Annotated in this window: 49 protein-coding genes and 3 pseudogenes (1 of these 52 cut by a window edge); 27 read left to right on the top strand and 25 right to left on the bottom strand. The window is 69.5% G+C overall.

What is annotated here, in order from left to right; all coding sequences use genetic code 11:
• From ACIRRY_RS48160 to ACIRRY_RS48130, 7 genes and pseudogenes are all read right to left on the bottom strand, one after another.
• Positions 1 to 493, bottom strand: the 5' end (the start) of a protein-coding gene (locus ACIRRY_RS48160) for an NAD-dependent epimerase/dehydratase family protein (RefSeq protein WP_403986261.1). Its footprint begins 521 nt before the window's first position; only the first 493 of its 1,014 coding nucleotides appear in the window; the start codon lies at positions 491 to 493; the stop codon falls past the left edge of the window.
• 625 nt (positions 494 to 1,118) lie between these two features.
• A complete protein-coding gene (locus tag ACIRRY_RS48155) occupies positions 1,119 to 2,165 on the bottom strand; it encodes an XRE family transcriptional regulator (protein WP_403986258.1) in 1,047 nt (348 codons plus the stop codon).
• Positions 2,166 to 2,309: 144 nt separating this feature from the next.
• Positions 2,310 to 2,456 (bottom strand): annotated as a pseudogene (locus tag ACIRRY_RS48150) (helix-turn-helix domain-containing protein); the annotation flags it as partial.
• A gap of 320 nt (positions 2,457 to 2,776) precedes the next feature.
• Entirely contained in the window at positions 2,777 to 3,568 is a 792-nt protein-coding gene (locus ACIRRY_RS48145; protein WP_403986255.1) for a DUF4239 domain-containing protein, read from the bottom strand.
• 672 nt (positions 3,569 to 4,240) lie between these two features.
• Positions 4,241 to 4,828, bottom strand: coding sequence for a hypothetical protein (locus ACIRRY_RS48140; protein WP_403986252.1), 588 nt, complete (start codon positions 4,826 to 4,828; stop codon positions 4,241 to 4,243).
• A 29-nt stretch (positions 4,829 to 4,857) separates the two neighbouring features.
• The gene (locus ACIRRY_RS48135) at positions 4,858 to 5,343 is read right to left on the bottom strand and encodes an SET domain-containing protein-lysine N-methyltransferase (protein ID WP_403986249.1); all 486 of its coding nucleotides are present in this window, start codon (positions 5,341 to 5,343) and stop codon (positions 4,858 to 4,860) included.
• A gap of 42 nt (positions 5,344 to 5,385) precedes the next feature.
• On the bottom strand, positions 5,386 to 5,598 hold the full coding sequence (locus ACIRRY_RS48130) for a hypothetical protein (protein WP_403986246.1): 213 nt from the start codon (positions 5,596 to 5,598) through the stop codon (positions 5,386 to 5,388).
• A gap of 1,343 nt (positions 5,599 to 6,941) precedes the next feature.
• Between ACIRRY_RS48130 and ACIRRY_RS48125 the strand changes: the two genes are divergently transcribed.
• The gene (locus ACIRRY_RS48125) at positions 6,942 to 7,280 is read left to right on the top strand and encodes a MerR family transcriptional regulator (protein ID WP_403986243.1); all 339 of its coding nucleotides are present in this window, start codon (positions 6,942 to 6,944) and stop codon (positions 7,278 to 7,280) included.
• A 183-nt stretch (positions 7,281 to 7,463) separates the two neighbouring features.
• Here the strand turns inward: ACIRRY_RS48125 and ACIRRY_RS48120 are convergent, their stop codons facing one another.
• Both ACIRRY_RS48120 and ACIRRY_RS48115 read right to left on the bottom strand, forming a co-directional pair.
• Complete coding sequence (locus ACIRRY_RS48120) at positions 7,464 to 7,901, bottom strand: ATP-binding protein (protein ID WP_403986308.1); 438 nt, start codon at positions 7,899 to 7,901, stop codon at positions 7,464 to 7,466.
• Between the two features lie 190 nt (positions 7,902 to 8,091).
• Positions 8,092 to 8,463: a DUF6233 domain-containing protein gene (locus ACIRRY_RS48115; protein WP_403986240.1), complete on the bottom strand. Its 372-nt coding sequence runs from the start codon at positions 8,461 to 8,463 to the stop codon at positions 8,092 to 8,094.
• An 86-nt stretch (positions 8,464 to 8,549) separates the two neighbouring features.
• Here ACIRRY_RS48115 and ACIRRY_RS48110 point away from each other — a divergent pair, with 86 nt between their 5' ends.
• A complete protein-coding gene (locus ACIRRY_RS48110; protein ID WP_403986237.1) occupies positions 8,550 to 9,557 on the top strand; it encodes a hypothetical protein in 1,008 nt (335 codons plus the stop codon).
• Positions 9,558 to 10,536: 979 nt separating this feature from the next.
• Here ACIRRY_RS48110 and ACIRRY_RS48105 read toward each other — a convergent pair.
• The 3 genes from ACIRRY_RS48105 to ACIRRY_RS48095 form a co-directional block, all read right to left on the bottom strand.
• Positions 10,537 to 10,749 carry a hypothetical protein gene (locus tag ACIRRY_RS48105; RefSeq protein ID WP_403986234.1) on the bottom strand — a complete coding sequence of 71 codons (213 nt, stop codon included), beginning with the start codon at positions 10,747 to 10,749 and terminating at the stop codon, positions 10,537 to 10,539.
• Between the two features lie 204 nt (positions 10,750 to 10,953).
• Positions 10,954 to 11,103, bottom strand: a complete 150-nt coding sequence (locus ACIRRY_RS48100; protein ID WP_403986231.1) for a hypothetical protein — start codon at positions 11,101 to 11,103, stop codon at positions 10,954 to 10,956.
• A 42-nt stretch (positions 11,104 to 11,145) separates the two neighbouring features.
• Positions 11,146 to 11,934 (bottom strand): ATP-dependent DNA ligase, encoded by a 789-nt coding sequence (locus ACIRRY_RS48095; protein ID WP_403986228.1) that lies wholly within the window; start codon positions 11,932 to 11,934, stop codon positions 11,146 to 11,148.
• A 669-nt stretch (positions 11,935 to 12,603) separates the two neighbouring features.
• On the opposite strand from ACIRRY_RS48095, the gene ACIRRY_RS48090 reads away from it, so the two are divergent.
• From ACIRRY_RS48090 to ACIRRY_RS48080, 3 genes and pseudogenes are all read left to right on the top strand, one after another.
• Positions 12,604 to 12,807 (top strand): cold-shock protein, encoded by a 204-nt coding sequence (locus tag ACIRRY_RS48090; protein ID WP_145801666.1) that lies wholly within the window; start codon positions 12,604 to 12,606, stop codon positions 12,805 to 12,807.
• Between the two features lie 352 nt (positions 12,808 to 13,159).
• On the top strand, positions 13,160 to 14,734 hold the full coding sequence (locus ACIRRY_RS48085; protein WP_403986225.1) for a DEAD/DEAH box helicase: 1,575 nt from the start codon (positions 13,160 to 13,162) through the stop codon (positions 14,732 to 14,734).
• Between the two features lie 573 nt (positions 14,735 to 15,307).
• A pseudogene (locus tag ACIRRY_RS48080) lies at positions 15,308 to 16,494 on the top strand (PP2C family protein-serine/threonine phosphatase).
• 51 nt (positions 16,495 to 16,545) lie between these two features.
• On the opposite strand, the gene ACIRRY_RS48075 reads toward ACIRRY_RS48080, so the two are convergent.
• On the bottom strand, positions 16,546 to 17,703 hold the full coding sequence (locus tag ACIRRY_RS48075; protein ID WP_403986222.1) for a SpoIIE family protein phosphatase: 1,158 nt from the start codon (positions 17,701 to 17,703) through the stop codon (positions 16,546 to 16,548).
• 776 nt (positions 17,704 to 18,479) lie between these two features.
• Between ACIRRY_RS48075 and ACIRRY_RS48070 the strand changes: the two genes are divergently transcribed.
• The 8 genes and pseudogenes from ACIRRY_RS48070 to ACIRRY_RS48035 all read left to right on the top strand — a co-directional run bounded on the left by ACIRRY_RS48070 (position 18,480) and on the right by ACIRRY_RS48035 (position 24,493).
• Positions 18,480 to 18,860: a zinc-binding dehydrogenase gene (locus ACIRRY_RS48070; protein WP_403986219.1), complete on the top strand. Its 381-nt coding sequence runs from the start codon at positions 18,480 to 18,482 to the stop codon at positions 18,858 to 18,860.
• Positions 18,861 to 19,203: 343 nt separating this feature from the next.
• Positions 19,204 to 19,659 (top strand): ATP-binding protein, encoded by a 456-nt coding sequence (locus ACIRRY_RS48065; protein ID WP_403986216.1) that lies wholly within the window; start codon positions 19,204 to 19,206, stop codon positions 19,657 to 19,659.
• Between the two features lie 281 nt (positions 19,660 to 19,940).
• Entirely contained in the window at positions 19,941 to 20,435 is a 495-nt protein-coding gene (locus ACIRRY_RS48060; RefSeq protein ID WP_403986213.1) for a hypothetical protein, read from the top strand.
• A 1,073-nt stretch (positions 20,436 to 21,508) separates the two neighbouring features.
• Positions 21,509 to 21,934 (top strand): winged helix-turn-helix transcriptional regulator, encoded by a 426-nt coding sequence (locus ACIRRY_RS48055; RefSeq protein WP_403986210.1) that lies wholly within the window; start codon positions 21,509 to 21,511, stop codon positions 21,932 to 21,934.
• Entirely contained in the window at positions 21,931 to 22,356 is a 426-nt protein-coding gene (locus ACIRRY_RS48050) for an HGxxPAAW family protein (protein ID WP_403986207.1), read from the top strand. Before ACIRRY_RS48055 ends, ACIRRY_RS48050 begins: the two co-directional genes overlap by 4 nt.
• 90 nt (positions 22,357 to 22,446) lie before the next feature.
• Positions 22,447 to 23,280, top strand: coding sequence for a class I SAM-dependent methyltransferase (locus ACIRRY_RS48045; protein WP_403986204.1), 834 nt, complete (start codon positions 22,447 to 22,449; stop codon positions 23,278 to 23,280).
• A 417-nt stretch (positions 23,281 to 23,697) separates the two neighbouring features.
• A pseudogene (locus ACIRRY_RS48040) lies at positions 23,698 to 24,210 on the top strand (GNAT family N-acetyltransferase); the annotation flags it as partial.
• Positions 24,211 to 24,349: 139 nt separating this feature from the next.
• Complete coding sequence (locus tag ACIRRY_RS48035; protein ID WP_403986201.1) at positions 24,350 to 24,493, top strand: hypothetical protein; 144 nt, start codon at positions 24,350 to 24,352, stop codon at positions 24,491 to 24,493.
• Between the two features lie 144 nt (positions 24,494 to 24,637).
• On the opposite strand, the gene ACIRRY_RS48030 is transcribed toward ACIRRY_RS48035, so the two are convergent.
• Both ACIRRY_RS48030 and ACIRRY_RS48025 read right to left on the bottom strand, forming a co-directional pair.
• Entirely contained in the window at positions 24,638 to 25,648 is a 1,011-nt protein-coding gene (locus ACIRRY_RS48030) for an ornithine cyclodeaminase family protein (protein WP_403986199.1), read from the bottom strand.
• Positions 25,645 to 26,508 carry a PhzF family phenazine biosynthesis protein gene (locus tag ACIRRY_RS48025; protein WP_403986196.1) on the bottom strand — a complete coding sequence of 288 codons (864 nt, stop codon included), beginning with the start codon at positions 26,506 to 26,508 and terminating at the stop codon, positions 25,645 to 25,647. Before ACIRRY_RS48025 ends, ACIRRY_RS48030 begins: the two co-directional genes overlap by 4 nt.
• 72 nt (positions 26,509 to 26,580) lie before the next feature.
• Between ACIRRY_RS48025 and ACIRRY_RS48020 the strand changes: the two genes are divergently transcribed.
• On the top strand, positions 26,581 to 27,414 hold the full coding sequence (locus ACIRRY_RS48020) for a LysR family transcriptional regulator (protein WP_403986193.1): 834 nt from the start codon (positions 26,581 to 26,583) through the stop codon (positions 27,412 to 27,414).
• A gap of 329 nt (positions 27,415 to 27,743) precedes the next feature.
• On the opposite strand, the gene ACIRRY_RS48015 is transcribed toward ACIRRY_RS48020, so the two are convergent.
• Positions 27,744 to 29,909 carry an MMPL family transporter gene (locus tag ACIRRY_RS48015; RefSeq protein ID WP_403986190.1) on the bottom strand — a complete coding sequence of 722 codons (2,166 nt, stop codon included), beginning with the start codon at positions 29,907 to 29,909 and terminating at the stop codon, positions 27,744 to 27,746.
• 562 nt (positions 29,910 to 30,471) lie between these two features.
• On the opposite strand from ACIRRY_RS48015, the gene ACIRRY_RS48010 reads away from it, so the two are divergent.
• On the top strand, positions 30,472 to 31,119 hold the full coding sequence (locus tag ACIRRY_RS48010; RefSeq protein ID WP_403986305.1) for a hypothetical protein: 648 nt from the start codon (positions 30,472 to 30,474) through the stop codon (positions 31,117 to 31,119).
• 402 nt (positions 31,120 to 31,521) lie between these two features.
• Here ACIRRY_RS48010 and ACIRRY_RS48005 read toward each other — a convergent pair whose 3' ends face one another.
• The 3 genes from ACIRRY_RS48005 to ACIRRY_RS47995 all read right to left on the bottom strand — a co-directional run bounded on the left by ACIRRY_RS48005 (position 31,522) and on the right by ACIRRY_RS47995 (position 34,280).
• Positions 31,522 to 31,737, bottom strand: coding sequence for a hypothetical protein (locus tag ACIRRY_RS48005; protein WP_403986187.1), 216 nt, complete (start codon positions 31,735 to 31,737; stop codon positions 31,522 to 31,524).
• A 67-nt stretch (positions 31,738 to 31,804) separates the two neighbouring features.
• The gene (locus ACIRRY_RS48000; protein WP_403986184.1) at positions 31,805 to 31,981 is read right to left on the bottom strand and encodes a helix-turn-helix transcriptional regulator; all 177 of its coding nucleotides are present in this window, start codon (positions 31,979 to 31,981) and stop codon (positions 31,805 to 31,807) included.
• 562 nt (positions 31,982 to 32,543) lie between these two features.
• Complete coding sequence (locus ACIRRY_RS47995) at positions 32,544 to 34,280, bottom strand: hypothetical protein (RefSeq protein WP_403986181.1); 1,737 nt, start codon at positions 34,278 to 34,280, stop codon at positions 32,544 to 32,546.
• A 112-nt stretch (positions 34,281 to 34,392) separates the two neighbouring features.
• Between ACIRRY_RS47995 and ACIRRY_RS47990 the strand changes: the two genes are divergently transcribed.
• From ACIRRY_RS47990 to ACIRRY_RS47980, 3 genes are all read left to right on the top strand, one after another.
• Positions 34,393 to 34,785 carry a hypothetical protein gene (locus tag ACIRRY_RS47990; RefSeq protein ID WP_403986179.1) on the top strand — a complete coding sequence of 131 codons (393 nt, stop codon included), beginning with the start codon at positions 34,393 to 34,395 and terminating at the stop codon, positions 34,783 to 34,785.
• 139 nt (positions 34,786 to 34,924) lie between these two features.
• Positions 34,925 to 35,245 carry a WhiB family transcriptional regulator gene (locus ACIRRY_RS47985; protein ID WP_403986302.1) on the top strand — a complete coding sequence of 107 codons (321 nt, stop codon included), beginning with the start codon at positions 34,925 to 34,927 and terminating at the stop codon, positions 35,243 to 35,245.
• 304 nt (positions 35,246 to 35,549) lie between these two features.
• On the top strand, positions 35,550 to 36,680 hold the full coding sequence (locus ACIRRY_RS47980) for an FAD-dependent monooxygenase (RefSeq protein WP_403986176.1): 1,131 nt from the start codon (positions 35,550 to 35,552) through the stop codon (positions 36,678 to 36,680).
• An 803-nt stretch (positions 36,681 to 37,483) separates the two neighbouring features.
• Here the strand turns inward: ACIRRY_RS47980 and ACIRRY_RS47975 are convergent.
• From ACIRRY_RS47975 to ACIRRY_RS47965, 3 genes are all read right to left on the bottom strand, one after another.
• Positions 37,484 to 40,177: a LuxR C-terminal-related transcriptional regulator gene (locus ACIRRY_RS47975; RefSeq protein WP_403986173.1), complete on the bottom strand. Its 2,694-nt coding sequence runs from the start codon at positions 40,175 to 40,177 to the stop codon at positions 37,484 to 37,486.
• Between the two features lie 549 nt (positions 40,178 to 40,726).
• Positions 40,727 to 40,942, bottom strand: coding sequence for a hypothetical protein (locus ACIRRY_RS47970; protein WP_403986170.1), 216 nt, complete (start codon positions 40,940 to 40,942; stop codon positions 40,727 to 40,729).
• Between the two features lie 68 nt (positions 40,943 to 41,010).
• On the bottom strand, positions 41,011 to 43,308 hold the full coding sequence (locus tag ACIRRY_RS47965) for a LuxR C-terminal-related transcriptional regulator (RefSeq protein WP_403986167.1): 2,298 nt from the start codon (positions 43,306 to 43,308) through the stop codon (positions 41,011 to 41,013).
• Between the two features lie 92 nt (positions 43,309 to 43,400).
• Here ACIRRY_RS47965 and ACIRRY_RS47960 point away from each other — a divergent pair, with 92 nt between their 5' ends.
• The 4 genes from ACIRRY_RS47960 (at position 43,401) to ACIRRY_RS47945 (ending at position 47,635) form a co-directional block, all read left to right on the top strand.
• The gene (locus ACIRRY_RS47960) at positions 43,401 to 44,603 is read left to right on the top strand and encodes an Acg family FMN-binding oxidoreductase (RefSeq protein ID WP_403986164.1); all 1,203 of its coding nucleotides are present in this window, start codon (positions 43,401 to 43,403) and stop codon (positions 44,601 to 44,603) included.
• A gap of 66 nt (positions 44,604 to 44,669) precedes the next feature.
• Positions 44,670 to 46,250: an MFS transporter gene (locus ACIRRY_RS47955; protein WP_403986161.1), complete on the top strand. Its 1,581-nt coding sequence runs from the start codon at positions 44,670 to 44,672 to the stop codon at positions 46,248 to 46,250.
• A gap of 55 nt (positions 46,251 to 46,305) precedes the next feature.
• The gene (locus tag ACIRRY_RS47950) at positions 46,306 to 46,953 is read left to right on the top strand and encodes a winged helix-turn-helix transcriptional regulator (protein WP_403986158.1); all 648 of its coding nucleotides are present in this window, start codon (positions 46,306 to 46,308) and stop codon (positions 46,951 to 46,953) included.
• 10 nt (positions 46,954 to 46,963) lie between these two features.
• Positions 46,964 to 47,635, top strand: coding sequence for an enoyl-CoA hydratase-related protein (locus tag ACIRRY_RS47945; protein WP_403986155.1), 672 nt, complete (start codon positions 46,964 to 46,966; stop codon positions 47,633 to 47,635).
• 294 nt (positions 47,636 to 47,929) lie between these two features.
• Here the strand turns inward: ACIRRY_RS47945 and ACIRRY_RS47940 are convergent, their stop codons facing one another.
• Entirely contained in the window at positions 47,930 to 49,372 is a 1,443-nt protein-coding gene (locus ACIRRY_RS47940) for an MFS transporter (protein WP_403986152.1), read from the bottom strand.
• A gap of 387 nt (positions 49,373 to 49,759) precedes the next feature.
• Here ACIRRY_RS47940 and ACIRRY_RS47935 point away from each other — a divergent pair, with 387 nt between their 5' ends.
• The 3 genes from ACIRRY_RS47935 to ACIRRY_RS47925 all read left to right on the top strand — a co-directional run bounded on the left by ACIRRY_RS47935 (position 49,760) and on the right by ACIRRY_RS47925 (position 52,827).
• A complete protein-coding gene (locus tag ACIRRY_RS47935; RefSeq protein ID WP_403986149.1) occupies positions 49,760 to 50,341 on the top strand; it encodes a TetR/AcrR family transcriptional regulator in 582 nt (193 codons plus the stop codon).
• Between the two features lie 888 nt (positions 50,342 to 51,229).
• Entirely contained in the window at positions 51,230 to 52,090 is an 861-nt protein-coding gene (locus tag ACIRRY_RS47930) for a hypothetical protein (RefSeq protein WP_403986146.1), read from the top strand.
• Between the two features lie 131 nt (positions 52,091 to 52,221).
• The gene (locus ACIRRY_RS47925) at positions 52,222 to 52,827 is read left to right on the top strand and encodes a TetR family transcriptional regulator (RefSeq protein ID WP_403986143.1); all 606 of its coding nucleotides are present in this window, start codon (positions 52,222 to 52,224) and stop codon (positions 52,825 to 52,827) included.
• A 369-nt stretch (positions 52,828 to 53,196) separates the two neighbouring features.
• On the opposite strand, the gene ACIRRY_RS47920 is transcribed toward ACIRRY_RS47925, so the two are convergent.
• Together ACIRRY_RS47920 and ACIRRY_RS47915 are read right to left on the bottom strand one after the other, a co-directional pair.
• Complete coding sequence (locus ACIRRY_RS47920; RefSeq protein ID WP_403986140.1) at positions 53,197 to 53,664, bottom strand: GNAT family N-acetyltransferase; 468 nt, start codon at positions 53,662 to 53,664, stop codon at positions 53,197 to 53,199.
• A gap of 307 nt (positions 53,665 to 53,971) precedes the next feature.
• On the bottom strand, positions 53,972 to 54,853 hold the full coding sequence (locus tag ACIRRY_RS47915) for a class I SAM-dependent methyltransferase (RefSeq protein WP_403986137.1): 882 nt from the start codon (positions 54,851 to 54,853) through the stop codon (positions 53,972 to 53,974).
• A 670-nt stretch (positions 54,854 to 55,523) separates the two neighbouring features.
• Here ACIRRY_RS47915 and ACIRRY_RS47910 point away from each other — a divergent pair.
• Positions 55,524 to 55,922, top strand: coding sequence for a hypothetical protein (locus ACIRRY_RS47910; RefSeq protein WP_403986134.1), 399 nt, complete (start codon positions 55,524 to 55,526; stop codon positions 55,920 to 55,922).
• Between the two features lie 121 nt (positions 55,923 to 56,043).
• The coding region (locus ACIRRY_RS47905; RefSeq protein WP_403986131.1) for a threonine/serine dehydratase at positions 56,044 to 56,695 on the top strand (652 nt) is incomplete at its 3' end.

Below are 56,695 nucleotides of genomic sequence, written 5' to 3'. Positions count from 1 at the left end.
CGGGTCGCAGGAATACTGCAGAGCCACCGAAGGCCTCCGCGACGGCACGTTCCCCGCCAGCCTTCTGGAATCCGTACTGGGTGGGACTGCCGTCCTCGCCGGTGTATCCGAACGAAGCGTCGGCATCCGCGGGGCAGTCCAGCAGCGGCGACTGCTCTGTCAGCGGTTGGTGCGGCCACCCCTCATAAACGGAGACAGTGGAGATGTGCACCCAGCGTCCGGCGCAGTCCTGCAACGACCTTGCGGCCAAGCCCACTTCGCGCGGGGAGAGCTCCGAACTGGATGTGTCGATCACTGCATCCCACGGTCCGTGCTGAGCCAGCTTCAACAAGTCTTCGCGCACCATGCGGTCACCGTGCACGACCTCGATGCCCGGCGCATCGCGACCCGACCGGCCACGGTTGAAGGTGGTAACCCTCCATCCCCTCGACAGCGCGCTCTCCACAACGGCTTTACCCAGGAACCATGTTCCACCCATGACCAAAATCCTCATGTGCCGATCCTGCCCTCCAATTCATGCAGAGAACGGCGGTCCGCGCGAAGCGGAAGCCCCATCGACGGTTACCGTCAGCCGCTTGGACGGCTGGTACGTCGACCTGTCGCCGTGGTCGGACGCCGCCGAGTGCGGTCCCTGGCACCCCAACAATGACCGAAAGGCAACGTCGGGCCCCGCCGCAGTCGGCTGAGGCCCGACGCACGTGGGGGTGAGATTCCCCGGAACCGGCTCGGTACCGGGCCCCGCGGGCCAGGATGGTGTGGGTGACGAGCACCTCCTCAGACCTTTAGCACCACTGCGGGCGCACCCGCGACCGGGCACCTCCTGCCCCGCCCTCCTGAGTCCCCGGCTCCAGGGGCTGCAGTCGTGCCTCCCTGAGGTCTCCAGCCGGTCGGTGGACGCTGTCTCGACGCGGCCCCAAGGATCAACGAAGACAATACGCTCAGACTTGGCACGGAAGACGTCTGGCCTGAGGACTCGGACGTCGAGGACTTCCAGAGCCAGCGCCTGGAGGCTTACGCCGCCCGTTGTGCCCGGCTTGCACCGCGCCTCGCCGCAGGACTGCCCAAGAATGAGTAGCGCGAGCTCTCCTGGCGAATAGGGCGTTGGTGAAGGAGATGCGTCAGGCAAGGACCCCGGTGCGTGCGGCGAGACCGCGTAGTTCCATCGACGTGGGACCGGAGACCAGCAGACTGGAGATGAGCGATTTGGTCGCCGGGCGGGCGTGGGACTCTTCGGGGGCACACTGTTCGGCGGCCAAGAGGGACCGGATGCACTCGGTGCGGCGGCCAAGTCGGTCGTAGGTGACGGCGATGTCACCGAGTGCGCGGGAACGGCGCTCCACGCTGGGCAGGGCCTTGAGGGAGATTGAGCGGGCGGCAGCGAGCGCGGCCCGGGGATCTCCGGCGTGGTTCTCGGCGCTGATTCTGTGCAGTGTCACGGTCAGCGTGCTGAATCCGCCGCCGTGGTCACGTAGGAGAGTGGCGCCGCCAAGTTCCTTGGCGATGGCTGCCGCCTCGTCGGTCAACTCCCGCATCCCGTCTCGGTCCCCCCTGCGTGCGAGGGTGTAGCTGGCGCTTTGTACGAGCAGTCCGCGTACCGCGGCCCCGGCCCGTCCGGCGCCGCGCAGATCCGGGTGGTCAGCGGCGGACAGTGCGATCGACAACGCCGCGGAATGCCACCCCGCTTTCCTGGCCAGCACAGCCAGTTGGCGGGAGGATTCGGCGACCGCGAGGACGTCTTGTGCTGCCTCGGCGAGCTGCCGTGCACGGTCGGCCGCCATCCAGCCGAGCTGCTGCTCGTCCATTTTCACGAGCATGCGGGTGGCCAGCAGATAGCTCTTGGCCAGGAGGGCGTACTGCCCGGTGTCGTTCCCCGCAGCGGTCAGCGCGTGGCCGACGCGGATCAGGCGCGGCAGGCGTACGGCGAGCGAGGCGTACCGACAGGAGCCGAAGTCGGCGAGTGCTCGGGTGAAGTCGACGGAGAGCTTCTCGGGCGGCGGGATCGCGGGGGCCGATCCCAGGCCGAGCATCGCGTCCCGCAGGCGGGCGACAAGGAACTCGCCGAGCAGGGCCTCGTCGGCCTGTGCCATTCCACTCCCCAGGAACGGGGCGCCGGCCGCTGAGGCGGCCGTGGCCGTCAGGCCCGCGAGCAACTTCCTTCGGCGCACCTCTTCACCGTCCTCCCAACCGGATCTACCCACCCTAGGGGCGGGCAGTCGGGGGAAGGCGCTGGTTGCACCGATCGGCTGACCGTGCCGAACTTCCGGCCGGGACGCGGGCGGCGTGAGACCGAACGCCTGGTGCGGTAACTCCAGCGCGTCGGCGAAGCACCGCAGCACGTCGATGTCCGTCATCGGAGAGACTGCCCGCTCGTAGCGGGAGACCTGGGCCGTGGAGTAGCCGGTCAGCTCGCCGAGTTCGGCAAGGGTGAGGCCCTTGGCCTGCCGGGTCTGCCGTATCAGTTCCCGGGGGCCCTGGCTCCGCGACGTGTGTGTTCAGGATCGGCCTCATGCCGTGGACGACGGCCCGGCACTGGCCGGGGTTCGGCCTTGGAGGGGACGTCACCCGACCGGGTACGCGACGACGGGGCGGGACTGCGCGCTCGCCGGCCACAATGTCGGCTGCGCCGTGTCCAGCCCTGCTGCGGCAGGTCTTCGACGTCCCCTATGCCCTGACCTGCACCAGCGGTACCACGGCGATTGCCCTCGCGCTGATCTCCCTCGGCCTGCCGCTGGGCTCCCGGGCGGAGTTGGACGGCCGTCCGGGAGACGGTGGCCGTTCACTGCCAGAACTGCGCCAGCACTCCTTCTCTGAACGGCGCCGGACTGACGGCCAGTTCCCCCGAGAACGGCCGGTCCAGGGTCAGGCACAGCAGCACGCTCACGCCGATCAGTGTCGCGACGGACATCACGAACATCAGCTGGGCACGGACATCGCGGATGCCGTAGAGGAAGGTCAGCGGGAGCATGACGAGTGCGCCGCCGTAGACGAGGACGCTGAGCAGCGGAGGGAGTGCCTGCTGGGAGTCGGAGAGGCGGGTGCGGCGGGCCGAGGCCACTTGGCTGAGCGTGGAAACGGCCTGGGAGTAGTACGTGGTCTGGGCCGGGGTCTTCGGCTCGTAGTCCTGGAACACCTTGTACAGGGCGCTCACTTCGGGATTGGTCAGATTGGGGTCCGGGGTGCCCTCGCGCATCAGGGGCCACTGCTTGTCGACGACGGCGCGGACATAGGCCCCCAGCGCGTCGGCGACCCTCTTCTGCTGGTCTGCCGGAAACGCGTCGGCGTCGCGCAGTACTTCAGCGGTCTGCGTGGCTTCGGAGGCGACGTTGGCGGTCGCGACGTCCAGGCAGGTCCACTCGGTCACCACGACGAAGGCGAGGATGATGCCGTAGATGGCGGCGTACATGCCGAGCACGACACCGATCATGTCGTTGTGCTCGCCCTTCAGCACCAGGCGCGGGAATCTCCGCCGCATCACCAGCGTGCCCGCCACCCCGAGGAGGACCGCGCCGCCGACGAACAGGAGGGCGAGGACAAAGGTGTTGAGGTTGTTGAGCAGCCAGACTTCCACGGGGTTCCGGATTCCCTTCGGGACACACGACGGGTGCGTCGGGCGCAACGGTCGACGTCCGGGCCGGACACGGGAACCAGGGATGATCCACCTCATCGTGTCAGCGCTTCCAGCCTTTCCGGGACGCCGTGCCGGTGGGCGCCTGCGCAGGGAACTCGCGCGTCGGCACCACCGATCTGGACCGACCACCCCAAGCCAGTGAAATCCGCGAACCGGGGCCTGGAGAACCCCGGGTCACCCGGCACAACCTCACTGGAAGGAACCGCACCATGAACACGACCACCGCGGCCGCGCTCCGGGACCTGCTGCGCCTCGCCGGCCCCGGCGTCCGCGAGCAGCTGGAGGCGCTGTCCGCCTCGATGCGGTGAGGAGGGCAGCGGCGGACAGGCAACGGCAGGAGACGGCCCCCGCCACGGCATGGGGCCGGCCCCTCGCCGACGAGGCGACACCCGAAACCCCACCTGCTCCGGCCTGCTGCCGTGTCGGCGCCGTGCGAGCGGTGCGGCCGGCCCCTCGCGTCTGTGTACGAAACTGTCCCTGATGTTCTGGAGCCGGACCGGACGTCACTGCGCCGACTGCCGGGCCGACCTCGCGCAGCAGCCCTCGACGACCCTCCTGCAAGCTCTGTTCGGCCCCCGCCGTACGTAGATCCCGGGGGCGGGGCACGGCGGTTCAGGGCTGGGAGACGACAGCGCGGACGTCGTGCAGCCGCCGTTGAGCTTCGGCGGGTGGGTAGAGGGCGATGAGGCGGGCGGCGGTCGAGATGGCCAGGGCCATCACCCGTTCCTCCTGGGACAGAACCGAGAACCGGTCGGCGCCGTCCCCGGCGAGCGCGTGGACCGCTGCGGCGACCGGCTCGCTCATGGCCACGCTCTCCAGCCACACGAGCCCGGCGGGCGGCATGACCGCCCGCCGGTGCAGGGAGAAGCCGGGATCGAGCCTGACCGCGCCGGACAGCAGCCCCGACGCTTGTTGTTCCATGTAGTCGGCGGCGAGCGGGGAGAGCGCCGGCGCGGCGGGCACCGTACCGGTGAGGTAGGCGAGGACCAGGTCCACGGCGGCGGTCTCCCCGGCGACCTGGTCAGCGTCGGCCGGTCTGGTGGTGTGCGTCGTCATGTCCGGCCAACGACCCGCCGTCCCGCCCCGATTCGGGTTGCGGGGGGTTGCATCCGCTGTCTGTTCGGGTCCGGTTCGCTCGTCGTCTTCGACGGCCTGGTCCGTCAGATCGCCGGACAGGGGCCGCAGCGTCATCGTGGTCATCGAGGTTTCACGCCGTGAGACCGGGCGGGTTACCCGTGGCCGTCTCGGCGGGCGGCCAGGGCCTGGTCGATCTCGATCAGGTAGGGGGCGACGAAGCCGTGGTAGTCCGCTTTCCGTTCGGCCGGCAGATCCCGCCAGCCGGTGATACGGCCACGGCAGAGGTGTGAGCCGCACCGGCAGCGGGCGGCGAAGTGGTCGACCGAGTAGTTCCGCATCGCATAGTCGAAAGTGATCTCGTCGCCGACGGCGATGGATGCGCGGGCGACGTAGTCGTGAGCACCACTGGTGTTGAGGCGAATCCCGCAGTTCGGTTCACACGAGTGGTTCACCTTCGGGACGAGCCCGTCGTGTAACACGAAGCGTTCCGGACCGACTTGGGAGGCGTGGGAGTGATTGCGGTCCAGTTCACGGCCGATGACACCAACTATTACCGTCTCGTCGACCTGGAAAGGCTGGGTGGCGAAAACACCTTCTCCTTTTTCTTGGGTTCCCCGGAGTTCGATGCCGTTGTCCATGGTCGCCTGCTCTCTCTGCGGGATCAGCACGCCCGCGGGTGATCAAGCCGCGGGAACGACAGAATCGATGCGCCGCCGAGGGGCCCCTCGGCGGCGCATCGATCCTTGCACCATGTCCTTCAGGAAGATCCTGTCCGGCACGGCCTCGACGTCGCCATGAACTCCGCCTTCATCCTCGGCTTGGGCGCCGGGACTTCCTGGAACATGCTCACCAGTTTCCAGGAACGGCTCATCGTCCACCTCGGTCGCGGCCACGGTCTCACCTGGCCCATGCCCGTCCGCCACCTCATACCCAGCGCCTGGATCCACCCCCTTAACCCGCAACGCAATGCCGAGGTCATCGCCACTCTCTGCCGGTTTCTGCGCGAGGAACTTCGACCGCCGCGAACAGCCCGCCGGCCTCTCCACGGCCTTCAGGGCTGCCAGTCGTGGCTGACCACCCGGGCGTGGCATCGGTTCGAAGCTGCCCGTCGGCAGGGGGGAGCCGGTACGTGTCACGCTGCCGGTATGAGCACCACGCGCCGCCGGCTCGGCACCGGACCCGCCCCCCGTCAGCACGGCGCCGACGGCGCCCCCGTCCGGACGGGGGCTGCCGGCCGAACGCACCGCGCACCCGATCGGGCAGGACACCGGGCAGCAGAACACCGTCCTCCCCGCAGGACGGCGGATCCTGGGACCGGGCGCGGCCGGGGGCCGGTGATCCTTCAGCCGCCGCTCGTACCCTGATAGCCCGCCGCATCCAGGAGTGCAGGCGCCGCCGCCTCCTGAGTCGCCGCGCTTGTGTCCCGTCCCGCCTGCCCGGCACGGCCCGTCTCACCGCGTCGTTGTCCGAGGCCGATTACCCCTACCGCCGGACGCACGGAAATCTCTGTTTGTTGAAGTAGACATTGGGATCGGGTCGTGGTTATGGTTCTCTCGTAGCCCAGAGAAACAGCAGGGCCTGGCAGACACGAACTGCCGGGCGGCAGTACATGCAGGTGCAGTTCGCAGGACGGTGCGGTGGTGGAGTTCCGAAGCCAGAGCGGTTGCAGGACGGCGACGGGGCTGACGACCGGACCGGGTGGCCCGCAGTGATCAGGGGCCGCCGTGAGCAGGACCGCAAGTGCAGTGCGCAGGATCCAGCAGTGAAGTAAGTGAGCAGCACCTCGGTGAAGGCGTCGGCTGCGGACGCGCGCACCGGGAGGTTCGGCAGTGGGGTTCTAAGCCAGGGCAGACGCAGGATGGGCGACGGGGCTGGCTGCCGGAGAGCGGCGCTGTCACAGGCCGCGGAGCAGTACGCAGTATCAGCGGTTCGTATCACCGGTAGTACGCAGTACCCCGCTTGTAGTGAGTTGATCCCAGAGGGAAAACGGAGGAGCGAAGCGCCATCAGGATCGCCCGGGCCGGCATTTTGAACCCGGGTACCGCAGGACATCGATAGTGAGGTGGTCTCCGGTCAAGCAACCGCGATCCCGGCATCCCCGACAGCGTCAAGGTCGGGGCTGCGGAAACAGAGGGCCGGCGCAGTAACGGGGCCGGTCAGGTGGTGTAGGAGTTCCTTCGGGGCCCTGGTGCGATGAGCGCCAGGGCCCCTCGACGCGTTCCACAGAGAGGTGCAGATGACAGCAGACGACTCCTACGGCCGTATCGATGACGAGGACTACCCCGCTTACACGATGGGCCGGGCCGCCGAACTCCTCGGCACCACCCAGGGTTTCCTGCGCGCCATCGGCGAAGCCCGCCTGATCACCCCGCTGCGCTCCGAGGGCGGGCACCGCCGCTACTCCCGCTACCAGCTGCGTATCGCCGCCCGGGCCCGGGAACTCGTCGACCACGGCACCTCTGTCGAGGCTGCCTGCCGGATCATCGTCCTCGAGGACCAGCTCGAAGAAGCCCAGCGCATCAACGCCGAACACCGCCGCACCGCGGAGGCGGCGGACCCGACGGCCACGTCCTGACGCGGCCAGGACCTGCACCTCACCCAGGACCTTCGCAGCCGGCGGCCCACGCAATGCTGCCCGGACAGTCTTCACCCGGGCGGCAATCACACTGATGACCCAGCGCATCACCTGTGGCACCAAGAGCCTGAACCGGCTGCCCGTCACCCCGCCGCAGAGGTAAGCGGCCTGAGCAGGCCACGGTTACATCAGAAGGCCCGCCGGGTTTCCGCCGGGGTCGTCGGCCAGCGTGATGGCGGCCTTGATGCGCTTGCCCACCGGCTCGCGGCGCATCTCAAAGCTGTGGCACACGCCGATCACGATCTCCAGGCCGTGCTGTCCGACCCGGTTCGGATCGGCGGCCTGGGGCAGCGGCAGCGTCGGATTGGTGTCCCATACGCTGATCTCCACGGTGCCGTCGCTGATCTCCAGGTCCATCAGGCACGGGCCGGGCGCGTATGTGTGCGCGTTGGTCACCAGCTCGCTGACCACCAGCTGCACCACGCCCATCGCACGGTCCGACACCGGGATTCCGTGCACGGCCTGCACCTCTGTCAGGAACTCGCGGGCCGCATGCCGGGCTTCGGCCACCGGCTCTCTGCCAGCGAAGATCACGGCCGACAGTATCGGGCGGCGGGCCAGTGCCGGATCATCGTTTTCGAGCTCCGCTGGGAGCACACCGTCACCCTCGTCCTGAACAACACGGTTGAGATCCCTCGCCTACCCCCGAAACCACAGCGCACACCACGGTCGGACGCGCGTCTTCACCGTCCCTTTCCTTCCGGGCAGAGCCATCGGCACGATCCCCCTGACCTGCGTATTCAGGCCGGGGTTAGAAACGGGCACTCAGTCTTAAGCCGCCGATGATGCGTAGTTGGGTATCGGGGTGGCAGAACGGGCACGCCGGTACGGCGTCCGTGGTGAGGAGGCGGCGGGCTTCGTCGCGGCTGACCGCACGGTGCCGTTTGCCGTTCATGCCGCATGCGCCGTCGTGGACCTGGAGGGGTTCGCCGGTGGCTCTGCTGAGTTCGACGACCCAGTCCGGGGGCCGGGGCCGGCTGCGGCGTCCGCGTTCCTCTTCGACCTGCCGCTTCTGGAGGTAGGCGATCCGGCGGTCGATGCGGTCCAGCCACATGGCATGCCAGATCCGCAGCGTCTGGAGCTGCTCCGGCGAGTCGGGGAGATCCCGTGAGTGGTCGAACATATTTTTGATTCTAGGCACGCACGCACACCTCCGCCCTCGCGTGTTCGATTATCCGTTCGATAATGTGATGGGGGAGGTGAGCGCGGATGAGTATGGAGTGGACCGGGCGTCGGCCGGGTGTGGTGATGCATGTGCGCTGTCCGGAGCGGCTGCCGGAAGAGGTGTACCGGCAGGTGCTGGAACAGCTGGGGGAGCTGTCGCCGGTGGTGCAGGCCCTGCCGCCTACCGCGGCGCTGGCGGACCTGCGGGGCGCGCTGCGCTACCACGGCGCCGCCGCCGCCCACCTCGGAGACGTGCTCAGACTGCGGACGGTCTCCCGGTACGGCATCGACGTGCGTGTCGGCATCGGCCCGACCATCACCGTCGCCACGACCGCCTCCGCACAGATCCCGCACCCCGGCGGCGTCCTGGCCATCGAGCCGGACGACGCCGCCGACTGGCTCGCCCTGCTCGATGTGGAGGACCTGCACGGCATCGGCCCCCGCCATGCCGCCACCCTGAAGCGCTACGGCATCGACCGTGTCGGCTTGCTCGCCGCGCTCCCGCCGGCGACCGTCCAGCGGGTGCTCGGGGGCAAGGCCGGCCGCACGGCCGCCGACCGGGCCCGCGGTATCGACCCCCGCACCGTCACCCCACGCCTCCAGCCCGCCTCCGCAACCGTCCGCCACCGCTTCCCCTACGACGTTCTGGACGGAGCTCCCGCGCGGGCGGCACTGCTCGGCCTGGTCGTGCAGCTCGGTGCCGAACTGCGCCGCCGCGAACAGGCCGCCCGTGCCCTCACGCTCACCTTGTCGTTCGCCGGCGGGCCGAAGTGGGAGAAGACGCGCCGCATGGTGGAGCCGTCCGCGCACGAGGACGATCTGCGCCAGATCGCCTATCGGTTGATGGATGCCGCAGGTCTGCAGCGGGGGCGGCTGACCGGACTCGCGCTGCGCGGTGAGGACCTCGTCGACGCCGGCTTGGTCGCCGAACAGCTCAGCCTCGACACCGCCCGGCAGGCGCGTTTGGTGGCGGAGTCGGCCGCCGACCGGATCCGGGCCAGGTTCGGGCCCGGCGTGATCGGCCCGGCCGCCACCTACCGGCCCGCCTCCTGACCTCAGGAATTCGACGGCGTTACGCCGGGAAAGCAGATCGGGCGGTCGTCGCCCACATCGCCGGGAGGGGTACCAGTGGGAGCGTCGTGACGTCGTCATGACCAACTGGCGCGACGGCTCGGTCAACATCGTCACCAGCAAGTACTTCCGCAGTCCCGTGGGCACCCCGCAAGCAGGTCTCGGCCTGCTTCGTCCATGCCGTCGACGACTCCATGGAGTCGATCCTCCGCATCCTGCCAAGTCGGCGCACGCGAGCATGGTGCGACACGCGCGAGCGGCGTGTTTCTGTGAGCCAATCACCACATCTAGTGGTTGGATTGCGGCAGCAGCCCAGAAATTGTGGTCTCCCGGGTCACTAGAGTCTCGGTGAACTCGTATGCTGTGAGCTGCTTCCTCCCGGGAGTCCCACCTAGTTCTTCGCCTCGATGCGAGGCGAAGTCCTGAGCATCGCTCAGGGCCCTACTGGGACTGAAGGGAGGGAGGCGCATGGCCAAGGAGGAAACTCCTGAGAGGCACTGCGCACAGTGCAGGCGGCGTCTGTCGAAACGGCAGACGCTGATCGACTGGGCGCCAGTGACGATCAAGGTCATATGGATACTGCTGCAGTCCTTCTGGTCTTGACCAGAAGCTGAGAACGGCCGGCTGGTAGGCGCTCACGCAGTGAGCCCGACCGCTTCTTACTCGGCCGGGCTCATGAATGCGGCACCTCTGAGGGGTCTGATTGCTGGTCGCACAGCGGTCAGGCCCCTCGGGGACCTTCTGGTTCGGGGCGGGTCTTTGAAGAGTTCCGTCCAGTCCCAGGTAGTCCCCGGGTGCAACTGCATCGTATGACATCAGCATGGGGATGCAATGCTCTAGGCGGTGCTGTGGTCGGCGACAGCGAGCAACCGGCCGTTAGAACCGGGATGAGGAAGCCCCGCAGACCGGCGCAGTCGAACCCGTCTGACGCGCCCCCCAGCTGGCGCACGCAAAGGTCGGCCTATGACGGTGCGTCGGTGCTCGGCAGTTCGGTGTCGCCTTCTGCCCAGTTGTTGACCCATCCGCAGCAGGGGCAGGCGTATCTTCCGTTGACTCCGGAGATCTCCGTGCCGCACTGCCGGCAGCCGGTGGTGGTGATGCGCTGCCCTTCGAGGAACGCGGCAGCCGCCGCAGCCCCGCTGGTCGACTGGACGGGCTGCTTCTTCGGGGTCATGAAGCCGACCCTATCCGGGGCTCCGGGGCGTGTCGGGAGATGGGGCCGCAGGTCTGGCAGTACCAGGAGCCGTCGTCGGCCTGGTGGGCCTGGGCCCCGCAGTTCGGGCAATTCACGACCAGGCCCTCCCTCGGATCGGTGGCGATGTCAGCAGGATCCAGAATGACGCCCGGCGAGGGACGGCGGTAGGGGGCGGCGCGATATCTACTGGCGATGAACTGCTCCAACGGCCAAGGCTCCCGAGGCCCAGGGCGCGCCGAACGCCAGCGCCTGGTCCTTGTCGCCGTCGACCCGTACGTCGCCCGCGAGGACGGCGGGATGGGCGGCGCGGACCCAGCCGGGGACCGGGCGCAATCAACGGTCCGTATCACCCGGAGCCGCCGGGCCGTGCCGCCGTCAGTGCGGCGGCGATGGCAGTCGGGGCACATCTGCGGGGGAGAGGTCGGGGCGGGCCCGGTGCCAGCGCGCGGGATGCCGCCACCGGCCGGAGGCGTCGCGGGCGACGTCGACGCCGACTTCCACCACCAGCTCGGGTTCCACCAGCGTGACGACCAGCTGTCCCCGGCTGCCCCACCCTACGGAGAACGACCAGCCCGTCCACGGATGCCCGCGCCGCCCTCGAGCGAGCAGGCCGCCGACGGCAGCACCTGCCGCCCGGGCGAGGGTGGCGGTGCGGCCGACGTACTGAAGGCGGCCCTGGTCGTCGTACCTGCCGAGCAGCAGCGTGCGGGGAGCCGTCAGGGAACCGGTGACGGCTCCGACGATCGCCTGGCTCGTCTCGCGGACCTTGTATTTCTCCCAGCCCCTCACCGACGGCTTGTAGGCGTCGCCCAGCCTTTTGTAGACCACGCCCGCCATGCCGACCGATGTCCACCTCAGCCATTCGCGCACGACGTCGGCCTCGGTGGTCGACGGGCACAGCACCCACGGCGCGATGAGCCGGCGGGCGGCGAACACGGACTCCAGCGCGGCCCTGCGCCGCCGGTAGGGCCAGGAGGTCGTGTCCGTCCCGGACAGCCTCAGCAGATCGAACGCGACGAAGTGGGCCGGCCACTCCTCTGCCGCCCGGGCCGCGCCGGCACCACGGCGGGCAAGACGGTTCTGCAACCGCTCGAACGCGAGGCGGCCCGCGGTGTCCCAGACGACCAGCTCACCGTCCAGCGCGGTCGCATCCGGCAACTGCACGGCCCCGGCCTCCGGCCACGGCCTCCGGGAACGGCCTCCGGGAACGACCTCCGGGAACGACCTCCGGGAACGACGGCCCCATCTCGGTGCCGCGCCTCGAGCGCAGCACCACCCGTCCTGCGTCGACGGAGACCAGCGCCCGGAACCCGTCCCGCTTCGGCTCCGCAGCACTGCCCGGCCGCAGATCGGGCACGGCCACGGGAGCAGTCAGCATCGGTTGCGGCAAAGTCCAGGTCACCTCCCATCCCTTCCACCTGGCAGGTGCGCCACCCAGGTGACTGCGAATCACCCGGCGCGCGAGGCGCAACCAGGGCTCGCACATGAGGCCGACCACGGATATGGCGATGCCATGTCCGGCCCCGACCATGGCTAGTCAGCGCACGGCCGACGCTTTTCTACGGCGGCCGCACTTTATGTCTGCCGATGCCTGGGACCGCTCCAGGGGACACGTTGGTCGGGCTCGTGGACGGGGCGCCATACGGGGGCGGGTGTTCGTGCTAGGTTGTTGGTAGTTGCAGTTGTGGTACCCATGAACTTGTGTGCACTCGACGGGCATGATCCGTGGGTGCATTTTTGTTTTGCCGGTCATCTCCGGATGGGCTCATCGCGGCGACGCGGACTCCGCACAGTGCGGTTTTCGGTTCTGCCCCCTGTCTTGAGGAGATACACATGGCTACTGGCATCGTGAAGTGGTTCAACGCGGAAAAGGGTTTCGGCTTCATCGAGCAGGACGGTGGCGGCGCTGACGTCTTCGCCCACTACTCGAACATCGCCGCCCAGGGGTTCCGTGAGCTCCAGGAGGGCCAGAAGGTTTCCTTCGACGTCACGCAGGGTCAGAAGGGCCCGCAGGCGGAGAACATCGTTCCCGCCTGAGCACTGACGCGCACCACCGGGTAGGGCCCGCACCGCAAGGTCGCGGGCCCTACCCGTCGCCCACCCGCCACTTCCCGTTCTGGGCCGGCGAGCTTGGGCACAGCGCATTGCCTGCATGGCAGGCGGCAGTTCGCAGCCCTGAGGCCGTGCACCGCTTTCTGCCCCCGGACTTCATCGGTCCGGCGTGTCGCCCACCCGCTCGGTGGCGTGATCCTTCGAAGTGCGTTGGCGCGGATGATTCCGCCCCGCTTCGCTTCTCCTCATTTCTTTCGGTTCGTCTCTGTGATGCCTTCGTGCGGCGTGTTCGCTGCTGGGGCTTCCTGGGTGCGTGCCGTGTCCAGGAAGGTTCTCCTTGAACCCCGTTCGTTCCAGTCGTTCGTATTCCAGCTCCAGTTCCACCAGCCGTAGCGGCGTTCCGAGCGCCGGCGGTTACAGCCGTTCGGCCCCGAGCCGTTCCGGCGCGCCGAGCCGTTCCGGCGGTTACGCCGGGTCCGGCGGCTCCGGCCGTTCCGGTCGCTCTGGCGGCTACGCGGGCTCCGGCCGTTCCGGCGGCTCGAGTCGACGCCCGTCCGTGCAGGGCGAGTTCGCCCTGCCGGTCACTCTCACCCCGGCACTGCCCGCGGTGGAGTCCTTCGCCGCTCTGGACATGCCGGCGGCCCTGCTGGCGACGCTGGCCCGCGAGGGCATGGCGGTGCCGTTCCCGATCCAGGGTGCGACCCTGCCCAACGCCCTGGCCGGGCGCAATGTGCTGGGCCGCGGCCGTACCGGTTCCGGCAAGACCCTCGCCTTCGGCCTGGCGCTGCTGGCCAGGACCGCCGGGCTGCGCGCCGAGCCGCTGCAGCCGCTGGCCCTGGTCCTGGTCCCGACCCGTGAGCTCGCGCAGCAGGTCACCGACGCGCTGACCCCGTACGCCCGCTCGTTGCGGCTGCGGATGGCCACCGTGGTCGGCGGCATGTCCATCGGGCGGCAGATCCATCTGCTGCGCGGTGGCGCCGAAGTTGTCGTCGCTACCCCGGGCCGGCTCAAGGACCTGATCGACCGGGGCGCCTGCCGTTTGGACCAGGTCGGCATCACGGTGCTCGACGAGGCCGACCAGATGGCGGACATGGGCTTCATGCCGCAGGTCACCGCTCTGCTGGACCAGGTGCGCCCGGACGGGCAGCGCATGCTGTTCTCCGCCACCCTGGACCGCAACGTCGACCTGCTCGTGCGCCGCTACCTGCACGACCCGGTCGTCCACTCCGTCGACCCCTCTGCCGGAGCGGTCACGACGATGGAGCACCACGTGCTGCACGTCCATGGCGCGGACAAGAACGCGGTGACGACGCAGATCGCCGCCCGCGAGGGTCGGGTCATCATGTTCCTCGACACCAAGCACGCCGTGGACAAGCTGACCGATCACCTGCTGAACAGCGGGGTGCGGGCCGCGGCGCTGCACGGCGGCAAGTCCCAGCCGCAGCGGACCCGCACCTTGGAGCAGTTCAAGACCGGGCACGTCACGGTGCTGGTCGCCACGAACGTCGCGGCCCGGGGCATCCACGTCGACAACCTCGACCTGGTCGTGAACATCGACCCGCCGAGCGACCACAAGGACTATCTGCACCGCGGCGGCCGGACCGCCCGCGCCGGCGAGTCCGGCAGCGTCGTCACCCTGGTCCTGCCCAACCAGCGCCGCGACATGATCCGCCTGATGCGCGACGCCGGCGTCACCCCGCAGACCGCCCAGGTCCGCCCCGACGAGGCGGAGCTGACCCGGATCACCGGAGCACAGGCTCCCAGCGGTATCCCCTGCGTCATCGCCGCGCCGGTCGTGGAGCGTGCCAAGCGCGGCACCTCCGGGACCCGCGGCCGGCGCAGCCGCTCTGCCCAGGCCCGCCGCTCCGCCCCCAGTGAGCGACCGGCGTCCCGCGTGGCCCTCGCCGCGTAACACCCCCACCGGCACCGCTGCAAAGCCGCTCTCCCCCCGGATGCCAGCCGGGGGTGGGGCGGCTTTCGCATTGGCCTTGCCCGGCAATACCCGCTCAACACTGTGTGGCCGTCCATCAGCAGTCCGTACTCGTCGCGCGCTGCGCGGGCCGAGGGGCCCGGCGGGACGGAGGAGTAAGGGTATTCGGCGCGGTGTGTGACGCATCGAATTCGGCGTGCCGGGGGACTGGGTGGTCCCCGTCACTTTCGTTTGGGAGGTGAGCGGGAGCTGCGTGCATGCCTCGGCTGTTTGCCGAGCCCTATGCGTCGGGGCCGGCGGGACGGCACGTGGACGAACGCGCGACTCCCGCCCGTGTACTGCAAGGGGTGCGGGCCTCAATGTTGGGCAGGCGCCGTGGTGGAATACGAACGCTTGAAGGCCGGACCAGGTACCGGCCCTCAGGTCTTCGTGACGCAACCTGCAGTCGAGTGGTCGGGAGACCCCGTGACGACAAGAGAGCCGGGCACAACGGGGCAGTCGGCGTCTCGTGCCGTAGCCGACAGTAGCCGCGGTCGTGCTGCGACATTGGCGGGGATGTTAGAGGCGGCGGAGGCGGCTTCGCCGGTGGAGTCCCTGGACGTGGTCGCGCGCATCTTGAAGGAGCGCTTGGGTGCGGCGTCGGTAACTTTTCTGATCACGGACTTCACGGGTAGTTCGGTGGTGCGGTTGGGCGCGGCTGGGAGTGTGGACACGGGGGAGCCGGCCCGGCGTATCGCGTTGCGCAATACCATGTACGACGACGTGATCCGCAGCCAGCAACCGAGCGTGCAAGACCTCGGCCCGGGGGAGTCGGTGCAGGTCATTGTGCCGGTGACCAATCGCGGGGATGCCATCGGGCTCCTTGAGCTGTTCCTCCCCGCAGTACCGGACGGGGAGGTGATGCGGGAGATCGGTGAGACGGCGCACGCCCTGGCCTACATCGTGATCGCGAACCGGTCCTTCACCGACGTCTACCAGTGGGGTAGGCGCACCACCCCACTCAGCCTGGCCGCCGAGATCCAGCACCGGTTGCTGCCGGCGTCGTTGGCATGCGAGGCAGCGCAGTTCGCGGTCGCCGGGGCGCTGGAGCCGGCCGATCACGTCGGCGGCGACACGTTCGACTACGTGATCGACCGGGACACGGTCCAGATGTCTGTCACCGACGCCATGGGCCACGACGTGGACGCGGCCTTGCTGGCGACCCTCGTGGTGGGCGCCCTGCGCCGGGCGCGGACCTCTTGGAGCAGGCCCGCCAGGCGGACCTGGCGATGCGAGAGCACGGCCGCAGCGGTTATGTCACCGGTCAGCTGCTGCGGATCAGCCTGCTGGACGGCAGCAACGAGTTCATCAACGCCGGGCACCCCTGGCCGCTGCGGATGCGTGAGGGGCAGGTGACGCAGATCGCCCCGAAGGTCGACCTGCCGTTCGGTGTCCTGCCCGCCCACACCTACCGGGTGCAGTCGCTGGATCTGCGGCCGGGCGACCGGCTGGTGATGCTCACCGACGGGATGCTCGAGCGCAACGCCACCACCGCGGACCTGTCCGACCTGATCATCCGCACCCGTGAACTGCACCCCCGGGAAGCCGCCCGCACCCTCATCGGGGCGATCGTGGATGCCGGCAACGGCCACCTGGAGGACGACGCGACGGTCATGTGCCTGGACTGGCACGGCCTGCACCACTCCCAGCGCGACGCCGCCACCGGCGCCGACCTCACCGACGCCTCACAACCGGCAACCTAGGGGAGGACCGGTCGGCGATGCCTCCCGGGCCCGGCACGGGACCGCCCCCGCTCAGCACAGCCCCGCGGCGACGATGACGCAGGCGTCGTCGTGATACTTGCCGGCGGTACGCAGGAGGTGTCCTGCGATCACGGTCGGGGAGTGCCGGCGGGTGTCGGGGAGATCGCCGTGGCCCCAGCGCTCGGTCAGGCCGTCGGAGTGCAGGATCAGAGCGCTGCCGGGGGGAAGCGGGTGGGTGGTAGTGCGCAGAGTACGGATCTGATGTCCTGCGATTCCGGGCAGTGACAGCAGGCTGCTCTTGGACGCAGAGGTCACGATCGCACCGGAGATGTTGCCGACCCCGCAAAACTGCACATGTCCCCGCTGCGGGTCGATGCGTGCGACGGCTACCGCAGCGCCCCGGGTGCCGGCCAGAGCCCGGTGGATGTCGGACATGACCTCTTCGGGCGCCCGGCCCCTGCTCTGACCGAAAGCGCGGATCGCGGTCTGGGTGGCCATCCTGGCCAGGGGACCGTGGCCGAGCCCGTCACTGAGCATCACCAGCAGCGCTCCTCCCGCGCCGCGGGGAGCGCTGGCAAAACCGGCCGGCCGCTGGCCGTGTCCTGGCGTCGACCCGGTGACGGCACCGGTAGGGAGGTCTGCCACCACCGATCCCTGCGGGAGATACCCGGGCGCCGCATTTTCGGCGCCGTCCCAGCGCGCTGCCCAGCCGTCACCGCACTCGCTCCCCCCGCTGATGGGCCGCGTCACGCCTCCCACCACGGAATGAGACAGATCGGCGCTGATACCACCGGGGGGCTTCATCGTGTCGCGGGGCCAGAACCGGGCCACGATCACAGTGCCCTGCCCGGGCAGGGAGTGCAGATCGAAGGCGTCGGCGAGCCGGGCGATCATCCCCAGACCGATGCCCAGCGTGCCGGTGCTCGAGCGGCCGTCGCGCATCGAAGCCGCCACGTCCGCCATCCCCGGCCCGCCATCCACGGCCAGGAACTCCACCCCGGCCAGGTGCGTGCTGCGTATCTCCCGCAGAACGATCGCCCCATCGACGGCGTGCTTGACCAGGTTCGAGGCAGCCTCCGAAACCGCCAGCGCGACCTGCCCGGACCGCTGCTCGCTCAACCCGAGCCGCCGTGCCAACCGGGACGCGGCCAGCCGCGCCCCGGTGAAGTCATCGCGGAACCATGCCACGTCCTCGCTCTGCAACAGCACCCTATTCACCCTATCCGCGCGGCTGCGCACGCCGGATCGGTCGACCGGTTCCTGTTGTCGGACCGCACCTCGCCACCCTCTCGAAGCCCACCTCGCGTCGGTGAAATCCCACCGGCACTGCGGGCATCGTCTGCCCTGCAAGAGGAAACATGATGCCGCCGGATGCTGGCTGGCCGCCACTGGCGAGCGTCCCTCGCAGCGGTGGCGGCTGCGGGTGTCGGCGTACTCGCGTATGTGCAGAGGTGCGTACGGATGAATGTGCAGAGCGAGTAGCTGCCGCTGCGCTCACTGCCGTGCGAGAGGACGAAGCGGCGGATCTTCGTTCCGGATGCAGAAGTCAGTGCTCGGTAAGGTCCCGAACGTCCCAGCCCGCGTCGATCATCACCTCCGCGTACTGCTTGCCGCACGTCAGTGTCCGGCCTGAGTGCAAAACCTTCTGCCCGGCCCCGCGGGAGTCAACCCGGGGATCTTGCCGCGTGCCGCTTCCGCCCGGCCTCGGTTACCTGTCTATCGGACGCGCGAAAATCTGTACCAGCTGAAGTAGACATTGGGCGGTGGTGTGGTTATGGTTTCTCTCGTAGCCCAGAGAGAGCGAAGGGCCTGGCAGAGACGAACTGCCGGGCAGCAGTACGTGTTAGGTGCAGGGCGGTGCGGTGGCGGAGTTTCGAAGCCAGGGCGGTTGCAGGACGACGACGGGACTGGCGACCGGACCGGGTGGCCCGCAGTGATCAGGTGCTTACGTCATCGCGACCGCCAGTGGAGCAAAGCACGATTTCGTGCGGGGCCTTGGCGCCGATGAGGTCATCGACTACACGAGCGCCGTAGTGAGCTCCCGGGTGAGAGGCGTCGATGTCCTTCTGGCCACCGTGCCTGGGCAGATTCGGGACCTGGCTGAGGTGTTGGTGCCCGGTGGCCGGGTCGTCGCACTCAACGGCGCCGACGCGGACGCGGTCCAATGGGCCGCGCAGAGCGGTCTGCGGGCCGACTTCATGCTGGTGGAACCTGATCGGGCCGATCTGGAAGCCCTGGCTCTGCTCGCCGGAGAAAGCCGTATCACGGTCCACATCGATCGCACATTTCCTCTTGATCAGGCGACCGGCGCCCACCGCCTGGGCGAGGAGGGCCGCGCCGCAGGGAAGATCGTTCTGATTCCGTAGATGCATGCGTGCGACAAGCGCGTGCCGTGCTGCAAACCGGTCGGTGAGGGCGGGTGGTGGGTCCTCCTTGGGGTCTTGACGTGGGGAACGCCGTGAAGTCCATGATCGGCATGGACGCAGAGGGGCAGATGATCTTCGCTGTGCCCGGGGGCGCCGGGCGGTCGTGTTCGTGTCCCCTTGGCGTCCGCCAGTGCCGGCGGTTGGGATCGCTGGGGCGGTCGAGGGCGGGGCGGCGCGTCCCGGCTTTCGCGGTTGGGTAGTGATTGCTCATGGTCTCTGTGTCGTCTGGAGGTGTTCTGGAAGGGACAGAAATCCCATTCCGGCTCCTCAGGCAGTGATTTCGATGAACACGACCACGATCTCGCGCCGGCAGCAGTCCCCCGAGCTGCAAGCGGCCCGCACCGGTGAGCACGTGCTCGGTCTGCTTCTGGAGCACGGGCCTCTGGCTCCCGCCTCGGCCCGTCATGAGGCCCGCCCTGTTCTGGCCGCGTGGGGTCTGGACGACGACCAGATCTACGAGACCCTCCTGGTGATCTCCGAGCTCGTCACCAACGCTGTCTGCCATGCGATGCCGCCCGTCGTGCTGCACCTGCGCGCCTCTGGCAAAGGCGTGGGAGCCGTGGAAGTCCATGTCAGCGACGGCGGCCCCCAGGCCGCCCCGCACAACTGGGCAGCTGCCCGGCCCGCCGACGAACACGGCCGTGGCGACATGATCGTCGCTGCCCTCACAAGCCAGGCCGGATCCGGACGCGAAAGCGAAGGTCTCATCGACCACTGGGCCAGCTTCGACGCGGCCTGACGACGCGCGCCCGCCGACGATCTCGAGGGCGCGCCCGCACGATGGCCCAGCCTCGGCAGCGGACCGGCGTCCCCTCGGTCCCCAGCGCATCTGCCCCGCACGGCGTTGTGGCGGCGGCTGGTTCGACGCGCACTGAAGTGGCTGGGCGTCCGCACGGCGGCGCAAGCCACCCGAGGCCCCGGACCGGTGGCCTCCACTTCCGTGCTGGGCATGGCGACGCCCCTGGGCGTACATCAGCGAACAGCGGTGCGTGCCACACCGATCAGAGCGGAGCAGCCGACATGAGCGAAGCACAGGAGGAATCCCGCCCGGGGGACCCGGGAGCGGCTCCCGCCCCCGAGCTGCTGGAGCGCATCCGGCGGGAGCAGCGTCACACACTGAGGCTGCTCACCGTCTGCGCGGTGGGTCTGGTGCCATGGACAGTTCTGCTGGCGCTGACCCTGCCGTCCCACTACCAGGTCCACCAGTGGCGCCTGGCCTGGGTGGGGTTGGACGTCCTTCTCGTGATCGCCATGACCGCCACGGCGATTTTGGGCTGGCTACGGAACAACGCTGTCATCGTGCCGGCCGTCGGCCTGGCCGTGCTGCTGACCTGCGATGCCTGGTTCGATGTGTCGCTCACCTTCGGCACCTCGGGCGTGTGGCTGTCGGCGGCGCTCGCGGTGTTCGCCGAGCTGCCGTTGGCCGGCTACCTCATCGTCCGCGTCACGGGGCTGATTTCGCTGGGGCAGTGGCCGTCTGCGGAGAGCCGGCGGGAAGAGAACCCGAAGACGTGAGGCGGGCGCCCGGCTCCAGGGAGGCTGTCCCTGCCAGGACGCACCCTGCGGCCCGGGCGGGTTGACGGGGACGCCGGGACGGTCCGCAACAGTGGGGGCCGGCCGGTCATGGGTACCGAGGAGCAGCCCGGCCGGCGGGACGAACCCGCGCAGAGCGTTGGCCTCCCGCAGCCGGTCGGGCGCGACGAGCAACGGCGTCAGTCCGGTGGAGACAGGCGTGAAGAAGGCGTCCGCAGTGCCGAAGACGATCATCAGCAGGACGAGATGCGGCACTTCAGCGAGACCGGTCAACAGGAGTGCGGCAGCAAGCCCCCTGGACGAGGCATCGCACCAGGTCGGAGACGAGCATGATGCGGTCCCGTCGCATGCGGTCCGCCCACACCCCGCCCACCAGTGAACAGCAGCATGGGCACCAGACCCGCGGCCGCCACGAGGCCGACGCCGGAGGCCGACCCGCCCACCGAGAGCACGCCAAAGGGCATGGCGGCCAACGACATGCCCGACACCGAGTTCGCCGCCAACGCCTGCGCCGGGCTCGGGCACCCCGGGTGCATCTGGGGGCGGGGTGGTGCGCGAGCACCCTGTCCGACGCGAGTCTCTTGCCACAACCCGGGGCCGGACGACAGGAGAGACGCAATGGCCACGAACACCGTCACAGACGAACCCCCGGGAATCACCGTGCCCGGCAGGGGCGCCCTGAAGACGGCCGGCCTCGGCATCGGGTCGGCGTCGCCTTCGGCGTCGCAGCCGGCGGAGTCCGGGCCGCTACCAACCGCGCCTTTCAGCGCCGGCTCGGGTGATCCGTACGACCTGTGGCACGACTGGAGCTCGATGCCCGGCACCGAGTGGCTGGTCGCCGCGACCCTCCTGCTGCGCCGGACCGGCAAGCCGGGCACGGTCGCCGTCGAGACGCGGACTGAATGGCCCTGCGGACGGCCCGGCGGGCGGCACGGGCCGCGACGCGGCGAAGGTCGGGGCCCGACCACCCGCCGAGCACATCTGCCACGTCCACGTCGTGCGGCGCCAGACCACGATCCGTTCTCGGCGCCGCACCGGGAAGGAAGGAACCCGACATGGCTTCTTCGCCCACCCGGACGGCCCAGCCACCCAGCCCCTCCCGAACCCCGGAGCACCTGGAAGCCCTCACCCACGCCCTGGCACTGCTCGGCATACGCGGCACCGGACTCATCATCACCGCCCTCGCCAAGGGGCCGGCCGACCTGCCCCTGATGCGTGAGCGTGTCCCCGGCCTCAGTGACGGACTCCTCACCCGACGCCTGCGGGAGATGACCGCCCTCGGCCTGGTGGAGCGGACCGCCTGCCCGGGCACCGCCCGCCACACCGTCTTCGCACTGGCCTCCCACGGCAAGGCCCTCTTGATTCCCCTGGTGGCCCTGACCGTGTGGGCACAGGACCATCTCCCCGCGCACACCTGGGCTGCGGGTCCCCGCACATCGCCGGAATCCGGCGCACTGCATCGCACGGAGGACAGAATATGAGCGCACACGAGAACGTGGACCTGGGGCACACGGTGGCCGGCTGGACCGGCACAGCCCTCGCCCTGGCCGGCTTCTGCGTCACCGGTGTCGGAGTGATCGCTGTCTCCGCGCCGCTCATACTCTCCGGGATCGCAGTGATCGCCCTGGCCGCGGCCATCACCTGGCTTCTCCACCTGCGGGGATGGGGAAAGCCGAGCGGCCCGCGCCCGGCCGACCAGTGGGACTGGCGGGTGAAGGACCTCCGCGCCCGGCACGGACATCCGGACTGCCTCGGGTGCCGCATGGCGGGCAGACGGGTCGAGGCGACGGCCCCGCTATCGGAGTCGACGTCCGTAGTGGCCGCCTCGCCGCCGCCCCGGAGCCTGCACAGCGTCACCATGCAGGGCACGGACGATCAGGAAGGATGCCCGCCGCTTCGGTAGCCGGCCGCATCGCCACACAGAACAGAGAAGGAGGGGCCGGCAGTGGCCGCTGAAGACCGAGCTGACAACTTGGGTTCCGATGACGGCGCCGTGGCGGCGGACGCAGACCGGCCCGCCGTCGACGGGGCCCTGTGGGACGATCTTGCCGAGTTCCACGGCACCGACCCCGACGACCGGTCCTACGACGTGGAAACCTTCCTCGCCGGCGGGCAGACCCTGCGCGGGATCGAGCGAGAACTCGCCGGCGACGTGACCGGCAAGGAACTCCTGCACCTGCAGTGCCACTTCGGGATGGACACCCTGAGCTGGGCCCGCCTGGGCGCCCGCGTCACCGGCGTCGACTCCTGCCCCGAAGCGGTCGCACGAGCCCGGCGACTGGCGGAACGGGCCGGTCTGGAAGCGGAGTTCGTGGAAGCGGCCGCCCAGCGTCTGCCCGATGCCCTGGCCGCAAGGTTCGACCTGGTGGTCGCCACCTACGGGGTGCTGTCGTGGGTCGGCGACCTGGACGCCTGGATGAGCGGCGCCGCGTCGGCGCTGCGGCCGGGAGGCAGGCTGGTGCTCGTCGACTCCCACCCCGTCTTCCAGGCGGTGCTCACCTTCGATCCCTTCGTCGCCGACCGGCCCCACGGCGGCGGTGCGCCCCACCACGATGCGATGACGGGCGGCTACGCCCACGCCGACGTCCCCGCTGAGCCGAGGACGTCCACCCGGTACCCGTATTCGCTGGGGCAGATCGTCAGGGCGGCCACGTCGGCGGGACTGGTCGTGGAGCGCCTGGGCGAGCACACGGAGACCGAGACCGGCGGGCGCCACCTCCTGCCGCAGGGCCCGGACGGCCTGTACCGGTTCCCCTTCAGCGACACCTGTCTGCCCATCCTGTATTCGCTCAGGGCGGTCCGTCCGTCGGCTCTCGGCGGCGCATGAGAGCCGACGGTCGAGTTTCACCACGTCGCGCGGTAGTTCTGCGGTCGCGCGATCGCGATCACCTCTCAGGGGCGCGCCGAGGTCCTGTCCGAGTTCGCGGCCTGCCCGCGGGCGCCTCTGACATCCTGTGGGCTGTAGGGACTTCTTCAAGGAAATGGGCACACGGCGCACGGGGCCGCGGCGTTCCCCTGCTGCCCCCGGTCGGTCCGGCGCGGCGGGTGGCGGGAGCCGAGCGCACGCGGCGGGCACCCCGGCTGCTCGGCTGTCGCATGGCCTGCCGTCCGCCGTCCGCCGTCGGCGGTCAAGCGCAGGCAGCGGGGAGTCGTCAGCCTGTCCTGGAGACCTCCGCGGCCGGGCAGCACCTCGCAGCTCTCGGTGCTGGCTTCCTGACGCAGGTCGGCTTCGGCCTTCACACCCGCAGACGCGCCGGCGTTGGCGTCGTACCGGTCGGATCCGGAGGTGAGCCGGTATCAGTCCTGGGAATCGCCGGTGCCGATGGAGGAGGCCGAGCGGTGGGCGGGCACGTTCTCGGCCGGGGACCCCCGCGATCCGGGATGGTTCCAGTACGCCGTCGAGCGGCAGGACGTTCCGGGGCTGGTCGGCGATATCGGGGTGTGCCTCGGCGGGGACGGCAGGCAGGCACAGCTGGGCTTCACGTTCGCGCCAGCAGTCCAGGGCCGCGGGTACGCCACCGAGGCGGTGGCGCGGACGGTGGAACATCTGCTGGTGGAGGAGGGGCTGCACCGCGTTTGGGCCACCTGCGACGGGCGTGACGTCCGCTCGGCGAACCTGCTGGGGCGCGTGGGGTTCCGCCGCGTGGGCCAACTCGTCCGGAGCACCTGGTTCAAGGGGGAGTGGACCGACGACGTCCTCTTCGGACTCCTTGCCTCAGAACACCGTGCCGCGCCCGACAGCGGTCATGGTTCGTAGTGCCGCGAAGCGGCCGCCGAGGTCACAACCCGGGCCACGCAAGTGATCAACGGCAGGATCGGGCTGTTGATCATGTGGCTTTCGGGCGTGGTTGGTCGTTGCTCCGGTCGTGGGGAAACGGCAGTCGCGTCCTTGGATCGTGTCGGATGAACTGATCGAGCCGTTGCTGCCCTGGCCGGCGCCGCAGCCGGTGGAAGGCAGACTGCAGGCGCCGGACCGGCAGGCGCTGTGCGGAATCCTGTTCGTGCTGTATACCGGCATCCGCACTGGTCGCGGGTGGTGATCGACTTCTCCCGGGTCCGGGTGCCCGCTCCCGCTGTTGCTGACCGGCGGAAACCGCAGCGGCGTCAAGCGGTTGCTCCCGCTGCTGGACACATTCGGGGGACAACCGGCCATGCGGCCTGGCCTTGCAGGTCCGCTGGTTCTCCTACCGGGCGACGCCCACATCCTTTGCGCTCGCCGGTGGCCTTTTGCGTGACGGGGCACCGTCGTCGAGGTACCTGAGGGTGATCTCGGCTGCGGCGAGGTCCTGCACCCCGAGGCCGATGAGTTTGCAGACAGTGATCTCGGCGTTGTCCGACCGGCCGGGTGCGGTCCGTGCCAGGACCTCTCCGAGCTCTGCATGCGCTGCGGTGTCCATTCCTGCTCGTGCCAGGTCCCCGTGGATGCCGGCCAGTTCACGGCTGTCGACGACGATCCGATCGGCTTTCAGCAGGCAGTCGGGAGACAGTTCGGCCTTGGAAGGATCGTCGGCCCCGACTGCGGTGATGTGCATGCCTGGCGTGAGCCACGCGCTTTCGACCAGCGGTTCTGTGCTGGCGGTTGCGGTGACCAGGACGTCGGCCCCCTGACAGGCCCCTCGGGCATCGGCCGCGGCCCTCACGTGCAGTTCAGGGTGGCGGGCCATGACAGCGGCTGTCAGGCGCAGCACGTGGTCGGGGCTGCGTCCCCACACGCGTACCTCCCGCAGAGGAAGTTCATGGGCGGCCGCCAGGATTTGCAAATAAGCCTGGACACCGGTGCCCAGGACGGCGAGCACGGCAGAATCCGGTCGGGCCAGGGTGCGTGCGGCAAGGGCGCCCGCAGCAGCGGTACGGATGTCGGAGATGTGGTGCTCGTCCTCCAGCAGCATCCGCAGATCACCGGTCTGGGCGTCGAAGACGGCGATAATTCCGGATGCCGGCGTACCGCCGCGCCGGGATCGCTCGAGGAACCATGTCGCCACCTTCACGGTGAACACGGGGCGCCCGGGCAGCCAGGCCGACTTCACGTGGACGTCGCCGTCCCGCCCGGCCGGCGCGAAGACCACCACCGGAGAGTCGCCCATGCCCCGGCTGTAGTCGGCGAGCGCCTGGGCCACCGGTTCCAGGACGTCTTCGTATCCGACTGCGGCCCGGATGGCGTCAGGGCCGACGTGGGGCAGTGCGGAGGGGCTCATGCGGGCAGCTCCCTCAGATGCCCTTCAGCGACGAACGCCACTTCGCCGCCCACCGTGACGGAGCGGATGTCCTGCCCTTCGCCGTGTGCGCTGATCGTCATCTGGCTGGCGCGGCCGGTGAAGCGCCCCTGGTGCAGGGTGACGCTCTCCCCGTCGCCGATCCGGCTGTGTCGGCGCAGGTAGGCGGCGGCACAACCGGCGCCGGAACCGGTGGCCACGTCCTCGAGGACGCCGTCGTTGTTCCAGTGACGTCCTTCCAGTGCGGTGGCGTCGAGCAGGTAGGCGAACTGTGCACCATGCGCAGCGAGGGGAGCTTCGAGGTCCTGGGCGAGCCGGGCGCGTTCCAGCGCGTCGCCACGCACGGGAACCATGAGGTACCGAAGTCCTGTGGAGAGCACTTCCGCAGGAAGGCCCGGATCCAGGTCGTCGGCGTCCAAGGAGAACCAGGCGGCCAGCTCGGCGATGTCGGGGCGGCCGAGGAACGCGGCGGGGCCCTGGTCGAGAACGGCGGTGTAGCGGCCCGCTGCTCGGCGTCGGGTGGTGACGTCGACCGTTCGGGCCTTGAGCTTCAGGCACCAGGTCTCGGTGTCATCGCCACCGTGCAGCGCGTGCAGGACACATGCTGCCCCGATGAGAGGGTGGCCGGCGAAGTCGAGTTCCCCGGCAAGGTCGAAGACGCGCGCATGCCGGCTCCGGTCACTGGTGGGGTCCCGGGTCAGGAAGACCGACTCGAAGTGGCGCATCTCCTGGGTGATGCGCACCATCTGCTTCGCGCTGAGCTGTGCGGAGTCCGGGAACACCGCCAGGCTGTTGCCGCTGTACGGCCGGCTGCTGAAGACGTCAACGTGTAGGTAGCGCATGTTTCGGACAGTACGGTCTGTCGCAGGTTCAAGGAACCGGCAACTTTCATAGGGCAGATATAACCTGTGCTTATGGGGTCGGATCTTGAGACATCGCTTCTGCGGGCCTTTGTCAGCTGCGTCCGTTCGGGGAGCATCAGCAGGGCTGCGAACGTGCTGGGGCACAGCCAGCCGGCGCTCAGCGGACAGCTGAGGAAACTCGAACGCGCCATCGGTCAGCCGCTGCTGCACCGGTCTGCCACAGGTGTGTCGCTGACCAGGGCCGGGGAGGCTCTGCTGCCGTACGCGGAACGCATCCTTACCCTGTCGGCGCAGGCTATGACGGCCACCGGGGAGACCGTGGCCGGGCACTGCGGCGTAGGTCTGATCGAGGACCTCGCCGCCCCTCCGCTCGCACAGGCTTTGGCCGACTTCGGCCGGATACATCCGCAGGCGACGCTGGAACTGGTCAGCGCGCCCGGCCCGGCAATGAGAAGGGCCTTCACGACCAACCGCATCCACCTGGCGCTGTGTGACCCGGCGTATCTGCCCGACCCTCCGCGCTGGACCGTGCGGCTGCCCCTCGTCTGGGCCGCAGGGCCTGAGGTGGACCTCAGCCTGGACCCGCTGCCGCTCGTGCTGTTCTCCCAGCCGTGCCGCTGGCGCATGCCGGTACTCGACGCTCTGAAAGACAGCGGACGTGACTGGCGTATCGCCTTTGAGAGCACCGGCCTGGCCGGCGTGCAGAGCGCGATTCGCGCCGGGCTGGGCGCCGCGGCCCTCCTTCCCGCCCAGGTCGAGTCCGGCATGGCGGCGCGCGGCTTGCCCGAACTGCCCGACGTGGAACTCGGAATGGTCCGACGTCCGGGAACCGAGGGCGATCTCCTCGTCGACGCGGTCGAAGAACTCCTGAAGAGCCTGATCTGACGCAACGCACGAGGGCCAGGCACCACAGGAAGGTGCCTGGACGGCTTTTCGGGCACCGTCACGACTGCGGCCCGCCTCCACCACGAGGACGAGCCGCCTCCGGGCAGGCAGACGTCGCCTTGGTCAGCGGCGACACCGCGGCCGCCGCGACGTACGGGGTGATGGCCGTGCTGTCTGCGGGACAGCACGGCCATCCTTTCCAGCGGCGGTCTCGTCCCCGCGGGCCGCCGCCTTCCGGGGCGCGCCGCGAGCAGACGATGCCCGGGCGGGTGCGGCGGCGCCGACCGCACCGCACAGAGGCCCCGAATCCCTTTCGGACCGTCCCTGGTTCAGACGGGGATCAGTCCGCGGTCCTCGTCCGAACCGCCCGGGCTCTGGGACGGTTCCTTGTCGAGCTGCTCGCCCTCCACGTCGACGTTGGGCAGACTCCGCTCCAGCCGGCGCGGCAGCCACCAGGCCCGTCGGCCGAGCAGAGCCAGCACGGCCGGAACGATCGCCATGCGGACCACGAAGGCGTCGAAGAACACCGCGATCGCGAGTCCGAAACCGATCATCTTGATCATCTGCTCGCTGGAACCGATGAAGCCCGCGAAGACCGCGATCATGATGACCGCCGCCGCGATCACCACGCGGGCACTGTGACGGAAGCCGGTGACGATGGCGTCCCCGGGCCGCTGGCCGTGGACGAAGGCTTCTCGCATCCGCGTGACCAGGAAGACTTCGTAGTCCATGGCGAGGCCGAAGACCACGCCGATCATGAAGATCGGCATCATCGACATGACCGGGCCGGTCTGCTCGACGCCGAACAGCGGGCCGAGCCAGCCCCACTGGAAGACGGCCACGACGGCGCCGAGCGCGGCGACGACCGAGAGCAGGAAGCCGAGCGCTGCCTTGAGCGGCACGAGCAGGGAGCGGAACACCACCATCAGCAGGAGGAAGGCGAGGCCGACGACCAGCGCGAGATAGGGCAGCAGGGCGTCGCTCATCTTCTGCGAGAAGTCGGTGTTCAGCGCGGTCGCACCGGTGACGTAGACGTGGTCGCTGGTCTTGTCCCGGATCTCGTGGACCAGGTCCTCGGTGGCCAGTGAGGACGGCCGGTCCTTCGGGATGACCGTGATCATGGCTGTGTCGCCGGCCTTGTTGAGGGTCGGCCCGGTGACGGCCGCCGTGCCGTGGAGATTCCGGATGAGTGTGATCGCCCGGTCGGCCTCGGCTTTGTCGCCGTCGACGACTACCGTCAGCGGTCCGTTGAAGCCGGGGCCGAAGCCGTCGGAGAGCAGGTCGTAGGCCTTGCGCTGGGTGGTGTGGACGGGCTGCGAGCCGTCGTCGGGCAGGCCGACCTCCAGCGAGGCGGCCGGCAGGGCGATCGCGCCGAGGCCGACGACGCCGATGAGCAGGACGGCGACCGGGTGGCGGAGCACCAGACGCGCCCAGCGGGCGCCCATGTTCGGCTTGTGCGCGACGGCTCTGCCCCGGCGGGCCTTGCGGCCCAGGACACGGTCACCGGCGAAGCCCAGCAGGGCCGGAATCAGGGTGAGAGCGATGAGCACCGCGATGACGACGGTGCCGGCCGCGGCGACGCCCATCTTGGTGAGCAGGGGGATGTCGGCGACGGCCAGGCCCACGAGGGCGATGACCACGGTCAGGCCGGCGAAGACCACGGCCGAGCCCGCAGTGCCGGCGGCCCGTCCGGCGGCCTCCTCCTTCTCGCGTCCCTCGGTGAGTTCTGAGCGGTAGCGGGAGACGATGAACAGCGCGTAGTCGATGCCGACCGCGAGGCCGATCATCATGGCGAGCGTCGAGGTGGTCGTGCCCAGGTCGAGGGCGGCGGCCAGCCCCGTGATCGTGGAGATGCCGATACCCACGCCGACGAGCGCGGTGAGCAGCGGCAGACCCGCGGCGATCAGCGACCCGAAGGTGACGACCAGGACCACCCCGGCGATCACCACGCCGATGATCTCCCCGGCGCCCGTCTCCGGTGTGGCCTGCAGTGCGTCGCCGCCGGTCTCGACGGTGAGCCCGTCGTGCCGGGCCTGTGCGCCGGCCTTCTTCAGGGCGTGGAGGGTGTCGTCGGTGAGTTCCATGGAGCCGACCCGGTAGGTGACGGACACGTACGCCGTCGAGCCGTCCTTCGACACAGCCTGCGTCGTGTACGGGTCGGTGACGGAGGCGACCTGTCGGGAGCCGGACTTCAGCGCGGCGACCACGCCGGTGACCTCGGCCCTGGAAGCGGCGTCCGTCATCTTCGCGCCGTCGGGCGCCTTGAAGACGATGCGGGCGGTGGCACCGTCGGCACTGCCGCCGGGGAAACGTTCCTCCAGCAGGTCGAAGGCCTTTTGGGCCTCCGTGCCGGGAACGGAGAAGGACGACGAGGTGGCCGACGGCGCGGACGCCGCGGCGAAACCGGCGAGCGCCAGGAGGGCCACCCAGATGAGGGCTACCAGCCTGCGGCGACGGAAGGCCAGCCGCCCGAGTCTGTAGAGAAACGAGGCCACGAGGGCTCCCTGTTCATTGAGGGGGACGAGAGGAACAGGGTCGGCCTGCCTCCTTGACCACTCAGGTCAGAGAACTGCGCCGCACCTCAGGTGCGGGTCCTCTCAAGTACTCATCGTCCTTGCGGCTCCAAGCCCCTCACATGAGTAAACGATGCCCATAAATCCCCGCTGGGTGTGGCAGGTTCGCCGGCGGAGGTGACGGCGGATTGATGCCCTGGCGCCTGCGGCCGAGGTGGTCGGTGCGGCGAGAGCAGGGCGGTGAGCGGGCCCCGCGGCCGGCGAAGAGAAAGAAGACCCGGGTGCGGTCGGAGCGCCGGGGGCAGTGGGTTCTCCGGCCCCCACCTCATGTCAACAGGTGTAGGCCAACCGGTGTTGACTTTCCGGTCAGGGGTGGGCATCCTGTCAACAAGCGGTTGCCAACACTTGTTGACAATCTGTTCTGCACCCGGCCCGGAGACCGGGGTGCCCCCGGCCCGGAAGGACAATCGCCATGAAGTCGCTGCTGCCCTCGGAGCCCGGTACGGCGTACGAGGCGCAGCACACCGGCCGGGCAGAAGCCGCCATGGACGAGGCGCGCCGGACGGCAGCCGCTCCGGGCGCGCTCACCTCCTTCTCCCGGTTCGTCCTGTGCGGCGGCGGTGTCGGACTCGCTTCCGGGCCGGCCGTGGCACTGCTGGCCACGCTGATGCCCTGGGCGTCGGCGAACGCACTGGTCACCGCGGGTTCCACCATCCTGTGCACAGAACTCCACGCGCGCTTCACCTTCAGGGCCGGGCGGCGTGCCGGGTGGCGCCGGCACTGGCAGTCCGCCGGGTCGGCCTTGGCCGCCTACACAGTGACGTGTGCGGCGATGTTCGTCCTGCACCTCATACAGCCGTCGGCCGGGACGCTGAGCGAGCAGGCCGTCTATCTCAGTGCTTCAGGGGTCGCCGGAATCGGGCGGTTCCTCGTTCTGCGCCTGGTCGTCTTCGCCGGCAGTTCGACCACGGTGCGGGAGGGCAGCCCGGCGGGGGTCCGGGAAGCGGGCGAGCCCGCGTCCTGGTCCATCGCGACTGCGCCGTGGCCGAAGACCCCGCAGCCGGTGAGCGAGCGAGTCATCTTGCGTGGGGCGAGGGCGGCGGCAACGATGCCGACCGGAAGAACCGGCGTCAGCGGGACGGGCGTTCGTCCGGGCGAGTCGCTGTGCGAGGGGTTCAGCCGAGTGTCTTGATCGCTTCCGTGGCGGTGGACGGCGTACCGGGTCCGGCCCCGGGTCTTCGTCTTTCGCGCGCGGTGTCCCGGCGTGGGCGGCAGTCCTGGACCCGGAGGGTGCGACACGCTTTCGCGCGGAGGCCGGGGGAGCCGGCGATGCAGGGACCGGCCGGTGATTCCGGCTCTGCGGGCCCTGTGTCCGGGGCGCGGAAGGCACCTCGCGCAAGGAGATGACAAAGGCCTTGGCGTGCCGAAGACCGCAAGCCTCTGCCGCAGCCGACCGCACCGGCGAGGTCGGCTGCGGTCGCACCCGGCCGGCCTCCGGCACCGGTCCGCCACCCGCGGCGACAGCGAGGTCGTGCCGCACGTGAACCGGGTGACAGCCGCACGCCCGAGGTCATCACGCATGTCGGTGGACGTCTCAGGCCCTTGTTTCCTCGAAGGCCAGTACGTCGTGGCCGGTGTCCCAGAGCAGGTTCAGCAGGGCGCGCACCGATGCCTGGTCGATGTTCTCGACGATCAGCACGGTGCCGTCCTCGCCGGGCGTGGACACGTGGTCGAACCTGGTTTGGATCACGTCCAGCAGGGTGCGGGCGATCGGTGCGCGCAGGGTCAGCTCGTAGCGGGTGGGGGCCATGCCGTACAGGAAACCCGTCGCCCGTGTGCGCGCGCACCACCCGCCCGGGAAAGACACCCGGGTGGGATCAGATCAGGCCGAGTTCGCGCGCCACTTTGACGGCGTCCTGCCGGGAGGCCACGCCGAGCTTGCGACAGAGGCTCTTGTTGTATGCCTTGACCGTGTTGATCGACAGGAACAGCGCTGCCCCGATCTCCCGCTGGGTCGCCGGCCCCTGCAAGGGCCCGCAGGATCGACAGCTCACGGTCGGTCAGTTCCTCCGCCAGGGCACCAGAGCGTACGGCGGTGCGGGTGCCGGCTTGGCCCAGCCGCGTTTCGGCCTGCTCGAGCCGCCGAGCCGCGAAGGCACTCACCGGCTCCTCCTCCACGACCTCGCGGGCCCGCGCCGGTGCGGTGCGGGCGGCGGGCCGGTTACCGCAGGCGAGTTCGGCGTCGGCGAGGTACAGCAGGCCGAGGAGCAGCGTCGTCGGCCGTGGGTGGAGTTCGGCGAGCCCGACGGCGTGGCGCAGCAGGACCGCGGCCCCCTCCACATCGGCGTGCAGGTAGACGCGCCGGCCGGCGGCGATACGCAGCGCGGCGAGCCCGGGCGTGCTGGCCTCCTGCCCGCCGTGCTCGACGGCGTCGGCTGTCGGACCGGCCTCGCGCAGCACCCGGTCGCACTCTTCGCCGCGGCCGGCCTCGACAAGGCTGACCGTCAGCATGCCCGCTACCGAACACTTGCCCAGTGCTCCATCCTTCAGGGTGGAGGTGAAGGGCATCCTGCCCATAGCGGCTCGGAGGGCCGCAGTGGCATGGCTAAGATCGCCTCATCCGACGACGAAGTTGTCGGATCTACCGCCGGACGGGCGGGAAGTGACGCCTGTGGAGGCCCCTGTAAGACCGAGCTCCTCGGAGACCGGCAAAGGCCAGTGAAGCAGGAACCCGAGGTGGTGCCGCGAAGCGGTGCGGACCGGAATCTCCCGCCCTCGGGCAGGAGAGGGCGTCAAGGCCATCACGGTCCACAGGGGCCATGAGCTGCGGTGGCGCTGCTGCCACACGTCGAGCAGCAGGGCTGCGGCCTCGTCGAAACGGCCGTCGCGAGCCGGCACTCCGCCGAGTGTCGCGGGTACGTGCGGGTGTGCGGTGACATCGCCGGCGGTTTCCAGTTCGGGAGCCTGCAGGGCCGGGGCGACGGTTTGCGTGGCCTCGGCGTCCGACATGCCGAAGCCCGCACGCACGGTGAGCACGGCGCTGTGGAAGCTGTGCCAACCGGTCATGACGGTCTCTGCGGTGCCCCGGACTTCACAGGCGTCCAGCCAGTGGTTCACCCGGGCCTGATCGCCGCAGAGCGCCGCCGCGAAGGCCGGCGAACAAGCCGGCAGCGGGCCGACCGCCCGGCCGGGCAGCCGCTCGCCGAACCGCAGGTAGCTCGCGGCGTCCCCGTGCGCGAAGAACCAGGTCTCCGCGTTGCGCAGCATCAGCTCGGCGGCGTCGTCGGCGCGGCCGGCGCGCGGCAGGTGGTGTACCGCGTCGTCGAGCCGCCTGTCTTCGGTGAACCAGGCCGCGGCGTGGCCGAGGATCTCCCGAGGGTCTGTGGCGGCCTCGTGGGCCAGGACGTCCCGGAGCAGGTGATGGCACCGGTACCACTGCTGTTCGTCGTCCAGAACGGCCACGAACAGATCCGCCCTGACGAGATCGGACAGCACCTGGGCCGATCCGGTCACCTGGAGTGCGGGGTCGCACAGCGGACCGGAGAGCCGTTCGAGCGGCGCGGCCCGTACGAGGAGGTCGCGGTGGCTCGGCGTGAGGCCGGGGAGCACCTCGGCCGCGAAGTGGTCCAGCAGGTGCCGGTCATCGGCCTGGGCCTTCGCCGGGTCCGCGCGCAATGCGAGGGCGGCCAACTGCAGACCCGCCGCCCACCCTTCGGTCCGTTCCCGTACGGCTGCTGCCGCGGTCTCGTCGAGGTCGTGCCCTGACACCGCCGACACCAGGGCCGCCGCCTCGTCGGGCGGGAACCGCAGCTGCGCCGCCCGCAGTTCGCTCAGGTCGCCGCGAGCCCGCAGCCGCGAGATCGGCAGCGGCGGGTCTGTGCGCGCGGCGATCACGATCCGCAGCGAGGCGGGCAGGTGGGCGACCAGGTATTCGACCGCCTCGTGGATCCGCGGGTCGGTGAGCAGGTGGTGGTCGTCGAGGACCAGTACATGCGCTACCTCGGATGCGGCCGGCTCGTTCAGCAGCATCGGCAGCGCGAGGTCGACCGGAGCGACAGCGGCCGCGTCCAACGCCTGCAGCGGGCCCGCGCTGATCGCGTCGCCGGCGTTGTGCAGCGCGGTGAGTACGTAGCTCCACAACCGGACGGGTTCGTCGTCGCTCCCGTCGAGCGAGACCCACGCGATGCGACGCTTCTCGTCGGGGCCCGACGCCCAGCCGCTCAGCAGGCTCGTCCTGCCCCGGCCGGCGGGTGCCACCACCACGGTCAGCCGGGTCTCGGCGAGACCCGGCTGCTGTTGCAGACGTTCGCGGGGGATCGCGCCGGCCCGGGCCGGCGGGACCACCTGTTTCACGGTGAGCAGTGGCCGTGCAGGCCTGTCCGATGTCACGACGCTCCCGACCTGCGGCCCGGCGCCGATTCTGCCGGTTCGGGCACCCCGGGTACACCTGGGGGCGGGGTGGTGCGTGAGCACCCTGTCCGACGCGATTCTCCTGCCGCAACCCGTCGCCGGGCGACAGGAGAGATGCAATGGCCACGAACACCGTCCCGGACGAACGTCCGGAGACAGCGGTGACCCGCAGGGACGCGCTGAAGCCGGCCGCCTGGGCATCGGCTCGGCAGCCACCCTCAAGGCCGCCGTGAGTGTGCTGCCGATGTCCGCGGCGATGATCCCCGGCATCCGCCTCAGCCCTCGCCCGGCCGCCCGGCGAGGTGCCCACGGCCCTTGGAGCGGCGGCCTCCTCCTGATCACCACCGGCCTGCTCGTGCTGGCCCGGCTCGACGCCGGCAACTCGTACCGGCCGAGATTCGGGCCGGCAGACGCGCCCGTGACATCAGACCCGCCTGAGCAGTCCTGAGCGCAGATCGTTTTCACACCTTTGCTTTGATGCTGGCCGCTCTCGGGTGAAACAGAGGGTCGGTGAAGGTCGAGAAATGCCGGCCCTGCAGCGCCACGCGTTCTACAGCGAGGAAGGCCGAGCAATGCCGTGGAGTGAGATGGAGTGGTTGCGCGCCGCAGCCTGCGTGGGCGAGGACCCCGAGCTGTTCTTCCCCGTGAGCACGACCGGGCCGGCGCTGCGGGAGGCCGCCGAAGCCAAACACGTCTGCGCCCGCTGCCCGGTGAGCTTCGAGTGCCTGTCCTACGCCCTCGCCACCGCACAGACGTCGGGTGTGTGGGGCGGAACCGGCGAGGAGGAACGCACGGAGCTGCTCCGGACCGCCGGGTATGACGCGACGAGGAGGAGTCTCGGCCGAACCGGACCGGGACGCACCGGGTCCCTTCCAACCTCCGGGGTGGGCTGGGCAGCAGACGGATGAAGCTCCTGACGGATCGAGTGCTGCCGGGCTCCGATGGCTGGTGAGGCGGCCGTCGGACTCTGTCTCGGTGTGCTCTGCCGGCCGTTGCACGAGCAGTCCGAGCCGCAGTCCGTGCACCTCGGCGCCACCCGCCGGCCGTCCCTCGATCCCGGTGCCGCTCCGCGCCGGGGGTCCCGGCCCCCTTCGCGCCAACGGCTGTGGGCCAACACGTGTTGACTCTCGCTGGGAATTCGAGCATCCTGTCAACGAGCGTCGGCCAACGCCTGTTGACCTGCTTCCCGGATCAGAAACGGAAGGCTCCGCCATGAACGCCACCGCACTTCCCGCCCGCACCGAAGTCGCCGTTGTCGGCGCCGGACCGGCCGGCCTCGCGCTCGCCGTCACCCTCGCCGCCGCCGGCGTCGACTTCGTCGTCCTGGACAAGCTGGCGGAGGGCGCCAACACGTCGCGCGCCGCCGTTGTGCATGCCCGCACGCTGGAGATCCTGGACGAGCTGGGAGCCTCCGAGGAGCTGATCGCGCGAGGCGTCAAGGTCACCCGGTTCGCCGTCCGCGACGGCGCGCGCCGGCTGCTGACAGTGCCGTTCGACACGCTGCCCACGCCCCACCCGTACACGCTGATGGTTCCGCAGTACGAGACCGAGAGCGTGCTGCTGGACCGGCTGCGCTCGCTCGGCGGCGACGTGCACCGCCCCTACGAGGTCACGTCCGTCGTCCAGGACGAGGAGGGCGTGACGCTCACCATGACCACCGGCGAGACGCTGCGCGCCGCCCACGCCGTCGGCGCCGACGGCATGCACAGCACCGTGCGTGAGGCGGCGGGCATCGGTTTCACCGGCAACGCCTACGCCGAGTCCTTCGTGCTCGCCGACGTGGTGATGGACTGGGCCCCCGGGCCGGACGAGGTCTCGCTGACCTTCGCCACCGCGGGACTCGCCGTCGTCGCCCCGCTTCCCGGCGGCCACTACCGGGTCGTCGCCACCGTGGACGACGCGCCCGCCGCACCGGACCTCGACTTCGTCCAGAAGCTGCTCGACGAGCGCGCCCCCGGCCAGGCCACGGTCACCGCTCTGGCATGGTCGTCACGGTTCCGGGTCCACCACCGGGTAGCCGACCACTACCGCGCCGGCCGTCTGCTGCTGGCCGGCGACGCCGCCCACGTGCACAGCCCCGCAGGCGGTCAGGGGATGAACACCGGCATCCAGGACGGCTACACCCTGGGCCGGGCGTTCGCCACCGGCCGGCTCGACGGCTACGAGGCGCAGCGCCGCCCCGTGGCCCAGCGCGTGGTCGCCTTCACCCACCGAATGACCCGCTTGGCCACCACACGCAGCTCCGTGGCCCGCGGTGTCCGCAACATCGCACTGCCTCTGCTGGGACATACCCCGATGCCCAGGAAGCTCGCCACCGAGCTCGCCGAGCTCAACTACCGCTAGACATCGCCCTCCTCGCCGCCGTGCAGGGTGAGCCGGCCTGCCCGGCTCGCCGGCACAGGAAGAAGGAACGTGCGCCGGACAACGGCCGTCGCGCGTGCGCGCAAGCCCGTGGCGGCATCTACGGGCCCCGGGAAGCGATGTGTGCCCCACCGGAGTTCGGGTCGGCGAAAACCTCCCCGCCTGGATGCCCTGCAGTGCAGCGTCACACAGCGAACCCGAGAGCCGTTCGAGCGGCGCAGCCCGCACGAGCAGGCCGTGCTGCCCGGCCTCGAGACCGGGCAGCACCTCGGCCGCAGAACAGTCCGGCAGTCGCCGGTCACCGGCGGGTGCCTTTGCCGGGTCCGCGGGCAGCGCGAGGGCAGCCGGCTGCAGCCCCACCGCCCACCCTTCCATCCGCTCCCATACGCTTGCCGCGGCCGGGCCGTGCCCCGACACCGCCCACAACAGGGGCCGCTGCCTCACCGGCAAAGCCTCCACTGCGGCCGCACAGGACCCGGTTGACGACGTCCACCCCGCTCATATCAGCCTGAGCGTGTCGTGGATCCCTGGTGCCAGAGGCAGACAGTCAAGTCATCGAAGCATCGTGGCTGCGATGCCCGATGCCCGATGCCGGTCTGCCTTCGGCACGACGGAGCCATGGGATGGCCGACGAGTTCCGTGCCGCCCAGAGCATCGGCTCTCGACCTGATTTCGGACCGGCCGCGGGCAGCAGACATGCAACTGGGGCGTCTCCACCGACCAGGAGACATACTCCGCCGCGGCCTGCGGCCGGACTGCGGAGGGTGAGATCGGGATCTGTGCCGCTAGCCCTGTTGAGAACGTTCATCGGGCTTGAGCGTCAGAGCGAGGTCCCTGCGACTGCGGACCCCGAGCTTGAGATAGATGCGCTGCAGATGGTTGTCCACCGTTCGGACGGAGAGCGTCAGATGCTGTGAGATGGCTTTGCTGGTCTTCCCGGCGGCAGCCAGGAGAGCGATCTCTCGTTCACGCTTCGTCAGAGGTTCGACATCGCCGGCGATGCTGGACAGGATCGGAGTGCGGGCACCCTCGCACTGGTCGGCGAGACGAGTGGCTTCGGCGGTGGCGGCCGTGACCTTCCGTGTGTCGCCCTTCCGTCTCCACGCGTTGGCTGCCTCGGCCGCTGATTCGGCGGCGAGGAGCCGGGCACCCATGTGCTCGAACTCCTCCGCGCAGGCCATCAGCTGCTGTGCATCCCTTTTCGCAAGGGCAGTCACGAATCGTGCTCGTGCGGGAGTGAACGCGCCGTCGCCCAGGTCGGAGAGTTCGGCCATGCGCTCCTGCACCGCCTGCGGATCGCCCAGGCGCGCGATGTCGGTAAGTATCAGGGCTTCGGAGACGAGGTGGCCGGTGTGCCGGGCTCTGTCCGCAGCGCTGCGCAACAGGTCCCGTGCACGGCTGAGTTCGCCGCGGGCCGCGTGCAACCAGGCCATGCCGACCGATTCTTCTCCGGTCAGGCCGCCACCGGAGGCGATGGCTTCATAGTCGGCGACGAGAGAGGCGGCCGTGTCGATGTCGCCCACGAGCGCCGCGCACGCCATCAGTCCTGACATGTGTAGCCGGATGACCCGGTCCAGGTGGTATGTGCGTGCCGTGGTGACACCTTCGGCGTACCAGCGCCGTGCGCTGACGGGGCGTCCGGCCAGCCATTCGGCACGGGCGCTCTCGAAGGCCAGGAACTGGCGGGCCACTGGCGAGTGCGCAGCCTGCAGGCTGTCTGCGGCGTTGAGGCAGAGTCGGCGGGCCTCGTCGATTCTTCCCATCTCCATGAGGGCCAGGGCCAGGGGCGCGACCTGCATGGCGGGGTGGGGGAGCAGTTTGCCCTCGCCGACCGATTCGTGGGTGGCCTTGGCGCGTTCGGCCAGGGCCCGGGCCCGTTCCACGCTGCCGACAAACGTCAGGCCGAGAGTCTTGGCACTGATCGTTGCCAGCCAGACATCCAGTGTGTCCTGAGGCGGGTCATCGGGCAGGTCTTCGAGAATCTGCAGTCCCGGAACCGGTGAACCACCCACCGTGAGCATAGCTCCCTCCATGAGACGGAGCTGTCGCGCGCCAGTCTGGTCGGACAGGGCGGCGCGGGCCGCAGTGCACACGGCAACAGCTGCGGCCGGGTCGGGGTCGGCCCAGAAAAGGTTGGTGCAGCGGGTGGTCGCCGTGATGCCTTTTTCGTAGTCGTTGCGAGCATGGGTGTCGGCTTCGGCAAGGACGAGTTCGGCGCGATCGAGCTGTCCGGTGTGCATGAGGGCCCGGCCGAGAAGGACACGGCTCTCCGCGGTGTGCTGATCGGTCTTGATTGCCGTGAGCAGTTCGATAGCCTGCTCGTTGTCGTTGGAGTTCATGGCTATTGCGGCAGCCTGTCGGAGCAGGTCCGGTGTGGCGGTGCCGGTGGCGGCCAGTCGCCAGGCCGCGACATGGAGGGCGTCGTCGCGTCGCCTGAGGCCGTGAGACTCGATGCGCGCGGCTTGGCGAAGGGCAAGGTCGTATCGCTGAAGAGCGGAGGTGCCGGCGGCGATCACCTCTCCGTACAGAGGGTGCGCCAGGGTGACCGTGACCCGAGCTCCGTGGACGGAGATCTCGACTATGCCAGATCGCTCGAGCTGTTCCAGGTCTGCGCGGTCTGCGAGAGCTGTGGCATCGGACAGGGAGAGTGCGCGGCAGAAGGCGAGCGATTCGAGCAGAGGGCGCACCGCCGGCGGCGCAGCGGCGATTCTGCCGGCAATCAGGTCCCTGAGGTGTGGGGTGACTGAAAGCGGTTCTTCCGAGGTGTCCCAGACGCCGTCGGTGACGGTGAGTTTCCCCTGGATCATGGCTCCCAGGACGAGTTCTCTCAGAAACAGCGGATTTCCGTTACTGGCGCGGAACAGCGTATGGAGAGCGCGGCGGCTGACCGGCCCTTTGAGGACCTCCTGGAGCAGTTCTTCGACCTGCTCGCGGACCATGTGGTCAAGGTCGGTGCGACGAATGTGGTCACCGCGCTGCAGGAGAGCTTCGACGACGTCATTGGTCTGCCCTTCGGTGCGGGCGGTGCCGATCAGGGCTATCGTCCCGGAGTCGAGAAGCTGGCCGAGCAGGACGGCGGATGAACTGTCGAGCAGATGCAGGTCGTCCACGAGGATGACGGTGGGTTGGGAAGACCGCCCCGACAGAGCCTGGGCCACGGTGCGGAAGCCCTGGACAGGGTCGGTCATGTCGATGCCGGCAGGCAGGATGTGGGCGATCGCGCCGAGAGGAATCCGTGCTGCGGCCCGGCTGGCCACTGCTTTGGCCGTGCGTCGTTTGCCGGCAGCGGCCAGCGCCAGGAACTCCTCCGTCAGTCGGGTTTTTCCCACGCCGGCCGGTCCGCAGATAAGCCAGCCGCGAATACGGCTGGCTGAGAGTTCATCGCGGAAAGTGTCCAGGTGCGATTTCCGCCCGACGAGCGGCCATCTCCCTTCCCAGCTCTGCATGAAATACCGCCTATAGGCCGACAGATCCTCCATGCTACCTGCGCTGCAGTGTGACCATGGGGAGTGGTAGGGACTGTGACTGGGTGCGCCATGTCGATTTCACTGGGTTTGACTTTTTCGATTCGAGTACCGTCTCGGCCGACCACGTTGTCTTCTCTGTGGCAGCACGGGTAATCGCTGCGCTCCCGCCGTGTTTAGGCTTCCGAATCGGGCGACGCCGCGCTCGTCGAGGTGTGAACTTGGCTGCCGGCACCGGCCGTTTCCCTTCCAGCCCGCTCATGCCGGCCCAACGAACCACCGAGCGGGAAGCGGCGAGTTGAAGACTTTCCCGACCGGCTACTAAAATTTTCGGAGGGCTTCGGGGCATCTGAGGCATGGATCGCATCCGTTTCGGTGGCAGTCGTCGATGGCTTCGAGTGCCGGGGACGCCCTCGTTGGTCACTTGCAGTAGCCTCCCTGATCGCTGCGACCGCATGAGAGGTAGAACGGCCTGCATGCCCCATACCGCGCCGATGAGGTCTTCCTGCACGTGAACCTGGTGACAGCCGGGCAACGAGGGCACCGTGAATGTCGATGGATGTCTCAGGTCGTCACCTTCTCGAAAGCCAGCACCTCGTGGCCGGCATCCCAGAGCAGGTTGAGCAGAGCGCGGACCGATGCCTGATCCATGGCTTCGGCGACCAGCACGGTGCCGTCCGTGCCGGGCGTCGACACGTGGTCGAACCGTGTCAGGATCACGTCCAGCAGGGAGTGGGCGATCGGTCCGCGCAGCGTCAGCTCGAAACGGGTGGGGGGCATACCGTCCAGGAAACCCGTGGCCCGGGTGCCCGCGCACCACCCGCTCGCAAAGAGCACCCCGGGTGGCTTCAGATCAGGCCAAGATCGCGCGCGGCTGCGACGGCGTCGTGCCGGGAGGCGACGCCGAGTTTGCGGTAGAGGCTCTTGTTGTACGCCTTGACCGTGTTGATCGACAAGAACAGCTCTGCGCCGATCTCCCGCTGGGTCGCCGGCCCCTGCAGGGCCCGCAGGATCGACAGCTCCCTGTCGGTGAGCTCCTCCACGAGAGCACCCGAGCGTACGGCGGTGCGGGCGCCGGAGCGGCCCAGCCGCGCTTCGGTCTCTTCGAGCCGCCTTGCAGCGAACGCGCTCACCGGCTCCTCGTCCACGACCTCGCGGGCGCGCGACAGCGCCGCACGGGCCGCCGACCGGTCGCCACAGGCGAGTTCGGCGTCGGCCAGATACACCAGGCCGAGAAACAGCACCGTCGGCCGCGGGTGCAGTTCTGCGAGGGGAATGACGCGGCGCAGCAGGGCAGCAGCCTCGTCCATGCGGGCGTTGTGGTAGCTGTGCCTGGCCTGGGCGATGCGCAACGAGGCCACCCCTGGCATGCTCGCCTCCCCTCCGATGCGCTCGACGGCGTCGGCGAGCGGGCCGGCCTCCCGCATGACCCGGTCGCACTCCTCGCCGCGGCCGGCTTCGACCAGGCTGATCATCAGAGTGCCGGCGGCCTGAAGAACGAGCGACTGTGGCCACGCCCTGCGGTTGTCCGGTGACGACCACAGGTCGAGGAGCAGGGCCGCAGCTTCGTCGAAGCGGCCGGCACGGCCCAGCATGGCCCCCAGCGCCGCCCGCACGGTCGGATCCCCAGCGCCGCCCCCCTCGGTTTCCTCGCGCAGCGCCTGCTGCACCATGACGACGGATCGCGCGGCCTCGGCGTCCGGCATGCCGTAGCCCGCACGCACGCAGAGCACGGCACTGCGGATGTTGTGCCAACCGGGGACCACAGCGGCGGAGGTACCACTCGCCTCGCAGACGTCCAGCCAGCGGTTCACGCCCGCCTGATCGCCGCAGAGCGCCGCCGAGTAGGCCAGCGAGAACGCCAGTGCCGGGCCCACCACCCGGCCGGACAGCTCCTCCCCGAACTCCAGGAACGTCGCGGCCTCCCCGCGGGGAAAGAACCACGTCTCCGCGTTGCTCAACATCATCTCGGCCGCGGCGTCATCGCGGTGGGCCCGCAGCAGGTGACGTACCGCGTCGTCAATGCGGCCTTCTGCCGCGAACCAGTCTGCGGCATGGCCGAGAACCTCCTGCGGGTCCGTCGTCGTCTCGCCTGCCAGAACGTCCCGGAGCAGGCGATGGCATCGGTACCACCGCTGTTCGTCGTCCAGCGCGGCCACGAAGAGATCCGCCCTGACCAGGTCGGCCAGCACTGCGGCCGAACCGGTCACCTGCAGCGCGGCGTCACACAGCGAACCCGAGAGCCGTTCGAGCGGCGCAGCCCGCACGAGCAGGTCGCGCTGCCTGGATTCGAGACCGGGCAGTACCTCGGCCGCAAAATAGTCCAGCAGATGCCGGTCACCGGCGGGTGCCTTTGCCGGGTCCGCGCGCAGCGCGAGGGCAGCCAGCTGCAGCCCCGCCGCCCACCCTTCCGTCCGCTCCCATACGCTTGCCGCGGCCGCGCCGTCCAGATCGTGCCCCGACACCGCCGACAACAGGGCCGCCGCCTCGTCCGGCGAGAACCGCAGCTGTGCCGCCCGCAGCTCCGTCAGGTCCCCGCGGGCGCGAAGCCGCGCGATCGGCAGCGGCGGATCCGTACGCGCGGCGATCACCACCCGCAACGAGGCGGGCAGGTATGCCACGAGGTACTCGACCGCCTCGTGGATCCGCGGATCGGTGAGCAGGTGGTAGTCGTCGAGCACCAGTACATGCGCCACCGCGGACGCGGCCAGCTCGTTCAGCAGCATCGGCAGCGCAAGGTCGATGGGGGAGACGCCGGCCGCGTCCAACGCCTGGAGCGGACCTGTGCTGATCACCCCGCCGGCGCCGCGCAGCGCGGTGAGCACGTAACTCCACAACCGCACGGGCTCGTCGTCGCTCTCGTCGAGCGAGACCCACGCGATGCGGCGCTTCTCTTCGGGGTCCGCCGCCCAGCCGCTCAGCAGACTCGTCTTGCCCCAGCCGGCGGGCGCCACCACCAAGGTCAGGCGGGTTTCGGCCACACGCAGCTGCTGCTGCAGGCGCTCGCGCGGGACCGCGCCGGCCCGGGCCGGCGGAATCACCTGCTTCACCGTGAGTAGTGGCCGCGTAGGTTTCTTCGACGTCACGACGCTCCCGACCTGCGGCCCGGCACCGCAACCCGACAGCAATTCTGCCAGCTCCACCACCCCGGGTGCATCTCGCAGCGGGGTGGTGCGCGAGCACCCTGTCCCGCGCGAATCTCCTGCCACGACAGCGGCCGCGCGACAGGAGAGACGCAATGGCCACGAACACCGCCACAGAGGAATACCCGGAAATAGCCCTGACCCGCAGGGACGGGCTGAAGCTGGCCGGCCTCGGCATCGCCTCGGTAGCAACCCTGGGCGTGGGAGTGGGCGGAGTCCGGGCCGTCACCAACGGCGCCTTCAGCGCCGGATCCGGCGATCCGTACACCCTCTGGCACGACTGGAGCGCGATGACCGGCATCGAGCGGGTGGTCGCCGCCGGAGTCCTCGCCTGCAACCCGCACAACACGCAGCCCTGGCGAATGATCGTCGACGGCGATGTCATCGACGTCCACTCCGACCCCAGCCGGCGGATGCCGCTCAACGACGCCAGTGGCCGCGAACACTTCGCCGGCCTCGGGTGCGCTGTCGAGAACATGGTGATCGCCGCCGGATCGGCCGGCTCGACGTCGCAGGTCACCCTCTTCCCGGACGGCCTGGCATCGGACCATGTCGCGCGCATCGCACTCAGGAAGGACCGCACCAGGCAGGACCGTGACCTCGCCGCCGCGATCCCGCACCGGCACACCAACCGCGGCCCGTACACGTCCACACCCGTCGACCTGAGCGGCTTCACCGAGCAGAGCTCCCGCATCGACGGAGCAAGCGTGCGGTGGGTCACCGACAAGGCGGCACGTGAAAAGTTGGGCCGGCTCTACGTCGAGGCCACCGAGGCGATCACCGCGGACACCGCCCAGTCGGCCGAAGCCTTCGCCTGGTTCCGCAGCTCGCGCAGCACCATCGACAAGCACCGCGACGGTCTCACCCTCGACGCTCAGGGCCTCGGCGACCTGGCCCTGTTCGCCGCGAAACTCCTGCCCGCGCAGTCCCGCAAGGACGGCGACGCCTACTGGGTGAAGGCCACCCGCGGGGTGCACACCGCGACCGCCGCCGCCTACGGCGTGATCACCGTCGACGACGTCACCGACCGAAGCGCCCAGGTCAACGGTGGACGGCTGCTGGCCCGGATGCACCTCACCGCGACCGCACTCGGCCTCGGCCTGCACCACATGAACCAGATCACCGAACGCATCGACCGCGACACCGCGGCCGGCAACCCCGATGTCTTCTCCGCGCGCTGGGCCGCCCTGCTCGGCCGCCCCGCCTCGAGCGGCCTGCTGTCCTTCCGTATCGGCCGCCCCGAGCGCACGCCGGGCCTCAGCCCGCGCCGCAGCCTCGACGACGTCGTGACGACCTGACCCCTACCGGTACGGCGAGTCCCACGGCGCCGCCCGTCCATCCGTTTCGTTCAAAGGAGGTTTCCCATGCCCAACTCCAGCATTGCGGAGCAGACCGGCGGACCGGTGCGCACACTGCGCCCCGGTGCCGTCCTGGCCGTGACCTGCCTGGCACTGGCGACCGTCGTATCGGCGATGGCATCGCTGAGCGTGGCATTGCCCGACGTCGCCCGCGAGACGCACGCCAACCAGACCCAGCTGTCGTGGATCATCGACGCCTACAGCCTGATCTTCGCTTCGTTCCTGCTGTTCGCAGCGACCCTCGGCGACCGCTTCGGCCGTCGCAGGGCATTGCTCGGCGGCGTCGCCGTGTTCGGCGGAGTATCGCTCGCCGCGACCTTCACGAACGAGCCGGGCGTCCTGATCGCCCTTCGTGCGGTGCTGGGCGTGGCAGCCGCGTTCGTCATGCCCGCCACGCTGTCCACGATCACCAGTACGTTTCCCCGAGCCCAGCAGGCGCGTGCCGTCAGCATCTGGGCGGGGGTAGCGGGCGCCAGCGCCGCTCTGGGACTGCTCGCCTCCGGAATACTGCTCGAGGCGTGGTCGTGGCGATCGGTTTTCTGGCTGAACACCGTCATGGCCGCGGTGGCGTTCATCGGCACCTACCTCTTCGTGCCGGAGTCCGCGCAGCCGGACAAGCAGCGCATCGATGTGACCGGAGCGGCTCTCACCGTGGCGGGACTGGGCGTGCTGGTCTACTCGGTCATCGAGGCGCCCGAGCACGGCTGGGGCAGCACGCGCACCCTGGCAGGCATAGCCATCGGGCTCGCCGTCCTGGCCGCCTTCGTCGCCTGGGAGCTCAGGCACCCGCACCCCCTGCTCGACCCGAGGCTGTTCCGCCACAAGCTGTTCGCGGCCGGCTCGATCTCGACCACACTGCAGTTCTTCGCGTTCTTCGGGTTCATCTTCGTCACCATGCAGTACCTCCAGCTGGTGCGCGGTGACAGCGCCCTGATGGCCGCGGTGAGCGTGCTGCCGATGTCCGCGGCGATGATCCCCAGCGCCCGCCTCAGCCCGCTCCTGGTCGCCCGGCGAGGCATGCGAGGCCCCTGGACGGTCGGTCTCGTCCTGGTCACCACCGGCCTGGTCGTGCTGTCCCAGCTCGACGCCGGCAGTTCGTACTGGCTGGTCGTGGCCGGACTCCTGCCGCTCGGTGCGGGCATGGGCCTGGCCACGACCCCGGCCACCGCGGCCATCACCGACGCCCTGCCGCCACGTCTGCAGAACGTGGGATCCGCCGTGAACGACCTGTCACGCGAACTCGGCGGCGCCCTGGGCATCGCCGTCCTCGGCAGCCTCCTGAGCGCGCAGTACCGTGACTCCCTCGACACCGGCGGCCTCCCCGCCCCGGTCGCCGACGCGGCGCGCTCCTCCCTCGCCGCCGCCAACCACATCGGCCACGCCACGGGCAACCCGGCACTGATCGACGAGGCCCGCGACGCCTTCGCCTCCGGCATGCAGCTCTCTCTCATCGGCGGCGCCGCGACCACCCTCCTGGCCGCCGTCGTCGTCACCCTCCTGCTGCGCCGTCCCGCCAAGCCCGGCACGGACCGGGGAGAGACGCCGAACAGCGGCACACACCGCGACACGGCGAAGTCGACCGCGTAGCCACCGCCAACTGCCCGACAGCCACCACGACGTACGGCGCGAGGGCCGCACCCCGATGCCCCCGCGCCGTACCAGGAAGGAACCGGTCATGACGTCGCCGCAACCTCAGCCGCTCCACAAGTCCCACCCTCCGCAACTGCCCGAACCCCTGGTGGCCCTCACCCGGGCCTCCTCCCTGCTGGGCAGAGGCGGGACCGGGCTGATCGTCACTGCCCTCGCCAGGGGCCCAGCCGACGTCGCCCAGCTGCGCGAGGGCGTCTCCGGCATCAGTGAAGGCGCGCTCACCCGGCGTCTGCGGGAACTGACCGCTCTCGGCCTCGTGACCCGAACCGCCCACTCGGGCACACCCACAAGCACCGTCTACACGCTCGCCTCCCGCGGCAAGGCCCTCCTCATCCCCCTGGCCGCCTTGACCGTCTGGGCGGAGGACCACCTCTCCGCCAACGCCTCTGGGGGCAAGGCCGGTCGCGGATGGCAGCCGGGGCAACCGGCTCAGGTTCCTGGCCCCGACCGGCGCCTTACGCACGCAGCTGATCGAGGCCGCGTCCGTGAAGGACGTGAAGGTGAACAGACGGCGAGGCCGGCGCCGCGAGGGCTTCGTGACAGCAGGCGCGAGCGAGCCTCGCTGCGAGCGTCACGCCTGGGGAACCGGGAAAGCGCCTCGATGAACTTCGCCCCCGGCACCCGATCCCGCCTCACTTGAAGGAGTACAGATGCCCACGCTCGATCGTCACGACGACGTCTTCGTTCTCGACCTCGGAGACGGCGAGAATCGCTTCCACCCCGACTGGCTCGCCTCCGTCGCCACCGCACTGGACAAGGTCGAGAAAGAGACAGGCCCGTGCGCTCTGGTGACCGCCGCGGAGGGAAAGTTCTACTCCAACGGCCTGGACCTGGACTGGCTGCTCGCGCACCTGCACGAGCAGCCCGACTACGTCGTCCGCGTCCAGGAGCTCTTCGCACGCATGCTGTCCCTGCCGGTGATCACCGTTGCGGCTCTGCAGGGACATGCCTTCGCGGCCGGAGCGATGTTCTCCCTCGCTCACGACTTCCGCATCCTGCGCGCAGACCGCGGGTACTGGTGCCTGCCCGAGGCGGACATCGACATCCCCTTCACCCCTGGCATGTCCGCACTCATCCAGGCACGGCTGGGCCCGCACACCGCGCACCGGGCCATGCTCACCGCGCACCGCTACGGCGGAGCCGACGCGGTGACCGCCGGCATCGTCGACCGAGCGGTCGCCGAGAACGACGTACGTACGGCAGCCATCGCACTGGCCCAGTCACACGCAAGCAGAGCGGGAGTCACCCTCGGCACCATCAAGGCCCGCATGTACGCCCCGGTCCTGAGCGCGCTGCGCGACACCACCCTTCCCCTCAGATGAAGCGCCGTACACGCCATCGTGCCGGCCGGTGCGGGCCGTTCGGCGAAGCAGCGCGGGTGGGGCACACCGCCGGCAGCGTCCCACCGCTGCCGCAGGCCTCAAGGTCCACCTCACCTGTGCGGACCACGGAACTTGTGGCGCCCCTTGGCACCCGGCATGTGCGAGCCGCTGTGACGGCTTCGAGGTGCAGAAGGCGCACTGCGTCATCCCGGCCTCACGACCTGGGGCGAGCGTGACGCTGCCTGTGCCGGCAGAGGCCAGGCCCAGGCAGCGTGGGGGAGGGGAGGGTGCCGGTCATCCCTCCGTGGCGATGCCGGCGGAGTCGTCGGTGGTGTTGCGGGGGCGCCGCAGGAGGAAAGCGACCGATACCGCACCCAGGACGGCTGCCCCTGCTCCGGTGATGAGAGCGAGGTGCAGACCGGAGGCGAAGGCGTCGCGGGCCTCATTGACCAGGCCGGTGTTTCCTGTCCTGGTGCCGACGATGTTGGCTGCGGCGAGAGACGAGCGGGCTGCCTCGGCCACGTGAGCCGGGAGCCCCTCGGTGTCGAGAGTGTTGCGGTAGCCGGCGTTCAGCGCACTGCCGAGCACGGCGATGCCCAGGGCGCCGCCCAGTTCACGGGACAGGTCGTTCACCGCAGAGCCCACATTCTGCAGGCGGGCGGGCAGCGCGTCGGTGATGGCCGCGGTGGCGGGCGTCATGGCCAGCCCCATACCGGCGCCCAGGGGAATGAGCCCCGCCACGATGAGCCAGTAGGAGCTCGTCTTGTCGAGCTCGGCGAGCACACTCAGACCGACGGCGACGGCGATCAGCCCTGCGATCCAGGGACGGCGAGCGCCGACGCGTGCCGCCAGCTTCGGAGACAGCCGGGCGCTCGGAATCATCGCTGCGGGCATGGGCAGCACACTCAGGGCGGCGATCAGCGCGCTGTCGCCTCGTACGAGCTGCAGGTACTGCATGACGACGAAGATGAACCCGAAGAACGCGAAGAACTGCAGGGTGATCGACAAAGTCCCCGCGGCGAACGGCCTGTTGCGGAAGAGCCGCGGGTCGAGCAGGGGGTGCGGGTGCCTGAGTTCCCAGGCGACGAAGGCGGCCAGGACGGCGAGCCCGATGGCTATGCCTGCCAGGGTGCGCGTGCTGCCCCAGCCGTGCTCGGGCGCCTGGATGACCGAGTAGACCAGGATTCCCAGGCCGACGACCGTAAGCGCCGCGCCGATCGTATCGACGCGCTGCCTGTCCGCTTCGGCCGACTCCGGCACGAAGACGTAGGCGCCGATGAACGCCACGACCGCCAGAATCACGTTCACCCAGAAGACGGACCGCCAGGACCACACTTCAAGCACGGCCCCCGAGGTCAGCAGCCCCAGTATGGCGCTCGCTCCCGCGACTGCCGCCCAGATGCTGACCGCGCGTGTCCTTTCCTCGCGGGGAAAGGTGCTGGTGATGGTCGAGAGCGTGGCGGGCATGACGAAGGCGGCCGCCACCCCCAGCAGAGCCCGCAGGGCGATGAGAACCCCGGGTTGCGAAGAGAAGGTCGCCGCGACCGAGCCTGCTGCGAACAGAGCGAGGCCGCCCAGCAGGGCCCGGCGCCGGCCGAACCGGTCGCCCAGGGTCGCCGCCAGCAGCAGGAGGGCGGCGAACACCAGGCTGTAGGCGTCGATGATCCACGACAGCTGCGTCTGGCTCGCGTGGGTCTCACGGGCGATGTCCGGCAGGGCCACATTCAGCGATGCCATGGCCGATACGACGGTTGCCAGAGCCAGGCACGTGACGGCCAGTACCGCGCCGTGGCGCACTACTTTGTGACCTTGTGCTGTGAGGCCTCGGTTCATGAGAGGCGTCCTTTCCCGCTGGACAGAGTGCGCTGGTGCGGTGGGCGGATTCCATGGCGCGATGTCATGGAAGTGCGGCGTGGGCAGGCAGCGCAGTGTGTGTAGCGCGCGGAGCGCGCAGTTGGTTGGGCCGGGTGCTGACCGATGCCGGCGATGCGGGCCCCATCCCGGTGCCCGGACGTGCGGCACGGCGAGGGGACACGGTCGCCAACAGGTGTTGGCCAACTGCCGTTGACATTAATGCACCCGTGGGGATGGAAAGTCAACGCGCGGTGGCCTACATTTGTTGGCATGACAGCAGACACTCCAGAAACCCCCCCGGGTCCGCGACGCTCCGACCGCACGCGGACAGCGATCCTCGACGCCGCCCGCCAGCGCTTTGCCGCACAGGGCTTCGAACGCACGACGATCCGAGCCGTCGCGGCCGACGCAGGCATCGACCCGTCCATGGTCATGCGCTACTACGGCAGCAAAGCCCAGCTCTTCGACGCCGCCCTCGACATCGACCTGCGCCTTCCGGACCTGTCCGCCACCCCCGCAGAGGAACGCGCCGAAGCCCTCGTGCGGCACTTCCTGCACCGCTGGGAGCACGAGGGCGCCGACGACGCGCTGCTGCTGCTTCTGCGATCCGCCGTCACCAACGAGCAGGCGGCGCACCGCATGCGGGAGATCTTCGCGGCCCAGGTCTCCCCGGCCCTCGGCCCCGCAACCAAGGACAACGTCGGCCTGGTCTCCGCCCAGCTCCTCGGCCTCGCCCTCACCCGCTATCTGCTGCGCATCCCGGCCGTAGTAGGCATGACGCCTGAAGAGATCGTCGCCGCCTACACGCCGGCCGTCCGGAGCGTCCTCGAACCGCAGTCGTCCGCCCGTTGAACAGACAGGCAGACCGGACGACGGAACCGCTCGGAGCCTCCAGGCGGTGCCGTCGGCCACCTCGTGTCCACCGCCGCGGGGCCGAAGCGCGGGCGGTCAGGTCGCCTCTGTGTGCGGCGGCCTTCACGGCGTGACGGCGCTTCCTGTGAGCAGTGCGGTCCTGCCAGGTCGGCCCAGCACGAAATCGAGCAGGGGCGGCGAGGACGGTGCACGACCGCTTCACGCCGGAGCGGTGCGGCCGCCGAAACAGGAAGCTTCCTCCTGCGGCCTCGCGGACCTTTCCCGCGTGCATAGCCGTGTAGTCGCGTGATGCGTCTACAAGAGCGTGGGGCTGCTCGGCGGCCCCGTTCCGGCCGAAGCGTCTTCGGGACGGTCCCAGATCGGCGGCGAGCTCCCTGATGCGTCGCTGCCGGACGCGATCGGCACAGCGCGGCCGCGGCCACCTCGTACCCGGCGCAACCACCCTGCAGGACCACGAGATCTACGTTTCCAGATCGACCCGGTGCCTCGTATGTGTGTCTGAGATCAGAGCCAGCGCCTCCTGTGAGACGTAAGCCCCCGGCCGCCCGGATGGGCAGAGATTACTCATCTCCGCTTCCCCGGCTCACGGTTGACTGACTCTGCTTGCCCGAGCAACCGGAGCGGTGAGGGCGGCCGGCGTGGAACACCCCTCAGTGCGGGGCCCGGACTCCGGCCGCTCCCGGTGATGCCGGCGGACCGCCGAGACGGCCGGGCGGCCGGTTCCCGCTGTACGGCGCCGCGCGATGGCTGAGCCGGCCCGCAGCACTGCACGACATCCGGCTGTGCTGCTCGACCACTCCCGCCCTGCGGGCAGTAACCAACTCCGCCGCGACGGAACAGCATCACAGAAAGAAGAAGATCAGCGCGATGAACAAGCTCATAGGCCCCCTGTGCGCAGTGTCGACAGCCGTTGTTCTGGCGGTCATGCCGACTACGGCGCAGGCAGCCGGAACCGAAGACGGCGCCCCCCTGGTGGCCGCCGAGAACGAGATCATCGACCGGCTCGCGACACTCGGCTGGCCAGGACAGGACCCGGAGAACTTCTACCCCGGTGCTCTCGACCACGCGGACTCCGCCACAGCCACGGTCACCTGGGGCACCCCCGGGAATCCCAGCTCCTATCAGGTCGAGGCCAAGTGCGCGCAGTTCCTCACCGCCTCGATGAGACATGCCTACTCCTGGGCCACCGACACGTGGTTCACCTCCGGTATCGGCTTCCGCAGCCCCAGCTCGGAGCAGTACTACGACGCCTTCACCGACACGTCCGCCGGCGGTGCGCTCGATGACATGAGCGATCACATCAGCCGCCCCTCCGCACAGCGGGTCAGCGACCTGCATGCGGGTTCCGTCATCGCGGTGAAGTACCTGGACGGCTCGGACGGGGGCGCTACCGGGCACATGATGGTCGCGCAGTCCGTGACACCCTTCGAACGCGACGGCGACAGCGCCACCCAGGAGTACGCAGTCAGGGTCTCCGACAGCACCTCCGCCCCGCACGGCGTCGCCTTCTCATCCAAGACGTCGCCGCACTGGGCGTTCCGGGACAGCCGGGTCGAGGGCTCTGCGGGACTTGCCACGAAGGAATGGAGCGGCGCCGGCCGGGGAACGATCTTCATCCAGGCCGACGCGGTCACCGGCAGGCCGACCGGTCACTGGTGGGGCCGCAACGAGGCCGCGTTCCACACCGTCGCCGACCGGCCCATGGTCTTTGTCGACATCACCCGCTGAGCCTGCGGGGCGGCGGCAGCGGCGCCCAGCCGCGGTCGTCGCCCCCGGCCGCCCGCTGGGCGCCGGCGAGGCGTGACCTGGGGTTTATGAGCACCTACGCGCCGCACGAGGGGTTCCGCCCGTGATATTCAATGGTGATGAATAAATCTCGTGGACGTCCGCGTGGAGGCTCCGACGCCAAGGAGAGGATTCTGGCAGCGGCGAGGACGGCGTTTTTGCAGCGCGGCTACAACGCGACGACGATGCGAGCCGTCGCGTCGGCAGCCGACGTGGACCCGGCCCTGATCAGCTATCACTTCGGCTCCAAGCAAGGGCTGTTCGGTGGGGCGATGGCGCTCGGGATCAGCCCGGGCCAGGTGATGGCGCGCATGCTCGAAAGTGATCCCGAGCAGATGCCTCAGCAGATCATCCGGGCTGTCCTGGCCGTATGGGACGATCCCGAACTCGGCGGTTCGCTGACGCTGCTGGTCACCCAGGCCCAGCGGGATCCGGCGCTCCTGCGTGCGTTCCGCGAGTACGCCGAGCGGGAACTGACCGCCCGGCTGGCGGAACGCATCGGCGGAACCGATGGCGCAGAACGAGCCGGCGCCGTGCTGACGACGACTCTCGGACTGATCTTCAGCCGTTACGTTCTCAGGCTGAACCCGATGGCCGCCATGGACTCCGAGCGGATCGTCGGCCTCCTGGCTCCAGGACTTGGTGCACTTCTGCGTCCGGCCCGATACGCCGATGAATGAGAGAGCCGGGGCGGCGGGAGCCGGCGCAATCCTAGACGCCGCCGCTCGCCCGTAGGCCGCGTGAAGCACGGCGTGACGCCCTGCCCGGACGGTCCGTTGCGCCAAAGGCTCCCCTCGCTTCCGGCCCGGCCGTGGCGCTGATGGCCGCACGCGAGGCTCAGCAAGGCTTACTACGGTACGGACGGCCAGATCAGCAAGCCGACCGCCCAGGAGTACGAGGAGATCACCAGCGGCCACGGCCACCACTGACCGCTTACACAGACCCACCCATGGCCGGCCCGCGGCCGACGCCTCCACCAGCCGCAGGCCGGCCCGCCAGGCAGTCAGCCGTCGCACGAGATGCCATGGCCGGAGAGGTGGCCTGTGGCCCTATTCCCGCGCAAGCCGGAACTCGGCCATGAGCAGGCCGGGCGCCCGCTCGACGGTGCCGACACGGGTGAAGCCGAGACGCTCATAGAGAGCGATGGCCGGACGATTTTCCGCGCCCGTGCTGACCAGCGCCTGCCCGGTGGGGGCCAGCTCGGTCAACAGGTGATCGAGCAGCCTCAGAGCCAGACCGCGGCGAAACCATTCCGGATCGACGCATACCCGCTCGATGTCGATGCCGTCTTCCCCCGCCAGGCGACGCCAGGCAACGAAGGCGGCAAGGTGACCGTCACGCGTCGTCATCCCGAGCCAACGCAACGGCTGGGCCTGCATCTCCTCCAGGCTCTCCAGGAGAGCGGGTATTGCGTCGAAACCGATCAGCGCGGACTCGACCGCATACGACCGGCGGCCGGTCAGGTGCACCGCTGTCGCCGTCGCCACATCCGTCAGGTCCAGCTCGCTGACGAACACAGCCGGAGCGCATTCACTGCCCCCGAGCCGCTCGAGATGAGACTCGACTCTGCTGTATGAACGCATGACATGCCTTGCCGTAGAGGTCTGAAGGTCAGCGACAGCCAGTGTGTCGCGGCCGGCATGCAGCACCGGAGCAAGAGGCACTCATGTGCCCACGATCCGCCGCTGCGCAGCCGACTATCCGGTGTCCGACTGCAGCCCGGTACCCCCGGGTTGGTGACGACCGTGGCAACGTCGCACCCAAACGCGGGGCGGCCGTTGGCTTTTGCGGACAGGCCCCCTGAACGTCAGAGGAAGGACGCGATCATCTGCCGGTCTTCGGCGTGCGTGGCGCGACAGCCCGCAGCGAGTACATGATCGGCAGGTAGGTGTCGCTGAAGGGGAACCGGTAGAGACCGTCGGCGCCTCGAGGCAGGATGTGGCGGCCATCGGATTCCGTCTCCGTGTGCTCTGCCAGCCGTTCCACAACCAGGCCCGCCGAAGCGGCGGCAGTCACGATCTCACCGACCGAGTAGGGGTACTGCACCGTCTGCCGTGGCGCTGTCACGACGCTCGGATCTGCATACGTGCCGGTCAGAGCGACGTACTGAGCCTCGCCGCCGCCGTAGGGCCAGTCGGCTACGAAGGGTTCGAAGCTGAGGACGGTCTGGAAGGCCGGATGAATGTCCACCAGGATCAGCCGGCCTCCCGGCCTGAGCGCCCGCGCGGCCCCTCGCATCCACGCGTCGACATCCGAGATCCAGGACAACACACCGTACGTGGCGACGACGACGTCGAACCCGGCCGCAAGGCTGTCGGGCAGGCGCTGGGTGTCCGCCACGACGAAGTCCGCGACCAGTCCCGCCTTTTCGGCGAGGGCCCGGGCACGGGTGATCGCTACGGGGGAGAAGTCGACTCCGGTGACCCTCGCGCCCAGGCGGGCCCAGTTCAAGGTGTCCATGCCGAAGTGGCAGTGCAGGTGGAGCAGATCCTTGCCCGCTACGTCACCGGCCAGTTCACACTCGATGCTGCGCAACGTCTGCTGACCGCCGAGAAACGCCTCCACGTCGTAGGACTGATCGGTGGCTGTCGTACCGTGGGTTTCGGCCAGGGAATCCCACAGCGCCCGGTTGGCGACAAGCCCCTCAGCGTGCACGTCTCTGCGCGCGCCGGCTTCCTCAACGCCGAAGTCGTCCTCTGCAGCCATCGCGAACCTCCTGTTCCTGGCCGCACTTGCGTGCGGTCCCACCTGCCGGGATTCTTCAGGACGCAAAAGCACCCCCACATGAGTAGGAGATACTCGGCCGGAGCGGAAGCTGCTCGCCCGAGTGTGCTGAGTACTCCGGCGCGGACAGCCGGCCCCGACACGCCTCCCGCCCTCGGAAGACCGTCCTGGTGACCGGCCTCGTTCCGGGTTTGAGTACTACTTGCTCAGTCGCCCCAGGACTGCGCGACGTCTCCTGGAAGAGTCACCCAGCAGCTCTCCGAGGCCGTGATCACCATGACTTGCACCGCACCTCCCACCGCCGCCAGGACGACAGAAGACGCCGTCGCCCTCGCCGCGACCGGAGATTCCACGCCGGCTCGGACCGCCGGCGCGTGGAGGCTGCCGCTGCAGTGCGGTCCGCCGGTAAGCGCTCTCGTACCGCTCGGGCAGGGACGGGCCCGGCCATGGCCCCGGCCACCGCGGTCTCACGTTGTCGTCACGTCTTTGCTCCGCCGTACGGACGCGAGCGGCCACGGCGCAACCGGTGGGAACCGTGTCGTGATCCGCAGGCCGGTGCGGTAGCCGGCCGCCCCGGTCATCGTCCGGCCGCCCGTCCATCTGGAAGGTCACACCACCCCGGAGATCCGCGCACCGAGCCAGGAGGACAGCGATGCACGAGCCCCTCAAAGCAGTAGCCCTCACCGCAGCCGTAGCCGGCGTGCTGCTCGCCGCTCCCATCGTCTCGATCGTCGCGGCGAGGGCGGCAGTCCCGGTCCACATGGACGACGGTGCCGCACTGCCCGATGCAGAGCACGAAATCGTTGATCGGCACGACGGCACCGGCTGCCGCTATGACAACGCGGACGAATTCCCTCCCCGCGCGGTCGGCCACCCGGACGGCACCACGGAAACGGTCACTTGGGCAACGGCCGGGGAAGACACGGTCGTCTTCCGCCCGGGTAACGCGACCGGTCTGTCCTACGGCTGCTGGTGGAGTCCCGACGAGGCCGCTCTGCATACGGCCGGCGATCGTCCCATGATGTTCGTCGAGGTCACCCGGACCGAGTGATCCCCCGGCGCATGACGGCCGCGCAGAGGCTCCGACCGGAGCTGAGTGCCGAGGGTTTGCGTCCACCCCCTGTGAGCGGCTCGCCAGATGACCGTCAATACCCGACAAGGATGACCGACCCATGACTCTCGTCACGCTCAACGACCTGCACACCGCCCGTCAACGCCTGGAGCCAGTGCTCTCACGTACCTCGCTGCTCAGGGCTCCATGGGCCTCCTGCGAACATCGGTCTCTCTTTCTGAAACCAGAAAACCTGCAGATCACCGGCTCGTTCAAAATACGTGGCGCATGCAATCGACTGTCGCGGATGTCCGAGGCACAGAAGGCCCGCGGCGTCATTGCACGATCGAGCGGGAACCACGGCAAAGCACTTGCCTACGCGGCCCGGCAGGACGGCGTGAAAGCAACGATCGTCATGCCCTCCACGGCCGCCAAGGTGAAAATCGACGGGGTCCTGGAGTACGGGGCCGATGTGCACTTCGCTCCCCCCGAGGAGTGCCCGGCCCTCACTGAGCAGTTGGCCGCGGAACACCGCTATGTGATCGTGCCGCCCTTCGACGACCTGGACATCATCGCGGGCCAGGGAACGGTCGGCCTCGACATATCCGATGAAGCGCTGGCTGCGGGACTCGACATCGGCACGGTGCTGGTTCCTGTCAGCGGAGGCGGACTGATCTCAGCTTGGTATTTATCCTCGCTGCCGTTTCAGGCGGATGTGTTCGGTGAGGGTTTCGGCTCGTTTCACGGTCTTCCCGGGCTCATGGCGTGGGGCT

This window comes from Streptomyces sp. NPDC101776, from assembly GCF_044766845.1.
Taxonomy (GTDB): Bacteria; Actinomycetota; Actinomycetes; order Streptomycetales; family Streptomycetaceae; genus Streptomyces.
The sequence above is the reverse complement of the archived record's forward strand: the minus strand, read 5'-3'. Positions and strand labels throughout refer to the sequence as shown.

Excerpts from the sequence above, each read along its gene's own strand:
- ACIRRY_RS48140 (WP_403986252.1), bottom strand. The coding sequence starts at position 4,828 with ATGACCACGATGACGCTGCGGCCCCTGTCCGGCGATCTGACGGACCAG.
- ACIRRY_RS48110 (WP_403986237.1), top strand. The coding sequence starts at position 8,550 with ATGAGTATGGAGTGGACCGGGCGTCGGCCGGGTGTGGTGATGCATGTG.
- ACIRRY_RS47910 (WP_403986134.1), top strand. The coding sequence starts at position 55,524 with ATGCACGAGCCCCTCAAAGCAGTAGCCCTCACCGCAGCCGTAGCCGGC.
- ACIRRY_RS47985 (WP_403986302.1), top strand. The coding sequence starts at position 34,925 with ATGGAGTGGTTGCGCGCCGCAGCCTGCGTGGGCGAGGACCCCGAGCTG.
- ACIRRY_RS48115 (WP_403986240.1), bottom strand. The coding sequence starts at position 8,463 with ATGTTCGACCACTCACGGGATCTCCCCGACTCGCCGGAGCAGCTCCAG.
- ACIRRY_RS47940 (WP_403986152.1), bottom strand. The coding sequence starts at position 49,372 with ATGGCATCGCTGAATGTGGCCCTGCCGGACATCGCCCGTGAGACCCAC.
- ACIRRY_RS47925 (WP_403986143.1), top strand. The coding sequence starts at position 52,222 with ATGGTGATGAATAAATCTCGTGGACGTCCGCGTGGAGGCTCCGACGCC.
- ACIRRY_RS48065 (WP_403986216.1), top strand. The coding sequence starts at position 19,204 with ATGAACACGACCACGATCTCGCGCCGGCAGCAGTCCCCCGAGCTGCAA.
- ACIRRY_RS48090 (WP_145801666.1), top strand. The coding sequence starts at position 12,604 with ATGGCTACTGGCATCGTGAAGTGGTTCAACGCGGAAAAGGGTTTCGGC.
- ACIRRY_RS47945 (WP_403986155.1), top strand. The coding sequence starts at position 46,964 with ATGCCCACGCTCGATCGTCACGACGACGTCTTCGTTCTCGACCTCGGA.
- ACIRRY_RS47930 (WP_403986146.1), top strand. The coding sequence starts at position 51,230 with ATGAACAAGCTCATAGGCCCCCTGTGCGCAGTGTCGACAGCCGTTGTT.
- ACIRRY_RS47935 (WP_403986149.1), top strand. The coding sequence starts at position 49,760 with ATGACAGCAGACACTCCAGAAACCCCCCCGGGTCCGCGACGCTCCGAC.
- ACIRRY_RS48055 (WP_403986210.1), top strand. The coding sequence starts at position 21,509 with ATGGCTTCTTCGCCCACCCGGACGGCCCAGCCACCCAGCCCCTCCCGA.
- ACIRRY_RS48030 (WP_403986199.1), bottom strand. The coding sequence starts at position 25,648 with ATGAGCCCCTCCGCACTGCCCCACGTCGGCCCTGACGCCATCCGGGCC.
- ACIRRY_RS47950 (WP_403986158.1), top strand. The coding sequence starts at position 46,306 with ATGCCCCCGCGCCGTACCAGGAAGGAACCGGTCATGACGTCGCCGCAA.
- ACIRRY_RS48050 (WP_403986207.1), top strand. The coding sequence starts at position 21,931 with ATGAGCGCACACGAGAACGTGGACCTGGGGCACACGGTGGCCGGCTGG.
- ACIRRY_RS47915 (WP_403986137.1), bottom strand. The coding sequence starts at position 54,853 with ATGGCTGCAGAGGACGACTTCGGCGTTGAGGAAGCCGGCGCGCGCAGA.
- ACIRRY_RS48010 (WP_403986305.1), top strand. The coding sequence starts at position 30,472 with ATGGACGAGGCGCGCCGGACGGCAGCCGCTCCGGGCGCGCTCACCTCC.
- ACIRRY_RS47975 (WP_403986173.1), bottom strand. The coding sequence starts at position 40,177 with ATGGAGGATCTGTCGGCCTATAGGCGGTATTTCATGCAGAGCTGGGAA.
- ACIRRY_RS47980 (WP_403986176.1), top strand. The coding sequence starts at position 35,550 with ATGAACGCCACCGCACTTCCCGCCCGCACCGAAGTCGCCGTTGTCGGC.
- ACIRRY_RS47955 (WP_403986161.1), top strand. The coding sequence starts at position 44,670 with ATGCCCAACTCCAGCATTGCGGAGCAGACCGGCGGACCGGTGCGCACA.
- ACIRRY_RS48060 (WP_403986213.1), top strand. The coding sequence starts at position 19,941 with ATGAGCGAAGCACAGGAGGAATCCCGCCCGGGGGACCCGGGAGCGGCT.
- ACIRRY_RS48135 (WP_403986249.1), bottom strand. The coding sequence starts at position 5,343 with ATGGACAACGGCATCGAACTCCGGGGAACCCAAGAAAAAGGAGAAGGT.
- ACIRRY_RS48005 (WP_403986187.1), bottom strand. The coding sequence starts at position 31,737 with ATGGCCCCCACCCGCTACGAGCTGACCCTGCGCGCACCGATCGCCCGC.
- ACIRRY_RS48125 (WP_403986243.1), top strand. The coding sequence starts at position 6,942 with ATGACAGCAGACGACTCCTACGGCCGTATCGATGACGAGGACTACCCC.
- ACIRRY_RS48105 (WP_403986234.1), bottom strand. The coding sequence starts at position 10,749 with ATGACCCCGAAGAAGCAGCCCGTCCAGTCGACCAGCGGGGCTGCGGCG.
- ACIRRY_RS47970 (WP_403986170.1), bottom strand. The coding sequence starts at position 40,942 with ATGCCCCCCACCCGTTTCGAGCTGACGCTGCGCGGACCGATCGCCCAC.
- ACIRRY_RS48025 (WP_403986196.1), bottom strand. The coding sequence starts at position 26,508 with ATGCGCTACCTACACGTTGACGTCTTCAGCAGCCGGCCGTACAGCGGC.
- ACIRRY_RS48020 (WP_403986193.1), top strand. The coding sequence starts at position 26,581 with ATGGGGTCGGATCTTGAGACATCGCTTCTGCGGGCCTTTGTCAGCTGC.
- ACIRRY_RS47960 (WP_403986164.1), top strand. The coding sequence starts at position 43,401 with ATGGCCACGAACACCGCCACAGAGGAATACCCGGAAATAGCCCTGACC.